Below are 57,671 nucleotides of genomic sequence, written 5' to 3' on the forward strand. Positions count from 1 at the left end.
AATCTGCTCCAGTTCCAGATCTGTGGCACGCTTGGCAATCAGTCTGGCACACAGGGGTTCCACCGCACTGCGGACCTCAATATAATCCTTTAACTCCACTTCATTTTTTAGAAACCATTCTGCCAGTTCTTCCTGTCCAAGTTCCTTTTTACTGACCAGGAATGCCCCTCGTCCCGGCTTAATTTCAACCAGCCCCTTGGCCTCTAAAATACGGAATGCCTCTCTGACCGTTCCCCGTCCTACCGAGAGTTTCTCGCACCATTCTTTTTCTGTAGGTAATTTTTCTCCGACCTGTATTTCATCGGCTGCAATAAATTCCTTCATACTGTTTACTACCTGCTGCACAATCGGTATTCTGGAAACCTCTGTCATGTTATCGCTCCCTCTTTCTTCCTATCGCTGGCAAAACCATTACGACATCATACAATCATTGTATCACATTTCAATAAAAGTGCAAACATATTCATTTATTTTCTACTTTTTCCATAACACATCGTACAATTTTACCAGTTATCACAATTATTTTCCATAAATTTCCACAATAAAAAGGAAAGTGTTCCTCTCTGCTCCATCAGGCGTTTCCGGCATGGGCAATTAATTCACGAAAAGACTCTTCAAAACGCTTGTCATCTTCTGTCGTTCTTTTTCTCCTTTTACCATTAAAAAATGCGGGTCAGGTCTATGAGCCTGCCCCGCATATACGGATTCTTAAAAACGGAATTTATCTTCAAAGTAAGCTTTCAGCTCTGCAACCGGAACACGGACCTGTTCCATGGTATCACGGTCACGAACAGTTACAGCGTGATCCTCCTCTGAATCAAAGTCATAAGTAATACAGAAAGGAGTTCCAATCTCGTCCTGTCTTCTATAGCGTTTTCCAATATTACCTCTGTCATCAAACTCACAGTTATAATATCTGGAAAGTTCCTGAAATACTTTTTCTGCACCGTCGTTGAGCTTTTTGGATAATGGAAGCACACCGATTTTCACAGGAGCAATGGCAGGATGGAAATGAAGAACGGTACGTACATCTCCCTCTGCAATCTCTTCCTCATCGTATGCTGCACAAAGGAATGCAAGGGTCACACGGTCAGCGCCAAGAGAGGGTTCAATCACATATGGAATATAACGCTCTTTCTTCTCGTCATCAAAATAAGTCAGATCCTGACCGGATGTGGTCTGGTGCTGCTTTAAATCATAATCGGTTCTGTCAGCAATTCCCCATAATTCTCCCCAGCCGAATGGGAACAGGAATTCAATATCCGAAGTCGCCTTGCTGTAGAAAGAAAGTTCTTCTTTCTCATGATCCCGGACACGCATCTCCTCTTCTTTAATTCCAAGGGTCTTTAACCAGTTGATGCAGGTCTCTTTCCAGTAAGCAAACCACTCTAAATCTGTATCAGGCTCACAGAAGAACTCCAGTTCCATCTGCTCAAATTCTCTGGTACGGAAAGTAAAGTTTCCTGGAGTGATCTCATTACGGAAAGACTTGCCAACCTGACCAATTCCAAAAGGAATCTTCTTTCTGGAGGTTCTCTGGACATTCTTAAAGTTTACAAAAATACCCTGAGCAGTCTCTGGTCTTAAATATACAGTATTTTTAGCATCCTCTGTCACACCCTGAAAGGTCTTAAACATTAAGTTGAACTGGCGGATATCAGTAAAATCATGTTTGCCGCAGCTTGGACAGCAGATATTCTTCTCATCAATATATGCTTTCATCTCTTCCTGAGACCAGGCATCTACCGACCCTTCTATAACAATGCCGTTTGCAGCCATATAATCTTCGATGATCTTATCTGCACGGAAACGTTCTTTGCAGGCCTTGCAGTCCATAAGCGGATCGGAGAAACCTCCTAAGTGTCCTGATGCAATCCAGGTCTGGGAATTCATCAAAATCGCACAGTCCACTCCCACATTGTAGGGACTCTCCTGAATGAATTTCTGCCACCATGCCTTTTTTACGTTATTCTTAAGCTCCACACCTAAGTTTCCGTAATCCCATGTATTGGCAAGACCTCCATAAATCTCAGAGCCAGGGTAAACAAATCCTCTTGATTTTGCAAGTCCTACAATCTTTTCCATTGTCTTTTCCATGATCTTAACCTCTCTTATTTAAAAATAATGTAATTCTTTCCCTCTGCTGCCTGCACTGTATGAGAATCTTTTATAACAACATTGTCAGAAACAAACAACAGCTTTCCACCGGTCTGAATGGTGACAGGATTCTTTGTCTCCACAACAACTGCATGGCTCTGTTCTTTTCCGCTGAGCGCCTTATTATCTGCCTTTGCCTTCTTTTTATCGTCCGCTTTTAAAAGCACAACGCCTTCTGACTGGCTTTGCCCATATATATCAGAAAAAGAGCTGACTTTTATGGAATCAACCTGATTGGCTTTGTCTTCATATTCGGCAGTAAAGCCTGCCAGGTCATCCCCTGTTCCATATTGGAATACCATGGTTGCAATGCCCTTTTCCATCGAACAGGAATCTAAGGTAACCGCTCCTTCCCCATGGTTCTGGTTATAAGATGCTGCAGCCTCTTCTAAGTACGTTTTCAGTTCTTCCACATCATAGTAATCCTGCTCTGCATACGTTTCTACGGTTGCAGTCTGAAGAACCCCATCTCCTTTTACAAAGATTCTGCTGCTTTCTGCATTCAGCGCATTACCGCCTGCCCTTCCAAGACAGCCAGTCAGCATTCCTGCTGCAAGCACTGCTGCAAGAAACATTCTCTTTTTCTTCATGCTTTTCCTCCTTGCAATTGGATTCCAGGAAATTATACCAAATCCCTCCTGTCATTTCAATACTTTACTCCCCATCATGGTCTGTAAAATCTCAAGGGAATGAAACTCCCTGTCCACATAGCGTTTCTTGTTGATTTCCACGCAGCGGGCAAATTCTTCCAGCACAGTCTCCGTAAGAGTAAAAGTATAAAGATGCTCCATGGGGGAAGCAATTACATATTCCCATGCGTAATTAGCAGAATCGCTAACTGAACGGGGCGGTGACTCTGTATATTCACCGCTTAACACCATGGCTTTTAACTCAAAGATTCTCTGGACCAGCTGGTTTTTTAACGCCGGTTTTAACAGCGCCCGTACAGACTGGTATAGAAGTTTCAGCAGTCCTGTTCCATTTTCGTTCTCCCTGGAATAATAATCTGCCAGCTCCAGAAAATAAGAGCCATAGCAGGTTCCCTCCATATCAATGGTCAGATCTTCAAAATAATTGCTGATCTCCGCTGACTGGAGGGTATAGGAATCCCTTCCTTCGAACAGCGAAAACTCTCCGAAAGCAAACGGTCTGCCAACCGCCATCAATTGATTGCCAGGTCTTCTTGCGCCTCTGGCAAATGCTGTGATCTTTCCCCGTTCCCTGGTAAGAATCACAAGGCGCTTATCCATCTCTCCCACAGGGAAGGCTTTGATTACCATCCCCGTCAGCTTTACAACTTCCCTCAATTTTTACCACCATTTTAAATGTCTTTTTGATTGTAACCATAATTCTTCATATACAGTTCACTGTCCCGCCATTCCTTGCGGACCTTTACCCAGAGCTGCAGATTCACTTTTGTATCCAATAAATCTTCAATCTCTCTTCTTGCCTGACTTCCGATTCGTTTTAACATGGCACCGCCTTTTCCGATGATGATTCCCTTGTGGGATTCTCTCTCGCAGACAATGTTGGCTTCCAAATCAATGATTCCGTTTTCCCGTTCTTTCATCTTCTCCACAGTTACTGCAATTCCATGGGGAATCTCGTCTTTTAAAAGACGAAGAGCTTTTTCCCTGATCAGCTCTGCGGAAATCTGACGCATAGGCTGGTCGGTTACCGTATCTTCATCGTAATACTGAGGACCATAGGGAAGATATTTATAAATCAGTTCCAGCATTAAATCTGTATTCTTCCCTTTTAAAGCAGAAAGAGGAACGATCTCCGCAAAAGGACAGATATCCTTATACGCATCAATGAAGATAAGAATCTCTTCCTGGTTTTTTACCGTATCAATCTTGTTGATCACTAAAATGACAGGGGTTTTTACAGACCTGAGCTGTTCTGCAATATGCTGTTCTCCGGCTCCGATAAAAGTAGAAGGTTCCACCAGCCACAGCACCACATCCACTTCCTTTAAGGTATGCTCTGCCACGCTTACCATATACTCTCCAAGTTTGTTTTTCGCCTTGTGAATCCCAGGTGTATCAAGAAAGATAATCTGTCCCCGGTCATCGGTATACACGGTCTGAATCTTATTTCTGGTTGTCTGCGGCTTATCGGATGTAATGGCAATCTTCTGACCGATTAAGTGGTTCATGAGTGTGGACTTGCCTACATTGGGCCGTCCAATCAGAGTTACAAATCCTGATTTATAATTAGTTTCCATATGGATTCTCCTTTGTGTTATGAGTGGAATAAGTTCTTCGTCTCAAAAAAGAGATCCTTATCCGCTGTTATTTTTTCTTCATTTCCAACGACGCACAGGCTTCCGGTCTTAAGAACCGCTTTTACAAGAGGCGCCAGATTACGGATGTCTGCCTGAGTGGCATTTAATACTTCTTCTCTTTCTCTGTCAATCATCTCCTGATCCACTCCGGAAAGATAGGCAGAAAGCCCTCGGTTTCCTCTGGTAGAGGGCGGATAAGGAACATCCATATCACTGATGGTGCCGATGACATATTTCGTCATGTCACGGTCCTCCACTTTAAAGGTATTTAAATACTCCACCACACCTTCATAGATCTGATTGGTCTCTTTTAAATTGGGATCACGGTAAGAAGCAAAATATCCTTCCCCAGACCTTCCAAAACCGCTCATACAGCCGTAAGCTCCACCTTTTACTCTTAGATTCAGCCACAGATAATCGTAGCTTAAAATCACTTTTAAGATCTTAAGTGCACCGGTATAAACTTCCCCGCTGTCTAAAAAGCTTCCGCATCTTGCTACATAATTCACCTGGGAAGCAGTTGTAAAGCCCTCGTTTTTATTCCCTGCTTTATATTCAAACGGATATCGGATATCGTCCCCTTTTGGCAGTACACTGGTAAGTTTCTTCATTGCCCCTGGAAGACGCTGATACCCTTCTTCATCTGCGGTGTAGCTGACAAGCATATTGCCGGTGGTAAAAAGCTTTGCCATTACAGATTTAAAACGGGCAATCACTGCTTTTTTATCCTGGGCAAATTCCTTCTCCAGCTGTTCCAGGAATTCGTAATATCCAATTCCTCCTGTCAGATCATTATAAGCAGAGGTTTTAGAAAAATAGGAGGTTGCTCTTGCAACGGCTGCGGAATGACTGGCACCTTCCAGCTTCATTCTGGCTCTTGATCTGGTCTCACTGATCACTTCTCCCACCCTTTTTTCATCATCTAAAATGGAGCGGGTCAGAATCTCTGCCAAAATGGAAAATCCAAAGTCCACCTTGTCGTAAAGCACTCTGGCATTTGCCAGAAATACCCCCTTAAACTCACCCTTATTCTTTAAATCCGGATAAGAAGTCATGCTAAAGCTGACTCCGCCGCTGTTTAAATGAATCTCACTGGTTAAGTCTCCATAACTGAAGTTCTCCGTATTCACATACCCAAGAAGGGATTTTAAAAATGCGGCATATGGCAGGTCTTTTTGAGGAACGGCAGAAGTATCAAATAACACTTTCAGATAACCGATTCCAGAGGTAAACATCTCATGGTGAACCACCTTGATGCCGTCTTCCTCCTTCTCTTCCCATACAATCTTCTCCGCTTCCCTGCTGATATCTTCCCGTTTCAGCATGGGAATCTTCTCTAAATCCTTCTGGGGGGATGGTGTCTCCTGATACTCTTTTAACGAACGGGTCTGTTCTACCAGGTTTTCAATCTCTTTCCGGGAAAGGGATGCTTTATAAGCAGCCAGCTTCTTAGCAGTCTTCTCATCCTCTATTGCGGTCAGATTCTTCCTGGGACTTACGGTCAGCACCGCTTCAAACGGATTATCCAGAAGATATTCCTTAATCAACAGTTCAAAATATCCATCGTCCACAACCTTTTTCAAATAATCAAAGGTCTCCTGATATTCCAGATGAGTCATGGGATCTCCGTCATAAAGCCAGCTATCCAGACACTGGAGACCATACATCAGTCCTTTTGGTGCAGAACCATAGTCCGCTTCCCGATAACGGAATTCGTAATAATTCATTCCTGCTTTTAAGCTTTTCCGGTTGATTCCTTCATTGGCGAGTTTCCGTAAAGTGCCTTTTACCACGGCAAGAAACTCTCCCTTCTGATCAGCATTGGCATTCTTTGCAATTACAGAGAAGTAAGGCTGTAAAATTCCGCTGTCATATCCACCCAAAATGTCCTGACCGATTCCTGCATCAATCAATGCCTGTTTTAAAGGTGCTCCAGGCGCATCAAGAAGAGTGTATTCCAGAATCTGGAATGCAACATAGTGAATGGGATCTAAATTGTTGCCCATAACGGTATGAATGGAAAGATAGGTCGCATTCTCCTCAGACTCTCCTTCTGTAATGGAATAAAAAGTCTCTGCTTCTACCGGCTTTTCAAAAGGTTTCTGGGAAGAAATTCTGGAATCAATGGAAATCTCCTCATAATGGCTTAAATATTCCTGATCCAGCCATGTAAGCTTCTCTTCCATGTCCATGTCACCATAGAGGTAGATATAGCTGTTGGAGGGATGATAGTATCTTTTGTGGAAATTGAGGAAATCTTCATAAGTGAGATCAGGAATGAATGCCGGATCTCCTCCAGATTCCTGTCCATAACAGTTCTCTGGGAAAAGAATCTTTCTTGTAAAACGGTCCAGCACTTCTTCCGGAGAAGAAAAGGCCCCCTTCATCTCATTATATACAACACCATTATAAATCAGATCTGCATCTGCATTCTCCAGCTCATAATGCCAGCCTTCCTGCATAAAGATCTTCGGTTCTTTATAAATATTGGGATGAAGAACTGCATCCATATAGACATTCATCAGATTCTGAAAATCTTTTTCATTACAGCTCGCAACAGGGTATACGGTTTTGTCCGGATATGTCATTGCATTTAAAAAAGTGTTTAAAGAACCTTTTACCAGTTCTACAAACGGGTCTTTTACCGGGAACTTATCAGAGCCGCAAAGCACGCTGTGTTCCAGGATATGAGCCACACCGGTACTGTCTTCCGGCGGAGTCCGAAAACCAATGGAAAATACTTTATTGTCATCTTCACAGGATACAGCGAAAATTCTTGCCCCACTTTTTTTATGACGAAGCACGCTTCCAGATGCCTGGATCTCTTTTATCTCTTTTTCTTCCACAACCTCATAGGCGGGAATCTTCTTCATATCTATCATTCTATTTTATTCCTCCTGCACAATCCGTATTATTTACATATTGCCCACTAATTTGTCTTTTAATATCGCAGCACACTCTCTTATACAAAAGTGTACAAAAAGAACCGGGTCTGAGTCACTGGAAATTCCATAAATATCCTCAAATCCCCACTTCTTTGCAATCTGCTGGGCCCGAAATACATGAAAATCGCTGGTTAATACTCCAATCTTAACAGGCTTGTCCGGCACCAGTTCATAGGTTCCCGGCTCCATGATCACCGGATCTCTCTGATTCTCTGATTTTCTGGCTTCCTGATCCTCTAAAATGGCAACCCTGCTATATGCAATATTCTCTACTGTGCTGTAGGAGCGCATCTCCAAAATCAACTGCTCCTCAGGCACTCCGTTAAAAACAAGGTAATCCCTCATGGCTTCCGCCTCACTGACCGGCTCATCTTCTCCTTTGGCACCGGATAAAACCAGTATGGTTCCTGGATTGTCCTCCAGATAATCAATTGCCTTGTCCAGACGCTTTTTTAAGGATTTGCTGATTCCATCCTCTTTTACTCTTGCACCTAAAACAATCACATAGTCAAGTCTTGACGTGTCACGGGCTGCAACGCCGGTAAACACCAGAACTTCAACTATAACAAATACGAAAAGCCCTGTACCGCATACCGTTAAAACAGATACAGGCAGCCACAGGGGAACTCTGTCTTTATGTTTCAGATAACCATCCCATCCCAGGCGGAGCATAACACAAACAGCCGCAAGCACCAGCCACACAAGAGAAAAGGAGGTGGTCAGCCCGGAATACATAACAATTATGACATAATAGATTACACAGAAAACAGCTATCAGCCATAAAATCCACATAATAGGCAAACCTCCGTTCTTACGTTTTAAATCAAGGTAATTTCTGGGTATTATACTTTTATAGCATACCACAAGAAGCCCATTTCTACAACTGCCAGGACAAAGGGATAAAAAAAGCCCGGCAGAATAATTATTTTCATTCATTCTCTGCCTGACTTTTTCAATCGTCCTAACTTTATGCTTCCATTTCACTGCGGCGTAAAATGTCGTACTGCTCCATCTCAACCCCCAGGTCCACATAGATGATCTGTCTTGCGTGAGGAGCACTTTCCTGGGAAATCCCCTCTTCGCTATAGATTCCCTTTACGACTGCCTGTATGTTTCTGCCGTCAGGTTTCATCACTTCAATGGTCTCTCCTACAGAAAACTTATTCTTCTGCTCCATACGGGCAAATCCTCTTTCATCAATGGATTCAATGGTTCCAATATAGGTATAATTTTTTACATAAGTATTGTTGTCATAGATCTGTGTGGTGGAATCTGCTTTTCCAAAATAAAATCCAGTGGTAAATTCCCTGTAGGTGCACTTGCCGATCTCTGAACGGTACCAGTCCATATTGGTCTTATAAAGCTCCGGATCCTTGTTGTAGTCATCAATTGCTTTCCGGTAAGTTCTTGTTACAGTTGCCACATACAACGCCGTCTTCATACGGCCTTCAATCTTAAAGCTGTCGATTCCTGCATCTATCATCTCCGGAATATGTTCAATCATACATAAGTCCTTGGAGTTAAAGATATAAGTGCCCCGCTCATTTTCATAAACAGGCATATACTCACCTGGACGCTTTTCCTCTACAATCGAATATTTCCAGCGGCAGGGATGAGTGCAGGCACCCTGGTTGGCATCTCTTCCCGTCATAAAGTTACTGAGCAGACAGCGTCCTGAATAAGACATGCACATGGCACCGTGCATAAAGCTTTCGATCTCCATATCATCGGGAATCTGGTTCCGTATCTCTTTGATCTCTTTTAAAGACAATTCTCTTGCTGTCACCACACGCTTAGCACCAAGCTGATGCCAGAATAAATAGGTTCCATAGTTGGTATTGTTCGCCTGGGTGCTGATATGGATCTCCATATTCGGAATGATCCGTTTTGCAATGGCAAATACTCCTGGATCAGATATAATTAAGGCATCGGGACGGATGTCCTTTAATTCTTCAAAATACTGTTCCACTCCGGCAAGATCTTCATTATGAGCCAGAATATTGGCTGTAATATATACTTTCACTCCGTGCTCATGGGCAAATGCAATGCCCTCACGGATTTCATCCTGTGTAAAATTCTTTGCCTTGGCACGAAGACCAAAGGCTTCTCCACCCAGGTAAACAGCGTCCGCACCATAAACCACTGCGGTCTTTAATACGTCTAAGCTGCCTGCCGGGATCAAAAGTTCCGTCTTTCTCATGAAACTCCTCTCTTGTAGTTGTGCTGCTTTACTTCTTGATACTGACCGTGATTCCATCACCAATCGGAATAATGGTGGTAATTAAAAGCGGGGAATGTTTTAATTCATACAAATATTCCCGCATCCGGCTGTGAATGGTACGGTTTCTCCGTTCTACCGCAAAACGGGACTCAACAATATCACCATCCTGAAGCACATTATCGGATATAAGCATTGCTCCGCTTCTCATCAGTTTTAAAACTGCAGGAAGCCAGGTCAGATACTGCCCTTTGGCGGCATCCATAAAGACAAGGTCAAAGGGGCCGCAAAGCCCCTCTAATGCTTCTTTCGCATCCCCCTCTAATAAGGTAATACGGTTCGTCTCCCCTGCCTTTTCAAAGTTTGCCCTTGCCACCGGTATCCTTTTTTCATACTTTTCTATAGTTGTAATATGACAGTCAGAGGGCATGACCTGAGCCATCAGTAAAGTGGAATATCCAACTGCTGTTCCAACTTCTAAGATGGCATCAGGATTCATGGCTGCTGTCATGGTCTTTAAAAATGCAGCAGTCTCTTCCCGGATCACCGGAACCCCCTCCTGTCTCGCTTTCTTTCCAATCTGATAAATAAGGGGACTTTCATCCGGTTCTAAGGACCTTATATAATCAGTAATCCGTTGATTTCCTATCATTCTTTGCCTTCCTTTTCCTCTGTATTCTCATTCATCATCTGAAGGATATCCCTGGAGGTCATGGAAGTATTAAAGGTGTAGCTTCCTGGATTGGTTTTATAATCAAAAAACTTCGCCTGTATCATAAAGGAATATTCATTGGCAATCAGACCTTTTTCCTTCAACCGCTTCGCTACGCTGCTAACAGCAGCACCCGGTTCTATGGTTATATCCTTATCCTGTCCGGGTTCTGCTTCCATGGCTGCTGCATGGAAGATCTCGTAGCCGAACTCATACCCTCTGGTCACTCCTTCAAACAGAAAGAGGACCAGAAAAGCAAGGACGATAAGCCTTATGGATATGGCAATAATCGCTCCGGTTATTTTATTGATTTCTTTTGTCATCCGGCTCATAAAATTCCATTCCTTTCATGTTAAAGGCACGGTTATTCTTCGCTTATTCCTATACTTCCATGATAATCGGAAGTATCATAGGATTACGCTTCATTCTCTTCCAGAGGAAATCGCTTAAGCTGTCTCTGATAATATTCTTGATCTTACCCCAGTCATTAATATGACGGTCCAGACAATCCTGTACTGCATCATTGACAATTCCTCTTGCCTCTTCCATTAAATCTTCCGATTCTCTCACATAGACAAAGCCTCTGGATACAATATCCGGTCCTGCTAAAAGCTGGTTGGAATACTTCTCCAATGTAAGAACCACTACAATAATACCGTTCTGTGCAAGGTTCTGTCTGTCTCTCAATACAATATTTCCCACATCTCCAACGCCAAGTCCATCCACTAAAATGGCTCCTGACTGAACATGATCCACAATCTTACATGATTCCTGACCTAATTCCACAACATCACCAGAAGACATGATAATTACATTTTCTTTTGGCATTCCCATAGCCTGAACCAGCTTCTTCTGTGCCATTAAATGTCTGTATTCTCCATGAACCGGTATGGAATACTTGGGGCGAACCAGCGCATACATCAGCTTGATCTCTTCCTGACAGGCATGTCCGGATACATGAGTATCCTCGCAGATTACTTCTGCACCCTTCACGGAAAGCTCATTGACAACTTTTGAAACTGCCTTTTCATTGCCTGGAATCGGATTAGAGCTTAAAATGATTACATCGTTTGGCTTAATGGATACTTTTTTATGGGTGCTGCCTGCCATACGGGACAGAGCTGCCATGGATTCTCCCTGGCTTCCTGTGGTAATTAAGACAGTCTGCTCTTCCGGATAATTTTTTAAGTGGTCAATATCAATTAAGGTTCCCTCCGGAATATTGATGTATCCAAGTTCGCTGGCTGTTCCAATGACGTTAACCATACTCCGTCCTTCTACTACCACCTTACGTCCGTACTTTGCCGCAGAGTTGATAACCTGCTGCACACGGTCAACGTTGGATGCGAAAGTCGCTACGATAATACGGTTGGTCTTATGGTCTGCAAATATATTGTCAAATGTCTTGCCTACGGTCTTCTCCGAAGGAGTAAACCCTGGTCTTATGGCATTGGTACTGTCACATAAGAGTGCAAGAACACCTTTCTTTCCAAGTTCTGCAAAACGCTCTAAATCTGCAATCTCTCCAAATACAGGAGTATAATCAATCTTAAAGTCTCCGGTATGAAGAATAACGCCTGCCGGTGAGAAAATGGCAAGGGCAGAAGCATCTGCAATGCTGTGGTTCGTCTTAATAAATTCAATCCGGAAGCAGCCAAGGTTAATGGACTGCCCGTGTTTGATTACTTTTCTCTTTGTGTTCTTTAAAAGATTATGTTCCTTTAACTTGTTCTCAATGAGGCCGATGGTCAGCTTTGTCCCATAAACCGGCACATTGATATCCCTTAAAATGTAAGGAAGGGCTCCAATATGATCCTCATGACCATGAGTAATTACAAATCCCTTTACCTTTTCAATATTCTGTTTTAAGTAGGAAACGTCTGGGATTACCAAATCAATTCCAAGCATGTCATCGGTTGGGAATGCCAGTCCGCAGTCCACAACGATGATGCTGTCTTCACATTCAAAAGCAGTGATATTCATACCAATCTGCTCCATTCCGCCTAAGGGAATGATTTTTACTTTCGCATTGATGTCTTGTTTTTTCAATCTTTTACCTCCATTTTATTATTTTCCGCTCTGTCTGGTTTTGCCTGCCCTGCGGCATCTAAGCAATATTCATAAAAGTTCCCATAAAACAACGACTGTCCAGTCAGATCAAAGATCTCTTTTTTGCAGTCCGCTGCCTTCTGGCATCTGCCATGAGTTTCAGCACCAGCATAAAATGCCGGTTTATTAACGTTTCTTCCTTACTCCCTGTCACTTTTCAATATCTACATCAGCTCCGTCGAGCAGTTCGGAAAATATCTTAAATAAATAATCTATCTCGTTATCATCTTCTACGAATTCATACAAAGCTTCGGATTCTTCCTGCTTTGATAAATCTTTTAAGACGTAACATTCACCTTCATCATCATCATCTGCCGCATCGGTCACCAACAGATAATTCATACCGCTTATTCTGGTCTCTTCCAGAACATAAAAATCCACATAATCCCCTTCTTCTGTTGTCAGGGTAATCTTCTTTTCTTCGCTCATGCCTTATCTCCCGTTGCCAGGCTATCTAAATAACCTTGCAGAATCAGTCCTGCTGCCACTTTATCAATGACGGCTTTTCTATGTTCTCTTCTTACTCCGCTTTCCATTAAGATCCGTTCCGATGCAACGGTAGTCAGTCTTTCATCCCAAAGGATTATTGGAAGACCCGTCCGCCTGGCAAGCATTTCTTTAAACTGTTCTGTTTTCTCAGCCCGGTCACCTATGGTATTATTCATATTCTTAGGATATCCCAAAACGATGGTTTCAATCTCATATTCCCGAATCAATTCTTCAATCCGGGCACAGGTTTTTCTCAGTTTATTCTCGTCTTCCCTCGTAATTGTCTCCACACCCTGGGCAGTTATACCCAGTAAATCGGAGACTGCAACTCCTACAGTTTTAGAACCGTAATCTAATCCCATGATTCTCATATTTTTTTCTCCACGTCAAATTTATGCAACAAAACAAAGCTGGTGCGCAGCCAACTGTATAAAAACAAACTGCCAGAATCCGCCTTTTCACTTCATCTGACAGCTAGACTTAAAGATTATCCACGTCGTTACTTTAACATCGTATTAATATAAACACTCATCAACTCTTCCAGAATCTCGTCCCGCTCCACTTTCATGATCAGACTTCTGGCATTCTTATGACTGGTTATATAAGTTGGATCTCCTGACATAATATATCCCACGATCTGGTTAATCGGATTATATCCCTTCTCTGTAAGGGCAATATAAACCTGCTCCAGAACCTGACTTACGTCCATTTTATTTTCCTGCACTGCTTTGAAAAATTGTGTGTTATGAATATCGCCCATGTTCCTCACGTCCTTTAACTGTTCTATTATATTCTAAACCATAATCTCAATTTCGGCAAGACAAAAATTAATTTTGTCCATCTATGTTTAAAAATATTACTTCTTCATTGAGCATTTCGCCAAGAATTCCTGTTACGATTTTCCCTTTTAAGCCCTCTTTATAAGGAACCACTGCTTTTACATATTCTCTGGTATGACCGATCATATAAGTCTTTCCATTAAGCTCAAAGGTTTCTTCCATAAGAACTTCTGCCTTGCTTCCCACAAAGGATCTGCGGTATTCTATGGACATTTCCTTTTCCAGCTTTAATAATTCATTACTTCTTGCGGTTTTTTCTGATTCCGGCACCTGATCCGGCATTTCGGCTGCTCTGGTTCCGTTTCTTTTAGAGTATTTGAACACATGCATTTCATAAAAACGCACCTTTTCCAGATATTGTCTGGTAACTTCAAATTCTTCTCTGGTCTCTCCAGGAAAACCTACAATTACGTCTGTGGTAATTGCCGGATTGCAAAACGCTTTTCTTAAAATGCCGCAGCAGTCATAATATTCTTTTGCAGTATAGTGGCGATTCATTCGCTTTAACGTATTGTCACAGCCGCTTTGCAGGGATAAATGAAAATGAGGGCATATCTTATCCAGTTTTGATAAGACATCAACGAATTCTTCGGTTACAATCCTCGGTTCCAGAGAACCGAAACGAATTCTTTTTAATCCTTCGATCTTATGAATGCGGACAATCAGATCCAAAAGAGTGATCCGCTCTTCTTCCTTAAAATCTTTTCCATAAGAACTTAAATGGATTCCCGTAAGCACGATCTCCTGGTATCCTGATTCAGTCAGACGGGTAATCTCCTCTGCCACTTCTTCCGGTCTGCGGCTGCGGACCTGTCCTCTTGTATAGGGAATGATGCAGTAGCTGCAAAACTGGTTGCAGCCGTCCTGGACTTTAATAAAGGCTCTTGTATGATCTGCAATTTTGTCAATTGACAGACTTTCATATTCTCTGGTCCCCCGGATATCAATGATGGTGTCTTCCGGTTCTTCCTCTCTGCCGGAAAAATAATCTTCCAGAATGGAAACCAGCTCTGTCTTTTTATTATTTCCGATCACAAGGTCCACTGCCTCATCTTTTTTCAGTTCTTCACCTGCTGCCTGGACATAGCAGCCGGCTGCTACCACCACTGCTTTGGGGTTTAAGTTCTTTGCCCGGTGAAGCATCTGTCTGGATTTGCGGTCCGCAATATTGGTGACCGAACATGTATTAATGATATAAACATCCGCCTCCTGCGCAAAGGGGACAATCTCATATCCTGCGTTTTCCAGAAGCTGCTGCATCGCCTCTGTTTCGTATGAATTCACCTTGCATCCAAGGTTGTGCAGGGCTGCCTTTCTCATTTTATTTTCTCCTATCTAAATTATCGTTCTATTCTGATTTTTTTCATATAAAATTACCATTGACTTTTACATAATATGCCAGTAGTATGAAAGGGAAATGAGGGTCATTCTCTCAATAAAAAAGAGTCCATTAAAGGAGGGTTTTTATATGAAAACAGTTCGTATTTCTTTAAATTCCATTGACAAAGTAAAATCTTTTGTAAATGATCTGACAAAGTTTGATACTGATTTTGATCTTGTTTCCGGCAGATATGTAATCGACGCAAAGTCAATTATGGGCATTTTCAGCCTGGATCTTTCCAAACCAATTGATTTAAACATTCATTCCGAGAATGAAGTTGATGAAATCGTTAAGATTTTATCTCCCTATATTGTCGATTAATGAAGAATCAGATTTTAAAATGGGGCCCGGCCTTTGATGCCGGTCCCCTTTTTATTTCATTTCTTTAACACCAGACTTTTTCTACGGTGCTGATGGCTGTTTCCACCAGTTCTTCGATCTTCTCCGCCAGTTTTTCTTCGGAACGCTCAATCATCTTTAAATTAGGTTTCGTTACCGGATGCTTTGCCACAAATATGGTACAGCAGTCTTCAAAGGGAAGAACAGAGGTTTCATAAGTGCCGATCTTTTCTGCCACATCCACAATCTCCTGCTTGTCAAATCCAATAACCGGACGAAATACAGGAATCGTTGCTGCTGCATCGGTTGCTGCCAGAGACTGCATGGTCTGGGAAGCCACCTGCCCAATGCTCTCTCCGGTAATCAGAGCCGAAGCACCGCTTTCTTCTGCCAGCCGTTCTGCAATCTGCATCATATAACGTCTCATAATAATGGTAAGCTCCTCATGAGGGCATTTGTCATAGATATAGAGCTGAATATCCGTAAAGTTCACAATATGAAGACGGATTGGACCGGAATATCTGGAAACCAGTTTCGCAAGATCCACAACCTTCTGCTTTGCACGGTCGCTGGTATAAGGCGGCGCATGAAAGTATACGGCATCAATCTTCACGCCTCGTTTTGCAATCATATAACCTGCTACCGGACTGTCAATTCCTCCAGATAAGAGAAGCATGGCTTTTCCATTGGTTCCAACCGGCATACCGCCAGGACCTGGAATCACATGGGAATAGATGTTGATTCGGTTTCGCACTTCCACATGAAGCATGACCTCCGGCTGATGAACATCTACTTTTGTCTCAGGGAATGTATGAAGAATAATCTCTCCAAGATCCCGGTTAATCTGCTCAGAATTTACCGGATATTGTTTGTTCCCTCTTCTTGTATGGACCTTAAAGGTAAAATTCTTATCTTCATAAAATTCTTCCACATAAGATAATACCTGTTTTTTCAAATCTTCATATCCAGTATCCTCTACCTGAACCATAGGACAGATAGCAGCAATTCCAAAAATTCGTTTTAAAGCAGCTACCACCTCATCAAAATCGTACTCTGATTCTGCTGTGGCATAGATTCTCCCTGATTCTTTGGTAACCTCAAAATCTCCATCCACTCTCTTTAAAGAATGACGAATCTGGGTTACAAGGGCGTCTTCAAATAAATAACGGTTTTTCCCCTTTACGCCGATCTCAGCGTATTTAATTAAAAATGATTTATATTGCATCTGCTGTCCTTTCTCTTAAACTGCTTCTTATCCCCTCTGATAACGCCGGAGAACAGGAAGGAGTTCCTTTAACCTGTCTATACAGTAATCCACTTCTTCTCTTGTATTAAAGATTCCAAAACTGAACCGGAGGGTTGAATCTAAAAGCTCTTTTTTTACCCCGATTCCCTTTAAAGTGCCGCTGACCGCCGGATGATTGGAAGAACAGGCCGATCCTGAGGAGACAAAGACTCCCTTGTCTTCTAATGCGTGCAAAAGCACTTCGCTCCGGGTTCCCGAAAAACCGGCGCTGACGATCTGAGGGGCAGAACCCTCTCCTTTATAACTGTTAACAGTTACGCCCTCTAATTCACTTAACCGGTCAATCATATAATCTTTTAAATCAGTCAATGCCTGTATCTTTTCCTTGTGATTGGTATACATCATTCCTGCTGCCACTCCAAGACCTGCAATTCCGGGCACATTCTCCGTTCCCGAACGCAGTCCTCTTTGCTGACCGCCCCCATAGATCAGAGGTTTTATTTTTACCCTCTGGTCAATGTAGAGGAATCCCACACCTTTGGGTCCATGAATTTTATGAGCGCTGACCGATAACAGATCAATCCCCTGTCTTTTGGGACGGATCAGAAGCTTACCGTAAGCCTGAATGGCATCTACATGAAAAAGAATTGCCGGATTTTTCTTTTTTATTATCTTTGAAATTGCCTCCACCGGCTCCACTGCGCCGATTTCATTGTTCACATACATGACGGAAACCAGGATTGTCTCCGGACGAATTGCCTCTTCCAGTTCCTCTAAAGAAATGTGTCCCTTTGCATCCACAGAAAGATAGGTAACAGAAAATCCCTGTTCTTCCAGATATGCCAGCGGATTATACACCGATGGATGCTCAATCCCTGTGCTGATAATATGATTCCCTGCCCGCCTGTTTGCCATGGCAGTCTCAATTAATGCCATATTATTGGACTCAGAACCGCCTGAGGTGAACACAATCTCTTTGGCAGTAACCTTTAAAGTATCCGCAATGATTTCTGCAGCTTCTTTAATATAAGTCTCTGCTTCCATTCCTTTTTTATGCTTTGCAGAAGGATTGCCATAATCCTCTGTCATAGCTTTGATTACCACATCTTTTACCGGCTCCAGCACTCTGGTTGTCGCCGAGTTATCAAAATATACTTCCATTCTTTCTCTCACTCCTATGGTTCCAGTAACAATGACAGCATGGAAAGAACACAGAGTCCTGCTGTTTCTGTCCGTAAAATCCGTTTACCCAGGGAAATGGGACTGATGCCGGACTTTTGTGCAAGTTCAATCTCTGCGTCTTCAAATCCGCCCTCCGGTCCGATGAACACGCCAACACTCATTCCCGTCTTCACAGAAGAAAACATCTGTCTTGTAAAAGCCATCCCCTCCGCATGTTCAAAGGGAATCACATTCATGTCAAATTCTCTGGAAAAAGCAAACGCTTCCGAAAGGGTCATAACAGGAAGTACCTTAGGAACAAGGAGCCGGCCAGACTGTTTTGCTGCACTTTCAGAAACAGCGTTCCAGCGGCGCAGTTTGGATTCCTGTTTTTTCTTATCCAGTTTTACAATGGTCCTTCTTGTCTCTACCGGAATGACCTGATAGACCCCAAGCTCCACGCATTTCTGAATAATAAACTCCATCTTGTCACTTTTTGGAAGACCCTGAAAGAGATAAACCCTTGCCGGAAGTTCCCTTCCCCCTTCTTCCACGGACAAAATCTGTGCCGTCACTTCCGTTTTGGTCACAGAAAGAATCCGGCACAGATAATCCTTATCAATCCCATTGCTCAATAGAACTTCTTCGCCTGCACCCATGCGCAGTACATTCTTTATATGGTTCACATCCGGACCTGTAATAACAATGGTCTCTGGTCCCACCTGGTCCTGTTTCACAAAAAAGTGATACATCTTATTCCTCTTTCTACTTCTTTCTGACCGTTACGGAAACCCATTCGCCCTGATAGGTGATCTCAATCAGTTCAAAAGCCTGATTCTCTGCAAATGCCTGTTTTACTGCTTCCTCTTTCATATTAATGATTCCGGAAGTAATAAATATGGCACCTTTTTTCATATGAACTGGAATCTCCTTTTGGAGAAGAATGATAATATCTGCCAAAATATTGGCAACCACTACATCGTAAGCCTCCAGCCCCACTTCTTTTTTCACTTCTGGATCGTCAATGATATTTCCTTTTAAAACTTTGAATTTATCCGGAGCAATCCCGTTTGCTTCCATGTTCTCTTTTACTGCAACAATAGCATTCTCATCAAGATCTGTGCCGAAGACCTCCTTTGCTCCCAGCTTTAAGGCGGTAATTCCTAAAATACCGCTTCCTGTCCCCACATCAAGAATTCTGGTGTCTGGCGTCACATACTTTTTAAGCTGGCGGATGCAAAGCTGGGTGGTCTCATGCTGACCGGTTCCAAATGCAGTGCCTGGATCTATCTCAATTAAAAGCTTGTCCTTATGTTCTTCTGGTATCTCTTCCCAGGTTGGTTTAATGAGAATGTCATCAACCGTAAATGGCTTAAAATACTGTTTCCAGTTATTGATCCAGTCTTTATCCTCTGTCTCACTGGTCTCTATGGTACACGCCCCTAAATCAGTGAACATGGACAGTTCTTTCAGACCTTCGTCTACCTTTTTTAACATTCCGTCAATGTCCACATCGGAATCCGGATCAAGATAAAAACTCACCTTTGCAATTCCTTCATCAGGGGGAAGTTCTGGTAAAATATCAATAAACATGCCTTTTGTCTCTGCTTCCGTCAGAGGCGTATTGTCTTCAATTTCAATTCCTTCTATTCCGATTTCGTCAAACATGCTGCTCACTAAATCCACAGCCTGTGTGGTGGTGGTCAGTGTAAATTTCTTCCACTTCATTGCAATTCCCCTATCCTTTTATAATTTTCACAAACAGGCAGATGAGCACAATAAATATCACTGGGCGCACAATCTTTAACCCGTTCTTTACAACAAGACCTGATCCCACATAATGACCTGCAATGCTGAATATACCCGAGGCAATGCCAAGAGGAATCAGAACCTTTCCATTTATTAAAAATGTTACCAATGCCGCAACATTGGAAGATAAATTAATTACTTTCGTTGTGCCGGAAGCACTTCTTACATCCATACCGGCCAGTCCGGTCAGTAAAAGCAGTAAAAACGTCCCTGTTCCAGGACCGTAAAATCCATCGTAACAACCTACGGTAAAAGCAGATGCCATGGCAATGATGAGTTTTCTCTTATAGGAAATGTCCCGTTCTCTTTTCTTATCCAGGTCTTTATTTTTAAAAACATAAAAACCCACAATAGGAAGAACTACGATCATCATTCCTTTTAATATCCCTTCACTGGCAAGCAGTGACAAATGGGCACCAAGAACAGAACCCAGTATTGCAAAAAGTGCAGCGAGTAAAGACAGCTTCCCATCAATATACTTATTCCTGGCAAACCTTGCTGTGGAAACAACGGTTCCCATAGCTGAACTCATCTTATTGGTTCCAAGGGCAAGATGAGGCGGAATTCCTGCTGCCATATATGCGGGCAGGGATATCAGTCCCCCTCCCCCTGCAATGGAATCAATCACCCCTGCAAGAAAAACCAATGGACATACGATTAAATACTGGTACATAAAAGGGGTTCCTTTCTTTTGTCTAAACTAAACCACATGATATCATAACATACAATGAAATTGGTTGCAAGCGTATATAATCATAGAGGTTTTACGTGTTTTCCCCTCTTTTTTAAAAAAATTTAAAATTTTTAATAAAATATGCAATAAAAATACCAGCTTGTGCATTAACTAGTTGAACGGATGAAAAAGGCTTCTGTTTCGATCCGGATACAAGGGCAAAAAAACATATCAAGTAAACGAAATTCCTTGATGCATTACACCCCATCACACCCGCCTGAGTTTCTGGATTGAAACAGGATCTATTTTCACAAAATTACAATCTCAAGCAATAAAAAATTGTAATAAAAAAGAGGCATACCTGACGAACAATTATATGAACTGTCGGGTATGTCTCTTTTTTTACTTTAATGCCCCATCGGCACCTACCTGATATCCGTCAGGAGTTACGGTATTGACCAGAAGTCTTCCCTGGAACCCATCGGACATGGTATTAAAATAATAGGCTTTGCCGTCAACGATCTGCCAGCCAATTCTCATGGAACCTAACGTTCCATCATCCACGGGATTTAAGTAATAACGGTACCCGTTCTCATCGGTATACCAGCCAGTCAGCATATGACCGCCGGCATTAAACCGATACCAGCGGCTGTCAATCTGTCTCCAGCCATTCGAAGGCCAGGTCCCATCCCTATACTGAAACCACCAGCCCCCGGGACTGTAACGCCATCCTCTTTCATAGCTGTAACCGCCCGGTCCATCATCGTCTTCCTCTTCATCCTCATCCAGACAATCGAAAAAGGGATCTTCTCTAAATGTTGTACCCGAACCATGAAAACCAGGAAATCTACGGACTTCCTGGCTTTCATCAGCCATAATACTCATAGGAAATAACATCGTCAGAACCAGTAAAACTGCAACAAAAAACAGCTTTCTTTGAACTTTTCTCATTCTTTCCCTTCCTTCTCCTTAACATAACTACTGAGAACCTTTACTTAAAGATGCCCTTCTTTTTCGGCTTCTCTCCGTCTGTAATCCCCTTCATTGCATCATCAAACTTACGAAGAGCCTCTTTCTGGGCTTCTGTCATACGTTCGGGCACCTGAACAACCAGTGTCACATAATGATCTCCACGGACAGCACGATTTCTTAAAGACGGAACCCCTTTGCCTTTTAAGCGCACTTTAGTATCTGTCTGAGTTCCTGACTTCACTTCATATTCCACTTCACCATCTACTGTCTTGATGCGGATCGTTCCGCCAAGTGCGGCATCAGCAAATGAAACTGGAACGGTAGAAAAGATGCTGGTGTCCTGACGCTTGAAAATCGGATGGTTGGAAACGACTACTTCCACCAAAAGATCTCCTCTTTCTCCGCCATTGGTTCCTGGTTCTCCCACACCTGCCAGACGTACCGCCTGACCGTTATCAATTCCAGCCGGGAAATTTACTTTAATCTTCTTTCTCTTTGTCTTATATCCTGTTCCATAACAATCTGGGCATTTATCTTTAATCACCTTACCGGTTCCATCGCAATCCGGGCAGGTCTGAACATTCTGCACCTGACCAAAGAAAGACTGCTGGGTGTACATGATTTTCCCTTTTCCATTACATTTTGGACATGTAACCGGTGAAGTTCCTGCTTTGGCACCGCTTCCGTGACATGAAGCACATTCTTCTTTGTAATTGATCTCCGTCTCTTTTTCACAGCCAAAGATCGCCTCTTCAAAGGTAATACGCATACTGGTTCTGACATTTGCACCTCTTGATGGTCCATTGTAATTAGCGCCGCCTCTTGTTCGTCCGCCGCCGAAAATATCCCCGAAGATGTCTCCGAAAATATCTCCCATATCCGCTCCGCCAAAGTCAAATCCGCCGAATCCGCCGGCTCCGGCACTTCCGTCAAAAGCGGCTGATCCGAACTGGTCATACTGACGTCTCTTATCGGGGTCACTTAATACGCTGTAAGCCTCAGAAGCCTGTTTAAACTTCTCTGCAGCCGCAGCGTCACCAGAATTCGTATCCGGATGGTACTTCTTCGCTAATGCCCTGTAAGCCTTTTTTATTGCTGCATCATCTGCATCTTTTGGAACGCCCAGGATCTCATAATAATCTTTTTTACTCTCTGCCATCTTAGGTCTACCTTTCATAAACTAAGGAAATCCGGCAGGATACTTCCTGCCACTGCGGAAAAAGTGCTGTATCACTACAACACTTTTTCCAGAGCCCTGTCAATCGACCTGACTAGTTTACACCTCTTTGTAATCGCCGTCAACTACATCGGCATCCTGATAGGAAGCATCTGCTGCTCCTGCGTCAGCTCCTGCTGCTCCGCCCTGAGCCTGTGCCTGCTCATAAACTTTTGCAAACAGTGCCTGAGCACTTGTCATGAGTTTTTCCTTGCCTGCCTTAATATCCTCAACCTGTGCATCGGTCATCTCTTCAATCGGCGCACGATTGATGGCTTCTTTTAACGCATTGAGATCTGCTTCTACAACTGCTTTGTCATTGGCATCAATCTTATCTCCAACTTCCTGCAGTGCTTTCTCTGTCTGGAATACCATGGAATCTGCATCATTCCTTGCGTCAATTCCTTCCTTGCGTTTCTTATCCTGTGCTTCGTACTCTGCTGCTTCTCTTACTGCCTTATCAATATCGCCGTCAGACATATTAGAACCGGAAGTAATGGTGATGTGCTGTTCTTTTCCTGTTCCTAAATCTTTTGCAGATACATTTACGATACCATTGGCATCAATATCAAAGGTAACTTCGATCTGAGGAACACCTCTTCTTGCTGGTGGAATTCCATCAAGACGGAACTGGCCTAAGGTCTTATTATCTCTTGCGAACTGTCTCTCACCCTGTACTACATGAATATCAACGGCTGTCTGATTATCTGCTGCAGTAGAGAATACCTGACTCTTCTTTGTAGGAATGGTTGTATTTCTCTCAATGAGTCTGGTTGCAACACCACCCATTGTCTCGATGGATAAGGAAAGAGGTGTTACATCAAGAAGTAAAATATCGCCTGCGCCTTCATCTCCTGCAAGCTTACCACCCTGAATGCTGGCTCCAATTGCCACACACTCATCAGGGTTTAAGGATTTGGATGGCTCTTTACCGGTTAACTGTTTTACTTTTTCCTGTGCAGCTAACATACGGGTGGAACCGCCTACTAAGAGAACCTTTCCTAATTCTGCTGCTGTAATTCCTGCATCTTTTAATGCGTTCTGTACCGGAATGGTAGAGCGCTCAATTAAATCTGCTGTCAGCTCATCAAATTTTGCTCTGGTTAAGTTCATATCCAGATGCTTTGGTCCTTCTGCAGTTGCAGTGATGAAAGGAAGGTTGATGTTGGTGGTTGTAGCGGAAGAAAGTTCTTTCTTTGCCTTCTCTGCTGCTTCTTTTAATCTCTGCATTGCCATCTTATCACCGGATAAGTCAACGCCTTCTGTCTTCTTAAATTCATCTACCAGCCACTGGGTAACACGATTATCAAAGTCATCACCGCCAAGACGGGTATCACCGTTGGTGGAAAGTACTTCGATTACGCCATCGCCGATTTCAATATTGGAAACATCAAATGTACCGCCGCCTAAATCGTATACCATGATCTTCTGCTCTTTTTCATTATCAAGACCATAAGCTAAGGCTGCTGCTGTCGGCTCGTTGATAATACGTTTTACATCAAGACCTGCGATCTTACCTGCATCTTTGGTTGCCTGACGCTGTGCATCATTAAAATAAGCCGGTACCGTAATCACTGCTTCTGTTACTTTCTCGCCAAGATAAGCTTCTGCATCCGCTTTTAACTTCTGGAGAATCATTGCAGAGATTTCCTGAGGGCTGTAGTTCTTGCCGTCAATGGTCACTTTATAATCAGTACCCATATGTCTCTTAATGGAAGAGATGGTGCGGTCTGCGTTTGTTACTGCCTGACGTTTTGCCGGCTCTCCGACCAATCTCTCTCCATTCTTTGTGAATGCAACGACGGATGGTGTGGTTCTTACACCTTCACTGTTTGGAATTACAACTGGTTTACCGCCTTCCATAACGGCTACACAGCTATTTGTTGTACCTAAATCAATACCAATAATCTTGCCCATAGTTTTTTCCTCCTATTTGAAACAAATGTAAATTGTTTGCTGTCTTCTATCATCTATTTACTAATTAGCTACCTGAACCATGGAATGTCTGACCACAGTATCACGGTAGGTATAACCTTTTAACAATTCCTGGGAAACAACATTCTCTCCCAGAGATTCATCTTCAATGTGCATAACTGCATTATGGAAATTCGGATCAAATGGCTTGCCGACTGCTTCAATCGGTTTCACATCTGCCTCTTCCAGAGACTTTACAAGCTGTTTATAGATTTTCTCCATGCCTTCAGCAAATGGGGAATTCTTCTCCTCTTCCGGAATGGTTAAAAGACCTCTCTCGAAATTATCTACAACTGGTAAAATCCGTTCAATAATATCTTTTGCTCCAATTTCAAACATGGCTGATTTCTCTTTTTCTGTTCTCTTTCTAAAATTATCAAACTCAGCCATATTTCTCTGGAGACGGTCTGTCAGCTCTTCGATCTTCTCATCTTTTGGATCTTTCTTTTCTTTCTTTTTACCAAAGAAGCCTTTTTTTTCTGTTTCTTCTCTGGCTTCGTCTTCTGCCTTTTGATCTGCCTCTGAATTCAGCTCTTCTGCACAGGAATCTGCACCATCTATCTCTTCATCAGAGGAAACCGCATCAACAGGCTCTACTGCCTCGTCTGCCAGTTTTTCATCTGTTTTTACTTCTTCCATGCTCAATTCTTCTACCCTTACCTTTCATCTTTTTTCAATATTGTATCAAGCTGCGTCATAAGATTCCGCAGAGTGCTTAAAACCTTCTCATAATCCATGCGCTTGGGACCAATGATTCCAATGGTTCCCCGCAGTCCTTCGCCAAGCTCATAATTCGCTGTTACAATACTGCAATCCTTCATATTCTTGACAGGAGCTTCGTCGCCGATGTATACCTGGATTCCTGAACTGCTCTCAGAGTCATTGACATCATCCACCAGTTCCTGCAGCAGTTCCTTTTGTTCCAGTGTTCCAATCAGCTTGCTCGCCTTATCTCCATCGCTTAACTCCGGATATTTAAAAATGTTCGTAGCTCCGCTGGTATAAATCTGAAGGTCTTCATCATCTGCCCAGATCGCTGCTGCCACTTCTGTAAGAACCCGGTCCACAACCTCGCTGTGGGGACCTGCCTGGGCTTTCAGCCTGCTGATGACTTCAAGATTAATTTCTTCTATACTTAATCCGTTTAAGGCACTGTTAAGAAGAATGTTAAGATTCAATATTCCTTCGTCTGCCATCTCCCGATCCATGGGAATAATGGCATTCTTTATAATGTTCCCCTCTATGACAATAACTACAAGAAGCTTTCCTTCGTCTACTTTTGAAAGCTGGATAAACTTCAGTTTGTTACGATGATACTGGGGGGCACTTATCATGGCTGCATAATTGGTGTTCTGGGCGAGGAGCTTTGCCATCTGCTTTAATAAAACTTCAACCCGGTCTACCCTTTTTAGCATCATATCCTTGATCTCAGTAACTTCGTCTTCCTTTTCCTGCATGATCTGATCTACATAAAAGCGGTAACCTTTATCAGAAGGAATCCTGCCTGCCGAAGTATGAGGCTGGACAATATAACCCAGCTCTTCTAAATCAGACATCTCATTCCGGATGGTGGCGGAGCTTAAATTCAAATCGGTGTACTTTGATATCGTACGGGAACCAACCGGCTCTCCAGTTTCTAAATAAGTTTTAATGATGGCTTTTAAAATAATTACTTTCCGTTCATCAAGCTGGTCTTTATCCTTCAAACTGCCACTCTCCTTTCCTGATGCTTTGTTAGCACTCAACGTTTAGGAGTGCTAATATCTTCTTTCATAATATATGCTTTTTTTCTACATTTGTCAATACATCCGGGGAAAAAAATTAAGTTAAGATTTTATGACTTGTTTCTACATTTTCTCTTAGGATTCAAGTATTTATTACAAAGGTGTTGACAAATTCTTCTTGACATTTAACACTTTTGTAATATAATAGTTAATGATACACCATAACAACACGATTGCGAGGTAAATCATGAAGTGTTTTTCAGGTAAATTACGAATCACCGGGCTCCTGACATTCCTTTGTATCCTGCTGTTATCCATGACTGCAATGGCAGACGAGACAGCTGGGGGAGACCAGACAAAAGCAGATGCACAATCCGGGAATGTACAGACAGATCCCCAGACCATACACAAGGATACAGGAATAGAAGAAAGTAAAAAAGCCAATACAGAGCCGGAGATCGGACCTGGTATTAAGAAAGAAGCAGCAGAACCACCAAAGACAGAGCCAGAAGGACCTGTTTATGAAAAGGGAGCATCACTGGGAATTTTCTCTGCCACCGCTTACTGCCCAAGTAAGAGTGGAAAGATAGGAAAGACTTACTCCGGTACTGTTCCAAAAGCGCAGCATACGTTATCGGCTGATGTCACACTTCTGCCAATTGGTACAAAAGTGATGATTGATGATGTGATTTATACCGTGGAAGATACGGGGAGCAGCATTAAGGGCAATAAGATTGATATCTATTTTGCCAGCCGGGAAGAGGCACTGAAGTTTGGAAGACAGAAGAAAGAATTGTTTGCAGTGATTGTAAAATAATAGAACAAGTCTACATGGCACCCAGAAAAGTGATTGTATTCGCTTTCTGAGGTGCTTTTTTAATAGAAAAAGTGTAAAATATGTACTTGCACCTCATTTATTACGAAACTGTTACATATAATTATAATATAGTTAAATTATATTACATTCCGTAAAAAAGAAAGGAAGTATTTGTAACATGCAAAGAAGAAAACATATACACTTTATTTTGGGTTTTTTACTCATGATGGCATCTGTATTTCTAAGTACATTTGACGCTTATGCTTTTTCAATAACCGGGATCATCGACGGAGTTTATGACACTGGCATCCGGGGCTGGGCTTTTAACAGCTCTGATCCGGAATCAGAACTTGATGTGAAGGTAGTGATTACCAACCAGGCCAGCGGGCAGATTGTTTCAGAACTTCATACCAATGCGGCTTTACACCGGAAAGACCTTGCCGAACAGGGAAAAGGGACCGGCAATTACGGGTTTGAAGTAGAGGTTCCCTGGGACACTTATGGCGACGGTTCCTACTTAATAGAAGCCTATGGAGCCGGACAAAAGCTTTCTGGAACCCAGATACACGGGGTGGGAGCCGCTGCTGTCTCAACTCCTGCCCTGCGTTCTCTGGGAATCTTCCGTACCACTGCTTACTGCCCCTGCAGACAATGCTCCGGTAAATGGGGCGGACGGACCAGCACCGGCACCATTGCTTCTGCCAATCACACCATATCCGTTGATCCAAGAGTGATTCCTTATGGGAGCAGACTTATGATCGGGGGTGTAATCTATACCGCCGAAGACTGCGGCGGCGGCGTAAAAGGAAATCATGTGGATATTTATTTCAATACCCACGGAGAGACCAGAGCCTATGGTTCCCGTAATCTGGAGGTTTATCTGGTACAATAACAAACATACTCCCCTCTTTAACGGACATCTTTCTATCCACTTTAGAGGGGAGCATGAGAATTATTTTATATTCTGTTTGCTTAACCAGTTTGCATTTCCGCTGTCTTTTCCTGTATTGAACTGATCCCAGAGAAGATCTACAGAAATTGCCACACCTTTATCCTGGCTCAATGCGTCTTTTTGTGTATCTTCTGCATAACCAGCCTTATCTGTGCTTCCGGTTGTATAGACACCCTCTGCATCAGGGTCCATTGCTACCGCAATGAATAAATCCATACGGTTATCACTGTCTGGTGCACAAAGAAGATTGGATTCTGTAATAACTGCTTTAATCTCTTCATCAGACAATTTGTCTAACGCAGAAAGACGAAGGAAATCAACTTCACCAACCTTAAAACTGTTTGTCTCATCTGCAAGAGATTTACATAACTTAAAGATTCCCTTGCCATGGTCAGAGGTGTTGTAATTATAAGCTTCCTGATCAATCATCAATGCGATTCCAAGCATGTCCCTGGTTGTATCATTAATTTCCATTCCGTCAACGGCTTTTACGTCAAACTTCATATTGCCAAGCTTTGCCGCAATGGAGCCAACATTTAAGATATCCGTACGGAATGCCTGTGCGTATCCAGGATACATGTTTTTAACGGTAAGAAGAATATTGTCGCTGCCATCTACCTGTCCTTCCACATAGGGACCTACCGTCTTTTTGATCCTGGCCTTATCAACCAGTTCTGCATCAAATTCTACGTCGTTAAAGCCTTTGGAGCGGTTTTGGTAGGATTCAATGCTGCCGTCCTTTGCTATTTTATTATAAGCCTCACCCCTGGTAAAGAATCCATCGTCTACATATCCGGCATCGCCGATTCCATCTACAATGCTCCAGCCCCCATGCAGTACTTCACTGCTATACTGTGCATATAATCCTAAATCTGCAAATGTCACATCAAACTCTCCGGTTGTTGCTTTGGTGGTTACATTGAGTGTATCCGTCCAATATGCGTAACCAGTTCCAGTTAGAATCAATGACAGTGCCACAATTCCTCCTGCTAATGCCTTTTTTCCTGATCGTTTCATTCTCATCTCTCCTTTTTTCTACATGGATAAAGTAATATAAGATTCCTTAGATAACGTTATCTTCTCCAGTTCCAGTATGCCACATATGGTAAAAAAAAGAATCCCACTTTCGTAGGATCTTTTCTATTACCATATGCGATAAAACCGGTTGACCAAAGGAGTATTTTACCAGGGCGTGTCTGAAAACTGGTAGAGGTAAACGGTTTCTTCCTCCACTGCCCAGAAAAGTCCCCTTTCGGGAAGCCCTTCCTGATCCAGACAGTAGAATACGGGTCTGCGCACTTCTTCTGCCATGACCATCAGACTTTCTAAATCTTTTAGTTCCGTACAGTTGTCCATGTTCTCTTTGAAAACCACTTTTAGTTCCACCATTCTGGAACCATATTTCCTTAAAATTGCTTTTAGCCTTACCCTGCGGATCTCTTCCAGAGACGGCAGACGTACCAGAAAGATACAAATAATAAGGAGCATGATGCCGCCGGTTCCTGTCAAGGCAGATAACACAATGAACCCAGGATTTAGGGAGTTTTTTTCCACCGTTGTTTCTTTTAAGCTTCCTTCCAAAACTGCTTTATCCGGCTTTTGAATTTCATACAGACCGGCTCCATTTCCCAGAGGGATGGATATCTGATAGGAAAACTCTTTTTTATCGTTTCCAAATTCTGTTTCAATGGCAAACCAGCCGGAAAAATTGATGTAAAAATCTTTTGCTGTTGAAGTTCCAAGCGCCTGCTCTGCCATTCTGGTATATTCCAGCCAGGTCTCCGGATCAATGCTGCAGACGGCTTCCATGAAAGCCTGGTCGGAATCTTTTTGAATTCCCTCTCCCTGTAGAAGGGGAAATTGTTTGTCGTACACTCTTTTTTTACTTTCACCGCTGGTCTGATATCCTTCTATCATTCCAAAAACCTCATATGCTCCGGTAATACGGGCAGGACCAGAACCTTGTAACGCTGCTTTCATTGTCACTTCAATGGAGTCAGTCAGGCTTTGTGCATATACCTTCCCCTCTTCCAGCCACTGCTCCTGAAACAGCGGATTCTCTTTCAGAAAGACCCGGTAAGAGGAATCTGCTGTGACTTCATAAGAATACCTGGTCTGTTCCGTGGTATTGGTGCCGGGATCACACAGATTTTTTATCCCAGCCAGTGAAGTTCCCAAAAGAATCACACCTGCTGCCAGAAGCAGCGACCTGGTACTTTTTTGCAGAGGAATTTTTTTTATCTTTTTGCTTTTACTCATCGTCCGTTACTCCTTCCGGAATCTCCTCACCGCTTTTGAGCACAAGAATTGGTATCCCCGCTTTTGGTATGGATCCAACCACAATACCCTTTAAATCCTGTGGATCTACGGTTTCATTATCTGGTGACCGGTTATTGTCCCCTTTGGTCTGAAAAGATACGTTTCCCGCTTCATCCCGAAGCACTTTCGTGATTCGGTGTGTAATGGTAATGGGTCCTCTTGTAAAAGTAATGACATCTCCTGACTTTAACCGATATATCATCTCTTCCTGCTGGATCTTCTTGATCAGGACAACATCTCCCGGTTTAATATCTGGCTCCATACTTCCAGTTAATACAACGGAGGGATAAAGGGAGAAAACCCCTACACAAAACCAGCAAAATATCACGGACAGACCAAGGACCACAGTCTGTCTGACAACCCCTTTTTCCTGATCCGGCAGATGTTCTCCTGCCGCACTGGTACATCGGTCCTGGATATAAACAGCATAAAATACAGGAAAGGCGATTCCAATAACGCTGTCGGCAAGCCAGGAAAGATTGGGGAGAAAAGGGAAAATGCGCTGGAAAATCTGAATCATTCCAGAATAAAAAATCCCTGCCTTTGCACCTCCATAAAAAACAAGGACTGATAAAAGAATACTTCTGGAAAAAAGAGGTGCAACATCTTTTGCCAGAAAAATAAACCAGGTCTTGGCATCCGTCAGGGTGCCAGCCTTACTATAATTGATTTCAAGGACTGCCATGAAAACCGAAACCGCCCCAATAAACCAATGCCGGAACCTGCGGTTTCTCCACGCTGTTCCCATACCATATTCCCTTACCAGCTCCTTTGCCGAGGCACAGGGAAGAATGGAAAGGAAATGATAAAATATGCCGTACAAAGAATGGTCATAGGGGGAAGCTGCCAGTTCTTTTAGCAGCACCCCAAGCAAAAAGGACAGCGCCAGATAAATAATTGCTCCAGAACAGGCATATCCAACGGTCATATCCTTTAAGGACCATCCTCCCGGGGCATATACTCTGGGTATCCGAAACAGAACAAAACCTGCAATAAGCATAAACCCCACAGGTCTGGCATACATTCCAAAACCAATCTCTGAATGAACTGGAAGGAACGTAACCAGTGTGATACATAGAACGAATATCAGGCTGTAAAACCGGTAAGCTCTGCTCCAATCCATTGAGGTTCTCCCTTTGTTTCAACCGTGTCTGCTTCTGTCTCTCTCATTTCTTTTTCCTGCTCCTGCTTTTCTGGCTGATGTTCCTGTTCCTCCAGCTCTGGCTCTTCCTCTGACTCTTCCTCTGACTCTTGCACCACAATCTCAACTGGATAAAGCACGTTTACCGAAAGCCCAACCTCTAGTTTATCTCTCCAGTAACCATAAGAATAAATTCCTGTAACGATCATAAGAATACAAAAAACAAAGACAAATTTCATGTTCTTTTTCATTCCATCCACGCTCCTGTTTTTAATCATCTGGCTCCCCCATATTCTGGGACAGATAAAATGGTATTTCACATTGATAGGTCACTGCAATTCCTGCATCAAAATCCTCTGCTTCTTCTGCTTCTTCTGCTGATAGTTCTACCGTTTTATAAGACTGGATCAAATCGGTTACCAATTCCTGGCTTTCATCTGTAAGTTTCATATACAGACTTCCCTTTAACTGATCCGTCTCTTTCCATATCTCCTGGAACACATAAAAGCGAAGGGGGTTTTTATACAGATCCTGTTCCTCAAACTTATGGTCTTTTCCCGATATCTGAAGAGAGATATGAGAAGCTTCCATTGATACCTCAAAGTCAGGAATCTGGAAATCCGCTTCTTTTGGTTTCAGGTCTTCAAATGTGCTTCCTTCCTTTTTTTCCATGGAAAATTCAAATTTTATATAATTACCCTCCAGCAATTGGGCGGGAATTCCCCCTTCAAAGGAAACCCGGATTCCTTTTTTGTCATTTGTAAGTTCATAGGAAACCGACTGGTCTGGAATCTCTATGACAGAACCAGCTTCATCCACCAGACAGGCAGCTCTGTCTTCTTCCCCAACGATCATATCAAAAATACCGGTTGTGGCACTTCCTGTGACGGAAGTGGTATCGGTCCAGACGGCATATGTCCCTCCCATAATCCCAAGACCAACCGCCACTGTGCCTAAGGGTAACCATTTACGAAGAAACCTTTTCCTTTTTGTTTGCATGTCAATCCTCCCCTTCTGAATTCCCATATCCGTTACACCGCAACAACTGACTGTTTCTGTTTGCAAACAGCATGGCTTCCATCCTGCTTTTCATCTCCAGCTTGTTTAGGATACTGGTAACATGTTTTTTGGTAGTTCCTTCCGTAATAAAAAGATGCTGGCTGATGGTTCCATTGCCAAATCCACGCCCTATAAGAGAGAGAACTTCCATCTCCCTGTGTGTCAGACGGTCTATGAGCTGTTCTTCTTCGGATATCTGGTTCATCGCTTCCACAAGAGCCGGAGAATAAAACTTTCCGCCCCGTTCCACCACCTTCATTCCGTACATAATTTCATCAATAAAGGCATCTTTAAGTACAAAAGCATCTACCCCCAGCTTTCTTGCATAGGAAAAATCAGCCCGGGAAGAAGAGGATGTAATAAAGAACTTTTTGCTGTCAGAATTTTTCTTTACCAGCCATTCTAAAAAGTCAAACCCGCTTTCCCCCTTAAGATTTACATCAATAAAAGCCATTTCAATATCGTTTTCCTCCATACAGCGAATGGCTTCCCTGACACTGCCAGCCTGGCTGATCTTCTCCTGTGGACGAAGCATCTGTATCACTGCTTCCATTCCCTTTCTTGCCAGAGGGTGGTCATCTAAAATAAGTATCATACGCTATCACCTCCTTTTGGAAACCGGATGGATATAGTGCTGCCTTTCCCTGGCTCCGATTCAATCAAAAGCCTTCCATGGAACAGATAAACCATACGCTTTATACTGGTTAACCCCTTTCCCCCTAACGGCTCCTGTTTTTCTTCTTTAAAGCCAGTCCCATTATCCCGGATAATCAACTCAATTTTTTCTATCTCAAATCTTACCCTTACTTCCACCGTGGTTGCTTTTCCATGGCGGATTGCATTATTTACACACTCACAGATGATCCGGTAAAGGGCAATGCTCTGCCCGGTTGACATAAATGCAGACGCTTCCTCAATCGCTACTTCTATCCTGGTTCCGTATAACTCCTGGATTTCTCTCATGGACTGCTTTACCTTATTAACAAATGACTGCCCATCATGAGCCTCTAACTCTCTTCCGTAAATCGTCTCCCTCAGCTCTTTCATGATCATTTCTGCCCAATGGCGCAAGGTTTTAATCTCTTCCTTTGCTTCCGTTTCCGTCAGAGTCTCTATCTTCTGTTCCAGTATCTTAATCCGGCACACCAGTCCAAACAGTCTCTGTATGGCGGTATCGTGAATCTCATCGGCAATCCGGTTATGCTCTTCGGAAATAAGATAATTTTCCAATTGTTCCTGCAGCTCCATATTTTTAAAAAGCGCCTCTAAAATGCGAAGATAAAAATAATCCTGAGTACGGTCCTTATCCAGGTATTCCCCGAAAGGTCTTATCAGAATCAAAAGAGGAAACAGCCCTATACCGGAACTACTGATCTCATAGAACTTTCCGTCTGCTTCCACCCTTTTTTTGTCTATGGATTCTGTTAATATAAAATTATCTCTATTGACCAGATTCTCAGCGAGATTCTCCGGCATCTGGAGGTTGATTTTTCTCTTTATCTTTTTTCTTTCATCCACTTCTGCCAGAACACAGCCATAAGGCGCCAATGTTTTATGAAGAAATTTTTCTAATTCTTTCATAATTGATTCTCTGCCATTCATAACAAAAAAGTTATATATTTCATACAAATCTGTGATCTGATTAAGAGCCTGTTGATTTTTTTCTTTTTCCAGAATCAGGTTCCGGTTTAAATCTATTTGAGCTTTATGGTGCTGATCCTGGCGCTTCAAATAATAAAGCAGCGCATAAAACCCTTCTGTAACAAGTAAAATCCCAATACATACATTTAACTGCATATAAATGGACCATTCCCCCGGCTGTCTGCGAAAGCTGCCTGCCATTGCGCAAATCAGACACCATGCCACTGCCAAAAATACGGGAACAACCCGGCATTCAAAAGACATCATCAGGAAAAGACACCCCATATAGTACCAAAGATAAGGGCTTGAAAAACCACCGCTGAGAAAAATAAAGATACCATTTGCAAACAATTCCATGCCAACGGTAACCAGAAACCAGATGATTGCCCTTTCCTGAACAGACATCTTTGTATACAGATAATTTCCAAACACACAGGCACACAGCATTCCAGCCGCAATCACGCCCGGTCCCAATAGACCGGTTCCATGAAAATATGCAAAAAGCAAGTAGATGATTGTCAACAAGGTTATGGATATCATTCTATATTGGATGCAGATTGGAATGTATCCTGTTTTTTCTGTCTTTTCCATATGACACTCTTCTCCTATGAATGATGACTCAGTCTGTTATCTGACGGGTCTGCTTTCGTCGGGTCTTATGATAACTTCTTTTAACATACGCATCAGTTCCAGTGCACTCCGAAACATTATATATTGTTTCCCTGTAAGCTTTCCGATGACCCTGCCTTGCATACTGGCATTCTGGCGATGGTCGATCTTAATCATCAGAGTTTCCTTTGCACGAATGGCGCGGGAACTGAGAGTTTCACTTTCCTGTAACTGGATTTTTGCTTTTACAGGGATGTTATTTCTTCCTTTTGTTCGATACAAGTATTGGTCTGCCATTTTCTTATTTAAAAATCTGGGATTAAATGCAGGGTGAGGGCAGCCAATCCAGTCACAGATCTCATCAAGCTTTAATATAAGATCCCCAATCCCGGAAAATTGAACTGGCGTGTCTATATAACTGTTAAGAATCTCCCCATATAAATCTTCTCCCTTTTTTCCATGAAAACAGATAAGCATGGTACTGATCCGTTCTGCTTCCGTTAAACGGTGGCAGATTGTTTTGAGTTCATCACGTTTCATCATCAGTTTTTTCCTCATTTGTACTGTCTTTGTGTGAATAATCTTTCTAAAGAAAGGGAGAGTGAATATCTTTCCACTTTCCCTTTCTTACAATCAGTTGATTCCTATATCAAATTACATTATGGAGTTTCCGGTATCCATCTTCCATCCGCTTCCACATCATATCCGTCTGGAGTCCGTTCTTTTTGGTACATAGAACCAAGAGGCCGTTCTCCAAGACCTTTATAGATCCATTGGCCTGCTGCTTCCTGGTAATACCAGGTCTGCCGGCTGTTATTTTCTGTTAGATAATACCAATCTCCATTAATCTTCTGCCAGCCTGTGAGCATAACTCCGTTGACAAGACTGAGATAATACCATCTGCCATCATTTTCATCCAGATGCCAGCCTGTCTTTCTTTTTCCAAACCAGCCATCATGAAGGGTAGAAAGGAAATACCATTTGCCGTCTGAGTCATAATACCAGCCATTTTCCATAACTCCCTGCTGGTTAAAATGATAGGTTTCTATCTTGCTTGTTCCATTATGGAGATACTGGATATTTGCCCACTGGTCTTTTACTGCCGTTCCATCTGTTAAGACAAAGGACCAGATATGATTTTCAGAATCAAGCAGATTCCAGTGCCCATCCAGATCATTGGTGTATGTCTTATAAACTCCCACCCGATAAGCTCCCGGACCCAGACTTCCGCTAAAACCTTTTCCTGAGCTGCCTTTCGAACCTCCTCCAAAACCGCCTCCGGAGTTCCCGCCGCCAGTGCTTCCGCCGCTGGAATTACCTCCATTTTCCGAAGTTCCGCCGCCAGGTCTGCTGCCTTCTCCAGAATTTGATCCTCCTTCTGAACCCTCTTCGGTACCGCCTCCGCCTGTATGACCTCCATTTAAGACTCCGTCGACAATTTCTTTCAGGCTATGGTAGGCATCATTTAATTCCTCTACGGTTGAACGGGGCTGCCTGTCACGGACTTCCATGGCGTCTGTGATTGCCCTTTCCAGTGCATCTCTGTTTTCTTCACTGACTGTGCCATTGTTTTTTAATCCATTGGCAATATTGATCTGGTTATCCAGGCGGTCTTTTGCCTGCTGCCATAAAGAGTTATCTTCCTGTTCATACAGTGCATAAAGGGAAAGATCCTTTCTGACCGGCTGTGTAACATCATATAGCTGGGTTGCATTCATCTGTTTTCCAAACCCTTTAAATTCATATACAATTCCTGAATCAGGGTCTACATAATCTTCCATACAGGAAAGGTCCAGGTATCCGTCTGCGTTCTCAAAAGAAGTTCCTGATTGAACCTTTAAAATGCTTATGGTTCCTCTCTTTGGATCGGTAATGGTTACATGATGAGACTTTGAATAGGTAAGGATTAAAGTGTCTCCCACATTGGCATCAAACCAGAAACTTCCGCTGAATCCGGAATCCGGATCATTGGGGTCAGGGTACATAGAAACTTCTGTACACACCGGATCACTGTCTGCATCGGTTATACGAAACAGACGGTAATTCATATTTCCCTGAATGGTTCTGTCCATACCTGCATAAACCTGAATCTCTGGTGTGGAATTTCCGTCCTCCGGAACAGCCTTATTGATGTGGTCTACCTTTCTAAGCAGGTCAATATTTAGCACCCACGGAATCTTAATGCCATCTTCTGTCTCTGAAACGGCTCTTACTGCATTGGATTCTGTCGCAGTCGGAACACTCCGGCGCTGAAAACGAATCTCATAATCCACCTGATGGTCCGCTGAAAGAAGAGCCTGGTCTTCAGAATTTCCTGATAGCTCTGAACGTAACGTTTCTACCCGCTCTGCCTCCATATTTAAAGCAAATAACCCATTTTTCGGAGAATAATCTACAGAAGCACTGGAAGCGGTTGCAACATTTACAGGTTCATAAACCGCCTGCACAATCACATCAGAATCAGGAATTATGATTGTCTGACTCTGTCTGTCAGGATAAATGTTTACATTTCCAATAAGACAATTCCAACGTCTGAATGAATTTCCATCGGAATCAGTTTCAGGAGCTTTTATCTTTACCCGATCTCCCTTTAATACCTGAACGGAATCGGTTTCTTCTATACTTATAGAAACTCCATCCCGGTTAATCTCCGTTGCATATCCGCCGTTTAGCAGATATAGTGTATTGCTGTGTAAAACCTCCTGCTCTCCGCTTTCAAGGAAAATAGATGTTCCAAGAGGAAGTTTTTCAGCAGGAGTCTGATTTTCTCCTACCTGTCTTGCTACTGCTGTATAGAATTTACCTGACTCCAATCCGGAAACTGTAATTTCTCCTGTATCTCCAGTTGATTCCAACCAGCCTTCTTCTGCGCCTTCTGGCGTCCATAGGTTTCCTTCCCCATCTAAAAACGCATATTGGGTATGGGGAGCTGCCGGACGGATAAGAAGATTTTTGGTCCCTCCTTCCGCCTGGGATATGGAATAATTTCCTCCTAAGGTTTCGATTCCGACAGTTGCCGGCTGGCTCATCATGGAACCGTCTACCTGACTGGCTAAAGGCTGTCCTTTTACAGGTGCTGCCAATTCTGAAAGCTCATAAAGAGAATAATAAGAACAGGGATCCAAGGATACAAAATTCCTGTTTTGAAGCTGGAAACCAGTCATCACATCAATCACAATTCCTTCTGGGCTGGTGACTGCGTACTTTCTAAGGGGATTGGCTCCATTTACCCTGATTTCCCCGGTTCCTGCGCCTCCAATCGTTCCCTGCCCATCTGGAATGGATAAAATCCCATCATCAACGGCAATTGGAACAAATCTTGCTGTATAGGTCTGGCTGGAAAGAATCTGCATGGTGTTGTGTACCTGGTTATCATTTTCATCAAACCAGCCTGCAAACAGATACTGGTCTGATGGGACCGGTTCCGGCAGTGTTAAATCTCCAAAAACAGTACCCCGGGGTACATGAACAGATGGATTACCGGTTATTCCGCCGTGACTTCCCGCTGCAAATGTTAAATCATACCATTCATCCGGGTCTTCTATAAAGTTTGCATAAAGTTTTGTATTGCCATTGATTAAAATGTCACCAGAAAGCTTTGATCCGATCTTTCCTGTTCCTGTGTCATTGGCATAATACCAGCCATCAAATATATAATAATCCTGTGGCGATAGAATGATATGACCGGTTAGTTCCTCCAGAGTATAAGTACCAAGACTGAGAGATCTGGGTGAAATATCGCCAGTTAAATTTCCGTTGGCACTATTGTAATATTCAATTCTGCCCCAGTACTCTGGATTGCTTAAATCTTCGGTGTAAGTCAGGGTAATACTTCCTCCGACTATACCGGTGCGGAAGGAAAGCACATGTTGAGCTTCATCCAGATTTAAATCAGAGATTGTTCCTTCCCACTTTACATTGGGCGGGTATGTGTAACCTGGCTTCTCTGGAGCAGATACTGTCACGCTCTCAGAAGGTAACACAGACAGATTCTGCTGCTGATCCAGAATCTGATTGTGATTATCTACGGTATTGACAATTACACGAGTGGTGTAATCCGGATCAACACGGTATTCATATGTAATTACTACAGACTGGTTGGGCATAGTTCCAGAAAATCTATAGTCTGTATCAAATCTGCATCCTGCCTTTGCTGCAGAATAGATTCCCCTTGTATTTAGATCATCTATTGTTCCATACCCATCTTTTATCTGCGCTCCTGCCACATTGTAGGCAGGAATCTCTGACGGAGAAACAGAAAATGGGGTTTCTGCTGAATAAGCAAAGGACTCCGGACTTTTTATGGCTACTCCGTTCTGGTCCATATATTCCACGCGAAGTGTGAACTTTTTGGTCTGATCGGGTTCATACCGGTATGCAATCGTTAGATCGTCATTTGGCATCTGCCCTCTGACCGCTTTGGTGGAAGAATTAATTGATGCCGCCTCTTCCATGGTTCCTTCCCCGCTTTGATCTCTGAAACTCCGGATCCGATTGTTTTTTAAAAGAACTGATTTTAACTTATATCCTGGAATATTTCTTTTATAAGTGGCAGAAACCGGAGTATTGGCTGTTACAGACTGGGTCCAGCTTCCATCAAAAAATCCGATGATCTGGCTGTCTTCTGCCTGAGGCCATGCAAGCGGATCTGTTCCTTGTGTAATCTCATCTCTCTGAGAGTTAAAATCACGGTAGTGCATTACGGTAAAATCAAAGGGTGTGCTGTTATTTCCTTCCCAAACCGCTTTATAGGTTGTTTTATCCTGATAGGGAAATGCGAATGGCAGATTCAGCATTTTATTTCCATCTTCATTGTACCAGCCGTTAAAGGTGTATCCGGGCCACTCCACTCCAAACTCGGGAAGTCTCGGTCTTGGACCAGAACCTCTGTCCTCGGTATCAATTCCAGAAAAACCACCCGATTCTGTCAGGGGATGCCCCGCTTTGCCAGTGGCATAGGAAATCCCGTTTTCATCTTTGGGCATTTCTGCATAAGTGGAATAAGACAGATCCGGTCCCCATTGGGGATCAAATTGAAGGACGGAATCGTCCCCATATTCAAGCTGTGCCGCCGCCGCAGGCGGTGCCGCCATGGCTGTTACCATGGCGGCAGTTAAAAGCCATGCCGTCAACACCTTTCCTTTTCTTTTGTTTCTCATTGCTTCCTCCTTACTGCATTAAGGCTCCGTCTGTGTTTACATGGTATCCATCCGGTGTCTTTTCATTTACATACATGGAACCAAGTGGTTTTTCTGTATTATTTTTAAACACCCACTTTCCGGTTGCCAAATCATAGCCATATGTCTCCATGCTGTTTTGTGCGGTAAAGTAATACCACACACCATCAATATTTCTCCAGCCCTTTGCCATGATTCCGGTATCCGGGTCCAGATAATACCAGCGGTTATCTTCCACACTGTGGTACCAGCCTGTTTTCATCTTTCCAAGGAGTCCGTCCGCTTTTGTATTACAATAATACCAGTTAAGCTTTTCATCCCTGAACCAGCCATAATCCATAATTCCGTTGTCATTAAAGTGATACCAGCCATTCTGGTTCAAATCACCAGTTTTGTAATCAAGCTTTGCCCACATTCCGGTCAGCCTGATTCCTCCGTTTAACACAAAGCTCCACCGATCATCTGCTCCTTCAAGCTTTTCCCAGTTTCCATTGGTACCCACTGTATAATGTTTCTCCAACGTCGGATTATGGGGTTTGACACTGGTTCCTTTTCCGCTTCCGCCGCCGCCTCTGCTGCTGCCTCCCTTATTGCCAGAATCCTGGATTACCTCATAATGGTTATAACGCTTGTCAAGAATCTTTTCCAAAGGTCTGGTTACACCAGTCAGCTGATGAATCGCATCTGTTAATTCTTCTGCTGTGGCTTTTGGGGCGGTTCTGTCAAGAATATCCAGTGCATCCTCGATTGCACGTTTCAGCTTCTCGGTTTCCTTTCGTGTCAGGAAGTGATCATCACTCATATCAATGGCTTTTTTCACTTCCTCTTCTAACTCATTTCTGCCCTTATTTACTTCTTTGTGATTATCTTTATAGTAGGCATACACATAAGTTTTTCTGTTTATCTTATTGTCAGGATCAAACGCTTTGAGCTTGTCATCCCGGTAGCTCCAGTCTTCAAAGTTGTACTCAATTCCATCTTCGCTGATATAAATATCTGCCGGTTCTTCTACCTGTGCATATTCAGAGGAATAATATCCATCTCCTGCCGCTTCTCCCTTTCTTACCTTAAAATAATACTGGTATTTTGGAAGAACTGTCTGGTTTAAGAAGTAGAGCCTGTATGCCTTGGAATAAACAAACACATATCTGCTTCCTGCTTCCGCATAAAAAGTAAATAAACCGCCAGTCTCTTCCGGATTGTCTGACATTGATACCGGCTCTGCCTGCATGGATCCATCGTCCGGATCTGTTACAATCCGGTATAGCTGATAATCCATCATATCCACATCTTCTTTATCCAACTGAACATAGGTAGAGAATTGAGCCTGGGATGGTGTGGCAATCTCTGTCTTTCTCCCGTTTACATACCGTTCAATATCTACATTCAGTCCAAATGCTCCCTTGTATGCCTGGCTATGGCTGTTATCATAGGAAGCAGAGGATTTTACTGCATTGGATTCGGTCGCTTTTACTTTGTTCTTTGTATACACTACTTTGTAGGTTACATCTGCATGGTTTTCATCCAGCAGTGTGCGGTCTTTTTCTGTTGTCAAAACCTCTTCCAGTCCTGATACCTCGTCAGGATTCAGGGCAATCTCATCTCCCCGTCCTCCCCGGACTTCATCGACTACTGCTGCATTGCTTGGAGTTGCTGCCGGACGGCTATAATAAGCAGTAAATACCAGATTGGTATCAGGCATTTCAAAAGCCAGTTCTCTGGTTCTTATCTTTCCACCAAATCCTGGAACCGTTCCGATTGTTATCTTCCAATAGTCAAATTGTTCGTCAGCATCATTATATTCCCGGGCTGTAAGAACCACCTGATCTCCTTTGTGGGCTTCTTCATACCGTTCTGTTCCAATCTGCTGACCATCAACACTGGTTACCGTTCCATATATGGTTTCGATAATATACTGGGGAATATCCAGTGCTCCGCCTGGATCTGTAACAATTGCTGATCCGTCTGGTCTTCTGCTTTCAGGAGTAATTTCTTCCACTCCTTTTGGTCTGGCTACAACAATGTATTCCTCATCATAATTTAAACCGCTAAAAGATATGGTTCCTGGATTTCCTTTGACAGACTGCCAGCCGCTTTCTTCTGTTTCCGGTGTCATTACCACCTGTCCATCCTTATCTAAAACTGCATAATCGGATTTTTTATCCGCCGGTTTTATCACCAGTTCTGTCTTTCCGTCATGTGTCTCATCGTAAAGAATCTGATAGTTGGTATCCACTACTGGTGTTAAAACTTCCACCGGATCACTGATGACTCCCTCAATCTCTGAAATTTTATTTTCTGGTGAAGCCTGAACATTGCCTGCTGCCTCATATACCAGATATCTGGCTCCAGGGTAAAGAGAATCAAAATAAACTCTTCCTGAAATGCTTCCTCTTTCCACCAATAGAATGTTCCCGTCTAAATCAGTGATAATATACTGATAACCAGGTGAGGTGTTATATATAACAACTTTTCCTTTCCCTTCCCCATTTAGACCTGCCATCGCATCCGGAGGTGCTACATCGGTTCCAAAAACTCCAGGATCGGGATAAAAATGTATGGTGTAGGTATGTCCATTTTTTAAGACATCATGATCTTCCACTTCTGCATCTCCATCGTACCAGCCATCTGGCAGATAATTGGCTTCTGGTATATAAGCAGGACGCTGATCTGAAATATCTTCCCATTTCATATCGTACTTCACGTGCAGAGACTGAGCGGCACTCTCTAAAAGCGCTCCATGCTCTCCTGCTGCAAATGAAATATCAATCCATTTTTCCGGATCTTCTTCAAATAATGCAGTTACAGCCGTGTCTTCTGTAAAACGGTAATCTTCTGCTAAAATCTCTTCTCCGTTATCCAGCTTTCCATTCTGGTTGCTGTCCACAAACCAGCCTGCAAACCGGTAATAGGAATCTGCCTGAGGTTCTGGAACCAGATGTTTTTCTTTCACTTCGCTCCAGGTATAGCTGTCTGCCTGTCCCTGCAAAGATCCATCATTTTTCAAAACTCTGGTTTTATATGTTTCATTTCCGCCAGACTGAACATCAGAGGATGTATCATTTCCAACCGTAATAGTTCCGTTCAAACCTGCATGATAGGTAATCTGTACCCATTTTTCAGAAACTCTGTCGTAATAATAGAATACCGACAGATCATTATTTGGCATGGTTCCTGTAAAATTGCTGGCTCCGTCAAAACTTCCCTGTCCGTTTGGCACTGCGGCAGCCCGCTCCAGACTGTATCCATATAATTCCTGGTAGTCTGCACGAACCTGGACGTCTGCTTTTTTCTTCTGGATGTCCGGTGCCAGAACATTTCTCAAACGATTGTCCGTGGTCCCGTTATCCTTATAATTGACTGCAAAGTTATATCCCTCTTCTGTTGCTTCATATATATAGGTGATTTCTACAGGCTGATTTGGCATAATTCCTGTAAAACGGCTGTTGCTGTCAAAAGTTCCCTGTACTGCACTGACAAGATGACCATCTGTGCTGTCACTTTCATTGCCTCCAGTGATCTCTGCAGATACCAGCCGGTATCCATAAACATCAACTGGAGAAGCAGTAATCTCATCCTCCGGGAAATAGCTGGTTGTATTCGGAGCATGAACCACAGTCTGACTCTCTGTGATATACTGCACGTTCAGATCAGATCTGGCGTGGGGATTACTGCGGTCCACCTTATAGCCAAACCGAACTGCCGCATCCTGCCCCGGCATCCTGCCTTCAAAACTTCCGGTACCTCCATGAAATGTTCCCACAGGTTCAGCACCCAATCCGTTGTAATCATACTCTGCCGGACTTGTAGACGAATCTTCCAGGCTCCATATATATCCATGAATGTTCTTTTTCTGTGACTGAATCTGGGCTTCTACGGAATAAGCATGTTCTGTCGTTCCGGACTGAAACACAATTGACCCATTCTGATTGGTATAGCTCACTGTGTAATGAAACTTTACCGCAGGATCTGCTTCCCATATTGCATAATAAGTAATTGGCTCTTCCTGGAACACACTGGGCAGTGCTGTGATAATCTGGGGCTCCGTCTGGCTGTTTACCTTACTCCAGCCTCTAAAAATATAGCCATACCGGCTTACAGTTGGAAGAAGCGCATTGACACTGGTCCCTGCGGTTCCTGTCAGAGTTTCCTGCTGGGGAGTTCCCCCATTGACTACAAAAGCAATGGAAGCTTCCACTCGGGTGTATTCATAAGTAACCACAACATCCTGAGCCGGCATGAATCCGGTTATGCTGCCATACTCATTTTCTTCCTCTACAGGAACAAGTAAGGTCTCATCCCCCTGTTCAATCTCAATCCCGGTCAGTTCATAACCAGGTATTTCGGAAGGTTTAGAAATTAAAACCTCCTGTCCGCCACCAAAGGATTTTGGAACAATCTCTGTACTTCCGTTTACCGTTCCTCCTGTGGAAGCATCTCTGGTGATAAAGCTGATGGTATACCCATTACGTTTTAAAACCGTATGGTTATTGTTATTTAAAACCGAGGACCCTACTGTTGCAAAAATCCCGGACATATTGCCGGTATCTCCATCTGCAAAGAAGTTATCTGCAAAAGGACAGGCAGATATACTGCCAGGATAGTTGGCAGATGGAACCGCAATCACTACCTCCTGGGATTGTTCTGTTGTCTCCCCTACGGATGCAGCCGGAACCTGTCTGGTTGTAACTCCTATGAGGGAAGACCCAAGATCCCCCTCTACGGTTATGTACTTTCCTTCCGCCAGAATAACATTCGCCTTTTCTCCTGCCTGATTCACATTATCTGCAATCTGTATCTGATTTATTGCTGTAAATTTCCCAGAGCTGTCAAAATAAACTGCTCCGGCTCCTGCAGAGGTATTATTGGAAATTGTGCCGGAATTCATTCTAAGGCTGGCACTTCCGGTTACATTGATTGCGCTTGCAGTTGTCGAATCTGTTACTTTATTTCCTGTAAGAGCGGCTCCTGAATTAATCTGAAGTTCCCCACTTACTGCGTTGATCAGAGGATAACTGCTTTCTACCCCATTCCCATCTAATGTAATATTATTAAATCCCAGCTTTACCTGATTGGAATTTATTATAAACATGGGACCCCTGGGTTCGGAAGCTCTCTTTAAACCCACATTCTCGGAAATTGTCGAACCGTTTTCGTCAAAGTTGCTGCTTAGTACTGTAATGTCCGTACCTGCTGCATTGGGCACCTGGATAGGATCCTGAATGGGGGCATAATCCATGATATAGATATACCCTCTTTTTCCCTGGAGCTTTGACATGGCATAATCAATGGTTGAAAATGGCTCTGCAAAAGAACCATCACGGGAACTACTATTTTCTCCTCTCTGGGAGGATACATAATAGGAAGTTGGACGAACCGTATAAGCCACACGGCGATGGGCAACTTCGTAAGGACGGACATCCACTTTCCAGGAATAAGCAAAGGCAGAATCCACATATCTATTTGGATTATTTAAAGCATTTGCTTTAATATCTTTTGTTGAGTTAAATTCACTTTTATTTTCTTTAAACACATAATGCTCATAACCTCTGTTTTGATATACAGACTGGAACTCATCTGGCTGTGTAATCAGGTGATTACACTGATAAGTGGTGCTGTATGCTCCTATCCAACGTTTGACTCCCCATTCATCCCCATAGATTCTCAGTTCGGGATCATTGGTGATACATTCAAAAGTAGCCATTGCATCAGTACCATCTTTTCCGTTTACCATATAAAAACCTTCTCTGCTTCCAAAGGTTCTTGCCAGATCTGCGCCGTCATCATCTCCAATCTGGACATCGGCAGTCGTACCAATATACATGGTTTTTGTTGTCAGATTCTTATTATAGATGTAATAATCTACAAATACATATTGTCCATCCGGACTGCTGTCAGTCTTTACAGAAACCTCCATATTGGGGAATTTCTCATGAGTGTCTGGAAATTCCATAACTCCCCCATTGTATCTCCCCTGATTGGGTATATAAGTAATTTTCCCCTCCTCCAGGGTGGAGTCGTTTATGTAGGTGTGATACCCCTTAAAACCATATACAGTCTGGAGAACCCTGGAATTATCTTGTTCGTAGTTATACACTCCGCTTTTCTTAATTCCCACCAGATCAAACTTGGCTCCATTATCTTTCTCAGCCCAGATTGTATTGTCATTATGACCATTTGCAATTCGGTTATTGTCAATTTCTGTCGAGGCATATACTACCATCTCCCCTTTTGCAGGAAAGCCGCCTAAAACAATACAAAAAATCAGAATTCTTGCGATTATCCGTCTGATATCTGCTTTTATACGCACTCCGTTTTTCCTCCTTTGTACAGTCCTTTTTGTCAGAAATTCAAACGTTCTTCTGAAGGAAGACTCTCTATATCAGGGTCCATTCCATATCCTGTAATCATGCCTTCATGGTATGGATTCTTTTTGTGATCTCTGTCATAATGGTAAAAACCAGTTTCTCCTGGTATGCTTCTCCATCTTGGTTTCTGCTCATCTTCCACTCTTGCTGCAAACCGGTTATTCAGGATTATGAGATACGCACCATCTTTATCACGTACAACCTTTTTCTCACCTTTTACGATTTTTCCGTTTTGGTCCACTACCTGATAATAGGTTTCCTGATCTGTCTCTATTTTCACTACACCATATCCGTATTCTTTCTCTGCTTCCAGTCTTAAACCGTTGATATAGTATTTATCCTCTTTTTTCTGCAGCCTGTTTTTATTTCCATATGCTTTTCCGTTACTGGAAAATCCAAATGTAAATACTCCGTCTGCAAGTTCAACTTTTATTTCTTTTCCTGTCTGCATGGAGCCATCGTTTAACTCATCGGGAGCGAACAGATACAGGTCTGATTTTTCAATGCCGTAGAGGGTGCCTTCTTTATAAGCATTGGAATCCCATGCTTCCACATCATACTGGGCAACAAATTCTGATTTCCCGTCAAACAACACAAAACCGGTTCTCATTCTGCCAATTCCGTCAAAAGCATAGCTTTTTCCATTGATATTACGAATCCGGTTCCGATACACTTCCCCTTTTTCATCGGTGTACCACCAACTGGATTCCTGATCATAATAATCTGCTGCATCCAGATTTTCTGACGGATACATAAAAAACCACTGGCTGCGGAATAATTTTCCTCCGTCATAACCGGAATAGTACCTGGCTGATGTAGAGCTGGTAGGATTGCTTTTATCTGCATTGCTGACTGATGCCACCTTGCTCCACCATGGAATCATGATTCCGTTTTCATCAAAGCCATAGGAAGACCCGTTAATGTTCTTCTGGCGAAGGGTATCGCCTTTGGCTGATATCTTTCTGGAATTATCATCAAAATAAATCCACATTTTTTCATAGTCCGAATAATTCCGTCCTGTCACATGGCTATCCAAATCAGAACCGCCAATTCCATGATCAATATTTCCATAATCCATCCACTGCGCTGTATAAAGAGCACCGTCTGTATCAGAATAATAAACACCTTCTGCAAATGGCTGGTCAGATTCGTCCACGCTATGTCCATCTTCATCAAGCCAGCCTGTCAGCATAAGCCCTTCCTCGTCAAAAATATAAGTCTTTCCATTGATCTTTTTCTTGAAGCTGTTATTTTTCCTCTGATATGCTTTTCCATCGGAACCAAAATAATACCAGCCCTCTGAAATAGCTTCACTCTGGCTTTCAGACCGGGCGATCCAGATCCAGCTATTTTGAACCATCTTCCCAACCGCATCCACATAATAATTGGCATTTCCCCATTGCAGAAAGCTGTTTTTTAAAATCTTGCCTTCTTCCTGCAAATAGTACCAGCTATCTTTAGACTGCTTCCAGCAGTTGGTCATTGGCTGGTCATGAGAATCAAGATAGGACCATTCCCCATTCTCTGATTTCCATCCTTCCGCCGCAAAAACTTGTCCGTTAGAAAAACACTCCAAAAAAAGAACAGAAAGTGCGAAAGCGGTTAAAACGCTTAACTTCTTTTTCATTGCTCATTAGTACCTTCCTTTCTCTTAAGTTACATCTATATAAATTCCTTTGCAGGAAGTTTTTTCCAAATTATGGAAATATTCAAGAAGAAAAGAGTAGTTTTTAATGAACAACAACAGAATTCCTATTTTGTTGTAAAATAAATCAAAAAAATATCCAAAAACCTTACAACAATAAAAGTTTTTGGATGTTAATTTGATTCTATATGCACGACAAATAGGCTGGTTTTTCATAATAAACGTAACCAGCCTGTTTCCTATATTCAATTTTTTAAAAATGTGAGTTTTTTAAGAAAAATAGTGGGTTTGGGTTCTAAAATATGGTGGAATAATCTGAGAAGGAAGACAGACTACAACAAAATAGGAATTCTGTTGTCAACCGGAAGAAGAAGCCGCAATTTCTCTAACTGTCTGACGTGGCTATAACCGCTTTCGATGGTATAAATCCGGGTTGTATTCACATTGCTGTGCCCTAATATATCTGCAAGTCTTGATAAATCTTTTTCCAGATTATAATACGTTCTGGCAAATAAGTGACGTAAATTATGAGGATATACTTTATCCTTTACGATCTGCGCTTCGCTGCATAAACCTTTCATGTCCCGCCATATATTACTTCTGTCCAATGCAGTGCCATTTCGTGTAATAAAAATCATACCGTTTTGTATCTGTTTCTTTTTTGCATATTTTAATAACATATCACAAAGAGTACCCGTAAGAAAAACAGTCCGTACCTTTCCCTTACAGTCCACTTCTGCTTTGCCCTTTTTTGCTGCCTCTACGGTAATAAACTGTAGCTCAGATACACGGATTCCAGTGGAACAGATCGTCTGCAGCAAAAGTGCAAGTCTCTCCTTCCCATTACGGTATGCAGTTTTTACCAGTTTCTGATATTCATCTTTTGATATTTCTTTATTTTCAGAACAGAAAGTATTGCGGTTCACTTTTAAAAACTTTGTCTTACAGTCTAACCATTTACAGTAAGTAAAAAATCCATTTAAAGCGGACAACGCTCCATTGACAGTGACCGGCGCAAAATGTTCTCTTAAAGAACCTTTCCATAAAATCACAATCTCTTTGTTTACAGATCTGCCGTTTAAATAGTTCATAAAAGAACAAAGATGATACCGGTATCTTAAAATGGTATCTTTGCTCTTTTCACAACCATGCAGCCATGTACAATATTCTTCAATCAACGAATCCGTTACGAATCTATTTTTATGTATACGGGTTTTTCCCACTTTGACCTCCTACTAAATGAAAAACAGAAACCATCCTGTAAAATCCAACAAGAAGATTTCTGTCCTTATGATAAAACGAGAATTGCCCAAAATCATCAGCTTTTCGTACCTTGCATTTAAAATCCGCTTTATTATATAATCAGACAAAAAGCAGTGCTTCTATCTTCGTTGTAATCAGGTTATTCTATATATTTTTTTATTCCACTTTTTCTTTCTTATTCACACACATCTTATATCCTACTGCATGTTAAGATTTTTTAACGTGAAATGTTCCGAATACCCTCTTATTTGTACTGAATAATTGTCCGATTGCAGATTTTAATAAAACACGAAATCCTGCCCATGATACAAGACTGGACCTTCCCGGTTATTTAAAATAAAAACTGGCTCATAACGTAATTACTGACATCAATCCCCCTGGGAGTGAGCCGGTAATAGCCGTCTTTCAATTCCATCAATCCTAACTCATTCATGGAATCTAAAACTTTTCCATACACACTTCGTATGTTCTGACCAAAATTGCTGATAAATCCATATGCAGAGATTCCAGAAGTGAGGCGAAGCCCCAAAAACATATACTCCTCCATCTTATCTTCAATGGTCAGTCTTTCAAAATCTCTCATGAGAATCTTATTCTCCCCCTCCTGATCCAGGTTTGTGCTGATATATTCTTTGAAATCAGAAGTATTATGAAACCGGCATCCATCAAGATAAGAAGAAGCTCCAAGCCCAAGCCCAAGATAGGAAATTCCGGTCCAGTAACCGATGTTGTGTCTGCACTCATATCCTTTTTTTGCATAGTTGGATATTTCGTACCGCTCATAGCCCTGTTCCTTTAAAAAATCCTGGGTCATATAATACATGGTTCGCTCTGCATCTTCATCCGGCAGAGGGGGAAGTGCCATTATCTGGTGACGCTCCGCCTTTGTAAGGTCATCTTCCGTATCTTCCACATGGCTCCCGTACCGCTCATAAAATGGGGTTCCTTCTTCCACAATCAGACTATAGGCAGAGATGTGCTCGGGCTTTAACATGGTTACTTTCTTTAATGTATTCTTCCATGATTCCACGGTCTGTCCCGGAATGGCTGAAATCAAGTCCACATTTACATTGTCAAAGCCTGTCTTACGGACTCTTTCATAACTTTTTAAAAATTCGTCGTAAGTATGGATTCTCCCTAGATTCTTTAGTTCCTGATCATCTGCTGACTGCAGTCCTATGCTGATCCGGTTCACTCCTGCTTCTTTATAGGAAGAAAGCCCTTCTAAGGTAACGGTTCCGGGATTCACTTCCATACTGATCTCCGCTTCCGGAAGAATGGAAAAATGTTCCTTTAGTGATTGAAGAAGAAGTACCATATACTCAGGTTTTAATACGGAAGGAGTACCTCCTCCGAAGAATACACTGATGACCTGGTATTCTCCGGTGCCAGCACTCCGGACCTCTATCTCTTTTAACAGTTTTTCCGTGTACTCCCACTGCATCCGGTCATTCCCCGAAAAAGAAAGAAAATCGCAGTAAGCACATTTGCGTGCACAAAATGGAATGTGCACATAAAGCTCTAAATTCTTTTTATTCATCATCTAATTTCAGTACGCTCATAAATGCCTTCTGCGGTATCTCTACATTACCGATCTGGCGCATACGTTTTTTACCTTCTTTCTGTTTTTCAAGAAGTTTTTTCTTTCGTGATATATCGCCGCCGTAACATTTTGCAAGAACATCTTTTCTCATTGCCTTCACAGTCTCACGGGCAATAATCTTTCCGCCCACGGCTGACTGTATGGGAATCTCAAAAAGCTGTCTTGGAATCTCATTCTTTAACTTCTCACACATTCTTCTTCCTCTGTCATAGGCAGATTCTGCATGGACGATAAAGGAAAGGGCATCCACTTCTTCCTTGTTCACCAGAATGTCCAGTTTAACCAGTTCCGAACGTTCATAGCCTTTCAGTTCGTAATCAAAGGAAGCGTAGCCTTTGGAACGGGATTTTAAAGCATCAAAGAAATCGTAGATAATCTCATTGAGAGGCAGTTCATACCTTAAAAGTGCCCTTGTTGTCTCCATGTATTCCATGCCAAGATATACCCCCCTGCGTTCCTGGCACAAGGTCATGATGGCACCCACATACTCTGTAGTTACCATGATCTCTGCCTTGACAATGGGTTCTTCCATGTATTCAATCTCGGTTGGGTCAGGAAGATTAGATGGATTGGTAAGCTCCATCATCTCGCCATTTCTCTTATATACACGGTACACAACACTGGGGGCTGTGGTTACAAGATCTAAATTATATTCCCGTTCCAGACGTTCCTGAATTACTTCCAGATGCAGAAGTCCCAGAAATCCGCAGCGGAACCCAAAACCAAGTGCCAGAGATGTCTCTGGTTCAAAAAACAGGGATGCATCGTTTAGCTGAAGCTTCTCGAGTGCCTCACGCAGATCGTTATAGCGCGCCCCGTCCGCCGGATAAAGTCCGCAGTAAACCATGGAGGTAACCTTCTTATATCCTGGAAGAGGAGTGGTACAGGGTCTGTCCGCATGAGTGATGGTATCTCCAACGGCAGTATCCTTTACATTCTTTATGCTGGCTGCCAGATAGCCTACCATGCCGGCACTCAGCTGATCACAGGGGATAAACTGACCGGCACCGAAATATCCGACTTCCACCACGTCCTCCACCGCACCGGTTGCCATCATACGCACTTTGTCCCCTTTTTTCAGTGTTCCTTCCTTTACACGGAAAAACACAATAACGCCCTTATAGGAATCATAAAAAGAGTCAAAGATCAGAGCCTGCAAAGGGGCATCAGGGTCTCCCTCAGGCGCAGGAATCTTCTCCACAATGGCATCTAACACAGCTTCCACATTCAGTCCGGTCTTTGCAGAGATCCTTGGTGCATCATGGGCCTCAATTCCGATTACATCTTCAATCTCCTGCACAACCCGCTCAGGATCGGCACTTGGAAGATCAATCTTATTGAGAACCGGAAATACATCAAGGTTATGATCCAGAGCCATATACACATTGGCAAGGGTCTGGGCTTCAATTCCCTGAGAAGCATCTACAACTAAAATTGCACCGTCACAGGCTGCAAGGCTTCGGGAAACCTCATAGTTGAAATCCACATGACCCGGGGTATCAATCATATTAAAAATATATTCTTCGCCGCTTTTTGTCTTATAAATGGTACGGACAGTCTGGGCTTTGATGGTAATTCCCCTCTCCCGTTCCAAGTCCATATTATCGAGAACCTGTGCCTGCATCTCCCTGCTGGTCAGCAGTCCGGTCTTTTCTATAATCCTGTCTGCAAGGGTTGACTTCCCGTGATCAATATGAGCGATAATACAAAAATTTCGTATCTTATTCTGCTGGACAACTGCCATAAAGTAACTCCTCTTTTCTGATGTTTCTAAATAAATTATATCTATAAAAATATACCATTAAAACCGTCAATTGTCCACTGGGAAAGCATTTCGCCTGCTTTTCTTTAGTTTCCCTGGAGTACCATATCGAGAACTTCTGCCAAAGGTTCCATGGCATTTAATGCCTCATCATAGGAATTGGTCTGGGCACCAACTTCAATTAAAGTAGATCTTGCCCTTAAATGCTGATTATAGCGAAGCCCTTTTATGTAGATTTTACGGGTCAGACCAGGAAAGTAGGCGGCGGAATCAAGCTGAAGCTGAAAACTGAATGCAAGATTTTTTGTCCGGTAAGGATTCGGCAGATACTCAATGGGACCTTCCGGTGTCATGCTGACGCCATTAAAAAACATGATAGGTGCCGTTTGTTTCCCGTTTACCTGATTGACCATATGAAGGCTTTCGTTTACTCCATCCCGGTGAATATCCAGAATCACTTCTATGGAAGGATTCTCCTGGAGGATTCCTGAAATTCCATCTAAGGCATACGTATACGCTTTATTCCGGTCCAGTTTCCCATTTTGCAGATCGTACACCGAAGTATCATGTATTACATGATATCCTTTGTCTGTCAAAAGTTGGGTTAAATAGGTTCCTACTCCAACAACCGTTGCTTCTGGTTTATCTGGTCCATGATCAGAATACTCCTCCTGGGAGTGGGTGTGGTAAATTAATATCTGGGGTTTATCATTGCCGGTTTCCAAGGTGAAATCCTCTGCCAGAAATTGATCTGCTTTCATCATATCTCTGGGTGCAGTGGTTGAGGTGTGGACATTGTAAAAATGTTTCATCATAAAATCATAGTCAGCAAGCTGCTCTTTTAAATAGGTAGTTCCTACGATGGGCCAGATACTGCTTGCAGCACAGGTAAGTGCTTCATCCTTTCCTTCTTTCACGGTCTTATTATGAAGCGGAGTTTTCTCTTCTGTATTTTCTGCGGTTACATTTGTCCCTGCATTAACAGAACCATCCTCCCCGCTTTCTTCCCCTCCATCATAAAGAAGAAAACTGTGTTCTTCATAGAATTTCCCCCTCTCCAGATATGCACGATAAGAGGGGTCTTCTTCCTTGTAATCCCTATCCTTGTTTTTGTCTGTATCCGCATAGCGGTAAAGAGGGGACTGATTTAAAAAGAAATGAAAGATGGCACTTCCAACGGATTTGTTTTCCGGAACCTTCTCCCTGCTGCCAACCTTCTCATCCCATACGACTGCCGGGTATTGATGCCGCCAGATATAGGAAAGCCCTAAACCAGCCCCCTCTTTTATTAACGCTTCTGCCTTACCCGGGTCCGCCTTTTTCCCAGTTTCTGAAACTTCTCTTATACTTAAGAAAACGGCCAGAATCAGGCTTACCGCAATCATCATGATTTTTATTACTTTGTTCAAAAAATTGTTATTCTTATTCATAGCCGCCTTCCTGCATAATCATTCTTAATATCCTATGCAGAAAGTCTGTCATTTACTACGAATCTTCCTGTCCCAAAAATGCCATGTGAATGCCTTCTGAGATGGTAAAACTCAGTTGTTTCACTGTTTCATCAATGTCAGGCGGGGTTACATAGAGAGGACCAAATTCCGGTTCCAGCAATTCCTTAATCAGATTATACTGTTCATCGGAACTGAGATTGCCGATAAAATCACCCATTCCTTTTGTTTCCATGCTTTTTGACAGCGCTCCAATCATAGCGGATACGGTATCGTGTACAATGGCTGCTGCCCCTACAACTGTAGGAACTCCGATTGCCATGACAGGAACACCAAGACTTTCTTTTGTCAGACTGTGTCTGTGGTTGCCAACACCTGATCCGGGATGAATTCCTGTGTCCGTAAGCTGAATGGTTGTCCCCAGACGTTTTACACTTCTTGCCGCTAACGCGTCAATGGCAATAATTAAGTCGGGTTTTGTCTCTTTTATAATTCCCTGTAGGATTTCAGCACTTTCCATCCCTGTCTGCGCCATAACTCCAGGAACAATGGCACTGATTACCGGCATGCTTCTTCCTTCCCAGAAATCATCTCCATACTGGACTTTTAAATGCCTTGTTACCTGCAGATTATTCAGCACTCTGGGTCCAAGAGAATCCGGAGTTACAGATGAATTGCCAAGTCCTGCCACCAGTACATGAAAATTTGATTTCTGGTAACTCTTTCCCTCCAGCAGGTGGCTGATCTGTCCTGCCAGTTCTTTGGAAACTTCTCTATGATAATCTTCATCTTTTAAGGAAAGCTCATCGGCTTCCAGTGTAATGTAGGTTCCAATGGGTTTCCCCATGGCTTTTTCCCCTTTTTTATCCAGAATTCTGACCTCAGTCATCTTAATCCGGCTGTCAGGTCTGTGCCATTCCCGCAGAGAAACACCGGATATCTCGCCTCCATCACCTGGGAAACTTTCTTTTTCTTCTACAGCAAGGTCTGTGCGCACTTCAAATGTGTTTTCCATTTCTTCCTCCTTTCCAGCTATTCTTAGGTATTTTCTGCAAAAAAGCAGGAATTATGTATTGACATCTGGTGTAAAATTCGTTAGAATACAAAGGTATGTTTACATTGAACTGTCCGTGTCCAGGCTTTGATGCAAAACAAAGAATAATCATATATCATTTTATTGGAGGTGTACAGATTGGCTAACATTAAATCTGCAAAGAAAAGAATTTTAGTAAACGAAACAAAAGCTGCTAGAAACAAAGCGATCAGATCCAAAGTGAGAACATCTATCAAGAAGGTAGAAGCTGCAATTACTGCCGGTGACAAGGCTGCTGCACAGGCTCAGTTACTCAGCACTATCACAGATATTGATAAGGCTGCTACAAAGGGCGTATATCATAAAAACAACGCTTCCAGAAAAGTATCCAGAATCACAAAAGCTGTTAACGCTATGGCTTAATTTATAGAAAAGACTTTTATCCCGTTCAGACTAACCCGCTGGATGGGATTTTTTGTTATACTTTTATGTGGGATATTTTTTTAGTTCATAGAGAAAGCGGGACCGTTTTTGTCTTTACAAACCGGACTCCCGCCTTTTTTATTCTTTTTTATTAAATTTTTTTATCCCATTCGAAACGCACCTTTTTCGTCTGTTTTTACAATCAGGCTCCCCTCAAACATGCTTCCGTCTTCTGTTACCCGATACAAGTCATCTTTCCACACAACCCACTGGTTCACTGCCATGGAACCATCGTCTGACAGATAATACCATTTTCCATCAGAACCTGTTTTCCAGGTATTTTTCACCATATGTCCGGCACCGTCAAACCAGTACCACTTCTCTCCGTCCTGATACCAGTCATTGGTTACTGGATTACCTGTGTCTCCCAGATAAAATCTCCAACCGCCCTCTTCTTCTCTCCAGCCTGATTTTACCTCCGTTGCAAGAACCAGACTTTCTTTAAAACCGTTCCATGTATGTCTGGTCTGATTGTAGACATAAGGGTTGGGGCAGATTTTTCCGGTTACATCGTAATGTCTGATTACATGATCTTCTTTTACTCCATATTTTTTCATAAGTTCTGCAGTCAATTCCTTTGCAGCTCTTACGGTGGCATCTTCAAAGTACCAGTCTTTACTGGTATCGGTCTGAACCCCTTTATTTCTCACACATAATTCTACGGAAAGGCTATTGCTGTTTCTGCATTCTTTGTGTCTGTATGATTTCGCACCACAGTGCCATGCGATATTTTTGTCTTCCACAGACTGCCAGATCTCTCCGTTAAATCCTACAAAATAGTGGGCACTGGCTCCAATGTATCTGGAAGCATAATATTTACAGTTAGCTTCTGCACCGCCTAAGGCGCCCACATAGTGAATCACAATATATTTGATACGGTCAATATCACCGTTTGAATAGTTATACGGGGTTAATAATTGGTGAATCTCCATGCTATACCCCCTCCTTTCTTCCTGAAAAGCCCATCTCATCGGGATTAAAGGACTCCCGGAAACGCTTGATTTCCTCATAATCGGAGTCCTTTAAGTTTTCCTGAATTCCCATCAGTTCCAGACGGGGCATATCCTTGGTCGCCTGACTTTTTACCATATTTCTCACCTTGTCCTTTCCATAATATCTATAGTCTATGATATGAAAAGAAAGGAAAGAATGTCCGTCATGGATTGGTACAGGCTATTTTGATACCTCTGATTTCTGGTTTAAAATATCTATGGCTTTTATAAGAACTGATGGAAGAGGAATTCCCATAAGACCTGCGTTTTCTACCACAGATATCAGTTCATTTACCATAAAGCCGATGACCACTGTGTCCCTTATGTAGGTTGTCCCGATTGATAAGTCAAGCCGATGGGCGATTAAGACAAATACCAGGGTCATACTTTTTTTACATAATCCTTTCCAGCCGGCTTTTGATTCCAAAGTTCCGGTTTCGGTTTTGGTGCTGCTATGAAATACTCCTGCAACTGCCAGACCGGAAAGAAAATCAATTGCCATGAAAAGAATTAATGTGGCAATGCTGGTGTCCCAGCCGCCGAATAGAGCGGTTGTCAGGCTGCCTATTATGCCTGCGGCTGTGCAGATAATATTTTTCATTATCATATTCCTCAATCTTTCTTATAAATTTTTCCTGTGATCTCCCGGTACTCGTCCGCTGTGATCCATTTATCTACTGCGTTCCATACCCAATTTATGGACCATAATTTTGCTGTGTAAAAATCCTTTACCTTATTAAAATTTTTGCTCATGAGGTACCTCCGTTTCTACTCCTGAGAGCATTTGCAAATATGCTATTTGAGCATTCAAACTGGTGATCTGTTTCTGCTGTGTATTTACCTTATCTTCCATACTCGGGGTCCTGTACTCAACGATGACAACCTCACCCATGACTTCTTTGTTTCTGGTTGCAGTGTTTCCGTTTTCTTCGGTTTCCCGTACTGATTCAATCCCAATTGGGAAAGATGATTGTAAGGACATTTGACCAGTATACACTAGGTTGCCCTGTTTCCATTCTTCTACACCGTTCGCATCGTATTTTGTAACGGTAGTATTTTCGGAGAGATTTTTATGTATATCCGTCACCTCATTTGATCCGATGATGAT

50 protein-coding genes (1 of these 50 cut by a window edge) are annotated in these 57,671 nt (G+C 42.7%); 4 read left to right on the forward strand and 46 right to left on the reverse strand.

The window, feature by feature from the left end; all coding sequences use genetic code 11:
- The 15 genes from FAY33_RS08895 to mtaB form a co-directional block, all read right to left on the reverse strand.
- Positions 1–372: the 5' portion of a FadR/GntR family transcriptional regulator gene (locus tag FAY33_RS08895; protein ID WP_143320867.1), read on the reverse strand. It extends 324 nt beyond the left edge of the window; 372 of the gene's 696 nt are visible here — the first part of the coding sequence; its start codon is at positions 370–372; its stop codon lies beyond the left edge, outside the window.
- Positions 373–708: 336 nt separating this feature from the next.
- Positions 709–2,097 carry a glycine--tRNA ligase gene (locus tag FAY33_RS08900; RefSeq protein WP_143320868.1) on the reverse strand — a complete coding sequence of 463 codons (1,389 nt, stop codon included), beginning with the start codon at positions 2,095–2,097 and terminating at the stop codon, positions 709–711.
- Between the two features lie 14 nt (positions 2,098–2,111).
- On the reverse strand, positions 2,112–2,747 hold the full coding sequence (locus FAY33_RS08905; protein WP_143320869.1) for a hypothetical protein: 636 nt from the start codon (positions 2,745–2,747) through the stop codon (positions 2,112–2,114).
- Positions 2,748–2,798: 51 nt separating this feature from the next.
- Positions 2,799–3,464 (reverse strand): DNA repair protein RecO, encoded by a 666-nt coding sequence (gene recO, locus FAY33_RS08910; RefSeq protein WP_143320870.1) that lies wholly within the window; start codon positions 3,462–3,464, stop codon positions 2,799–2,801.
- A gap of 14 nt (positions 3,465–3,478) precedes the next feature.
- Positions 3,479–4,384, reverse strand: coding sequence for a GTPase Era (gene era / locus FAY33_RS08915; protein WP_143320871.1), 906 nt, complete (start codon positions 4,382–4,384; stop codon positions 3,479–3,481).
- 17 nt (positions 4,385–4,401) lie between these two features.
- Positions 4,402–7,326, reverse strand: a complete 2,925-nt coding sequence (locus FAY33_RS08920; protein WP_143320872.1) for an insulinase family protein — start codon at positions 7,324–7,326, stop codon at positions 4,402–4,404.
- Positions 7,327–7,359: 33 nt separating this feature from the next.
- Positions 7,360–8,181 (reverse strand): YdcF family protein, encoded by an 822-nt coding sequence (locus FAY33_RS08925; protein WP_143320873.1) that lies wholly within the window; start codon positions 8,179–8,181, stop codon positions 7,360–7,362.
- A 175-nt stretch (positions 8,182–8,356) separates the two neighbouring features.
- Complete coding sequence (locus FAY33_RS08930) at positions 8,357–9,589, reverse strand: U32 family peptidase (protein WP_143320874.1); 1,233 nt, start codon at positions 9,587–9,589, stop codon at positions 8,357–8,359.
- Positions 9,590–9,617: 28 nt separating this feature from the next.
- A complete protein-coding gene (locus tag FAY33_RS08935) occupies positions 9,618–10,259 on the reverse strand; it encodes an O-methyltransferase (protein WP_143320875.1) in 642 nt (213 codons plus the stop codon).
- The gene (locus FAY33_RS08940) at positions 10,256–10,651 is read right to left on the reverse strand and encodes an endolytic transglycosylase MltG (RefSeq protein WP_143320876.1); all 396 of its coding nucleotides are present in this window, start codon (positions 10,649–10,651) and stop codon (positions 10,256–10,258) included. The genes FAY33_RS08935 and FAY33_RS08940 overlap by 4 nt, the downstream gene beginning before the upstream one ends.
- A 49-nt stretch (positions 10,652–10,700) precedes the next feature.
- The gene (locus FAY33_RS08945; protein ID WP_143320877.1) at positions 10,701–12,368 is read right to left on the reverse strand and encodes a ribonuclease J; all 1,668 of its coding nucleotides are present in this window, start codon (positions 12,366–12,368) and stop codon (positions 10,701–10,703) included.
- Positions 12,369–12,578: 210 nt separating this feature from the next.
- A complete protein-coding gene (locus FAY33_RS08950) occupies positions 12,579–12,857 on the reverse strand; it encodes a DUF1292 domain-containing protein (protein WP_143320878.1) in 279 nt (92 codons plus the stop codon).
- Positions 12,854–13,288, reverse strand: a complete 435-nt coding sequence (gene ruvX, locus FAY33_RS08955; RefSeq protein WP_143320879.1) for a Holliday junction resolvase RuvX — start codon at positions 13,286–13,288, stop codon at positions 12,854–12,856. Before ruvX ends, FAY33_RS08950 begins: the two co-directional genes overlap by 4 nt.
- 128 nt (positions 13,289–13,416) lie before the next feature.
- Positions 13,417–13,677, reverse strand: coding sequence for an IreB family regulatory phosphoprotein (locus tag FAY33_RS08960; RefSeq protein ID WP_143320880.1), 261 nt, complete (start codon positions 13,675–13,677; stop codon positions 13,417–13,419).
- Positions 13,678–13,744: 67 nt separating this feature from the next.
- Positions 13,745–15,076 (reverse strand): tRNA (N(6)-L-threonylcarbamoyladenosine(37)-C(2))-methylthiotransferase MtaB, encoded by a 1,332-nt coding sequence (gene mtaB / locus FAY33_RS08965; RefSeq protein ID WP_143320881.1) that lies wholly within the window; start codon positions 15,074–15,076, stop codon positions 13,745–13,747.
- Positions 15,077–15,224: 148 nt separating this feature from the next.
- Between mtaB and FAY33_RS08970 the strand changes: the two genes are divergently transcribed.
- Positions 15,225–15,458 (forward strand): HPr family phosphocarrier protein, encoded by a 234-nt coding sequence (locus FAY33_RS08970; protein ID WP_143320882.1) that lies wholly within the window; start codon positions 15,225–15,227, stop codon positions 15,456–15,458.
- Between the two features lie 64 nt (positions 15,459–15,522).
- Here the strand turns inward: FAY33_RS08970 and thiI are convergent, their stop codons facing one another.
- The 10 genes from thiI to hrcA all read right to left on the reverse strand — a co-directional run bounded on the left by thiI (position 15,523) and on the right by hrcA (position 26,233).
- The gene (thiI, locus tag FAY33_RS08975) at positions 15,523–16,701 is read right to left on the reverse strand and encodes a tRNA uracil 4-sulfurtransferase ThiI (RefSeq protein WP_143320883.1); all 1,179 of its coding nucleotides are present in this window, start codon (positions 16,699–16,701) and stop codon (positions 15,523–15,525) included.
- A gap of 27 nt (positions 16,702–16,728) precedes the next feature.
- Positions 16,729–17,883 (reverse strand): cysteine desulfurase family protein, encoded by a 1,155-nt coding sequence (locus FAY33_RS08980; protein ID WP_143320884.1) that lies wholly within the window; start codon positions 17,881–17,883, stop codon positions 16,729–16,731.
- 14 nt (positions 17,884–17,897) lie between these two features.
- Positions 17,898–18,635 (reverse strand): 16S rRNA (uracil(1498)-N(3))-methyltransferase, encoded by a 738-nt coding sequence (locus FAY33_RS08985; protein WP_143320885.1) that lies wholly within the window; start codon positions 18,633–18,635, stop codon positions 17,898–17,900.
- Positions 18,636–18,648: 13 nt separating this feature from the next.
- Entirely contained in the window at positions 18,649–19,611 is a 963-nt protein-coding gene (gene prmA / locus FAY33_RS08990) for a 50S ribosomal protein L11 methyltransferase (RefSeq protein ID WP_143320886.1), read from the reverse strand.
- A gap of 10 nt (positions 19,612–19,621) precedes the next feature.
- Positions 19,622–20,365: a TSUP family transporter gene (locus FAY33_RS08995; protein ID WP_143320887.1), complete on the reverse strand. Its 744-nt coding sequence runs from the start codon at positions 20,363–20,365 to the stop codon at positions 19,622–19,624.
- A 402-nt stretch (positions 20,366–20,767) separates the two neighbouring features.
- The gene (locus tag FAY33_RS09000; protein ID WP_143320888.1) at positions 20,768–21,316 is read right to left on the reverse strand and encodes a glucan-binding protein; all 549 of its coding nucleotides are present in this window, start codon (positions 21,314–21,316) and stop codon (positions 20,768–20,770) included.
- A gap of 40 nt (positions 21,317–21,356) precedes the next feature.
- Positions 21,357–22,496, reverse strand: coding sequence for a molecular chaperone DnaJ (dnaJ, locus tag FAY33_RS09005; protein ID WP_143320889.1), 1,140 nt, complete (start codon positions 22,494–22,496; stop codon positions 21,357–21,359).
- Between the two features lie 117 nt (positions 22,497–22,613).
- Positions 22,614–24,470, reverse strand: coding sequence for a molecular chaperone DnaK (gene dnaK, locus FAY33_RS09010; RefSeq protein ID WP_143320890.1), 1,857 nt, complete (start codon positions 24,468–24,470; stop codon positions 22,614–22,616).
- A gap of 60 nt (positions 24,471–24,530) precedes the next feature.
- Complete coding sequence (grpE, locus tag FAY33_RS09015) at positions 24,531–25,166, reverse strand: nucleotide exchange factor GrpE (protein ID WP_143320891.1); 636 nt, start codon at positions 25,164–25,166, stop codon at positions 24,531–24,533.
- Between the two features lie 17 nt (positions 25,167–25,183).
- Complete coding sequence (gene hrcA / locus FAY33_RS09020) at positions 25,184–26,233, reverse strand: heat-inducible transcriptional repressor HrcA (RefSeq protein WP_143320892.1); 1,050 nt, start codon at positions 26,231–26,233, stop codon at positions 25,184–25,186.
- 265 nt (positions 26,234–26,498) lie between these two features.
- Here hrcA and FAY33_RS09025 point away from each other — a divergent pair, with 265 nt between their 5' ends.
- Both FAY33_RS09025 and FAY33_RS09030 read left to right on the forward strand, forming a co-directional pair.
- Complete coding sequence (locus FAY33_RS09025) at positions 26,499–27,068, forward strand: 3D domain-containing protein (protein WP_143320893.1); 570 nt, start codon at positions 26,499–26,501, stop codon at positions 27,066–27,068.
- 178 nt (positions 27,069–27,246) lie between these two features.
- Entirely contained in the window at positions 27,247–27,960 is a 714-nt protein-coding gene (locus tag FAY33_RS09030; RefSeq protein WP_143320894.1) for a 3D domain-containing protein, read from the forward strand.
- Between the two features lie 60 nt (positions 27,961–28,020).
- Here the strand turns inward: FAY33_RS09030 and FAY33_RS09035 are convergent, their stop codons facing one another.
- From FAY33_RS09035 to gpr, 16 genes are all read right to left on the reverse strand, one after another.
- Positions 28,021–29,037, reverse strand: a complete 1,017-nt coding sequence (locus FAY33_RS09035) for a hypothetical protein (RefSeq protein WP_143320895.1) — start codon at positions 29,035–29,037, stop codon at positions 28,021–28,023.
- Between the two features lie 165 nt (positions 29,038–29,202).
- A complete protein-coding gene (locus FAY33_RS09040) occupies positions 29,203–30,279 on the reverse strand; it encodes a DUF5305 family protein (RefSeq protein ID WP_143320896.1) in 1,077 nt (358 codons plus the stop codon).
- Positions 30,272–31,462 carry a signal peptidase I gene (locus FAY33_RS09045; RefSeq protein ID WP_143320897.1) on the reverse strand — a complete coding sequence of 397 codons (1,191 nt, stop codon included), beginning with the start codon at positions 31,460–31,462 and terminating at the stop codon, positions 30,272–30,274. Before FAY33_RS09045 ends, FAY33_RS09040 begins: the two co-directional genes overlap by 8 nt.
- The gene (locus FAY33_RS09050) at positions 31,426–31,758 is read right to left on the reverse strand and encodes a hypothetical protein (RefSeq protein ID WP_143320898.1); all 333 of its coding nucleotides are present in this window, start codon (positions 31,756–31,758) and stop codon (positions 31,426–31,428) included. Before FAY33_RS09050 ends, FAY33_RS09045 begins: the two co-directional genes overlap by 37 nt.
- A complete protein-coding gene (locus FAY33_RS09055; protein ID WP_185967556.1) occupies positions 31,751–32,479 on the reverse strand; it encodes a SipW-dependent-type signal peptide-containing protein in 729 nt (242 codons plus the stop codon). Before FAY33_RS09055 ends, FAY33_RS09050 begins: the two co-directional genes overlap by 8 nt.
- A 1-nt stretch (position 32,480) precedes the next feature.
- Positions 32,481–33,134, reverse strand: a complete 654-nt coding sequence (locus FAY33_RS09060) for a response regulator transcription factor (RefSeq protein WP_143320900.1) — start codon at positions 33,132–33,134, stop codon at positions 32,481–32,483.
- Positions 33,131–34,771, reverse strand: a complete 1,641-nt coding sequence (locus tag FAY33_RS09065) for a sensor histidine kinase (protein WP_143320901.1) — start codon at positions 34,769–34,771, stop codon at positions 33,131–33,133. Before FAY33_RS09065 ends, FAY33_RS09060 begins: the two co-directional genes overlap by 4 nt.
- A 36-nt stretch (positions 34,772–34,807) precedes the next feature.
- Positions 34,808–35,332, reverse strand: coding sequence for a hypothetical protein (locus FAY33_RS09070; RefSeq protein ID WP_143320902.1), 525 nt, complete (start codon positions 35,330–35,332; stop codon positions 34,808–34,810).
- 116 nt (positions 35,333–35,448) lie between these two features.
- Positions 35,449–39,948 carry a MucBP domain-containing protein gene (locus FAY33_RS09075; protein ID WP_143320903.1) on the reverse strand — a complete coding sequence of 1,500 codons (4,500 nt, stop codon included), beginning with the start codon at positions 39,946–39,948 and terminating at the stop codon, positions 35,449–35,451.
- Between the two features lie 10 nt (positions 39,949–39,958).
- Positions 39,959–46,276, reverse strand: coding sequence for a hypothetical protein (locus FAY33_RS09080; RefSeq protein ID WP_143320904.1), 6,318 nt, complete (start codon positions 46,274–46,276; stop codon positions 39,959–39,961).
- A 32-nt stretch (positions 46,277–46,308) separates the two neighbouring features.
- Positions 46,309–47,961: a cell surface protein gene (locus FAY33_RS09085; protein ID WP_143320905.1), complete on the reverse strand. Its 1,653-nt coding sequence runs from the start codon at positions 47,959–47,961 to the stop codon at positions 46,309–46,311.
- A 350-nt stretch (positions 47,962–48,311) separates the two neighbouring features.
- Positions 48,312–49,202: a tyrosine-type recombinase/integrase gene (locus tag FAY33_RS09090; protein WP_243126662.1), complete on the reverse strand. Its 891-nt coding sequence runs from the start codon at positions 49,200–49,202 to the stop codon at positions 48,312–48,314.
- Between the two features lie 371 nt (positions 49,203–49,573).
- On the reverse strand, positions 49,574–50,785 hold the full coding sequence (hemW, locus tag FAY33_RS09095; RefSeq protein ID WP_143320906.1) for a radical SAM family heme chaperone HemW: 1,212 nt from the start codon (positions 50,783–50,785) through the stop codon (positions 49,574–49,576).
- Positions 50,775–52,589 (reverse strand): translation elongation factor 4, encoded by a 1,815-nt coding sequence (lepA, locus tag FAY33_RS09100; protein ID WP_143320907.1) that lies wholly within the window; start codon positions 52,587–52,589, stop codon positions 50,775–50,777. The genes hemW and lepA overlap by 11 nt, the downstream gene beginning before the upstream one ends.
- A 104-nt stretch (positions 52,590–52,693) precedes the next feature.
- The gene (spoIIP, locus tag FAY33_RS09105) at positions 52,694–54,037 is read right to left on the reverse strand and encodes a stage II sporulation protein P (RefSeq protein WP_243126663.1); all 1,344 of its coding nucleotides are present in this window, start codon (positions 54,035–54,037) and stop codon (positions 52,694–52,696) included.
- A 55-nt stretch (positions 54,038–54,092) separates the two neighbouring features.
- The gene (gene gpr, locus FAY33_RS09110; RefSeq protein WP_143320908.1) at positions 54,093–55,070 is read right to left on the reverse strand and encodes a GPR endopeptidase; all 978 of its coding nucleotides are present in this window, start codon (positions 55,068–55,070) and stop codon (positions 54,093–54,095) included.
- 177 nt (positions 55,071–55,247) lie between these two features.
- Between gpr and rpsT the strand changes: the two genes are divergently transcribed.
- Positions 55,248–55,511: a 30S ribosomal protein S20 gene (gene rpsT, locus FAY33_RS09115; protein ID WP_143320909.1), complete on the forward strand. Its 264-nt coding sequence runs from the start codon at positions 55,248–55,250 to the stop codon at positions 55,509–55,511.
- 161 nt (positions 55,512–55,672) lie between these two features.
- On the opposite strand, the gene FAY33_RS09120 is transcribed toward rpsT, so the two are convergent.
- The 5 genes from FAY33_RS09120 to FAY33_RS09135 all read right to left on the reverse strand — a co-directional run bounded on the left by FAY33_RS09120 (position 55,673) and on the right by FAY33_RS09135 (position 57,650).
- The gene (locus FAY33_RS09120; RefSeq protein WP_143320910.1) at positions 55,673–56,503 is read right to left on the reverse strand and encodes a peptidoglycan recognition family protein; all 831 of its coding nucleotides are present in this window, start codon (positions 56,501–56,503) and stop codon (positions 55,673–55,675) included.
- Position 56,504: 1 nt separating this feature from the next.
- A complete protein-coding gene (locus FAY33_RS19360; RefSeq protein WP_185967558.1) occupies positions 56,505–56,660 on the reverse strand; it encodes a hypothetical protein in 156 nt (51 codons plus the stop codon).
- Between the two features lie 84 nt (positions 56,661–56,744).
- Positions 56,745–57,164, reverse strand: coding sequence for a phage holin family protein (locus tag FAY33_RS09125; protein WP_143320911.1), 420 nt, complete (start codon positions 57,162–57,164; stop codon positions 56,745–56,747).
- A gap of 11 nt (positions 57,165–57,175) precedes the next feature.
- Complete coding sequence (locus FAY33_RS09130; protein WP_143320912.1) at positions 57,176–57,316, reverse strand: XkdX family protein; 141 nt, start codon at positions 57,314–57,316, stop codon at positions 57,176–57,178.
- Positions 57,300–57,650 carry a hypothetical protein gene (locus tag FAY33_RS09135; RefSeq protein WP_143320913.1) on the reverse strand — a complete coding sequence of 117 codons (351 nt, stop codon included), beginning with the start codon at positions 57,648–57,650 and terminating at the stop codon, positions 57,300–57,302. The genes FAY33_RS09130 and FAY33_RS09135 overlap by 17 nt, the downstream gene beginning before the upstream one ends.
- Positions 57,651–57,671: the final 21 nt, after the last annotated feature.

Origin of the sequence: Clostridium sp. HBUAS56010 (genome assembly GCF_007115105.1) — a bacterium.
In the GTDB taxonomy this organism is placed as follows: domain Bacteria; phylum Bacillota; class Clostridia; order Lachnospirales; family Lachnospiraceae; genus Lacrimispora.

What these genes read in the sequence shown, in the direction of transcription:
- FAY33_RS08900 (WP_143320868.1), bottom strand. Translation starts at nt 2,097, where the DNA reads ATGGAAAAGACAATGGAAAAGATTGTAGGACTTGCAAAATCAAGAGGA.
- FAY33_RS08905 (WP_143320869.1), bottom strand. Translation starts at nt 2,747, where the DNA reads ATGAAGAAAAAGAGAATGTTTCTTGCAGCAGTGCTTGCAGCAGGAATG.
- era (WP_143320871.1), bottom strand. Translation starts at nt 4,384, where the DNA reads ATGGAAACTAATTATAAATCAGGATTTGTAACTCTGATTGGACGGCCC.
- FAY33_RS08920 (WP_143320872.1), bottom strand. Translation starts at nt 7,326, where the DNA reads ATGATAGATATGAAGAAGATTCCCGCCTATGAGGTTGTGGAAGAAAAA.
- FAY33_RS08925 (WP_143320873.1), bottom strand. Translation starts at nt 8,181, where the DNA reads ATGTGGATTTTATGGCTGATAGCTGTTTTCTGTGTAATCTATTATGTC.
- FAY33_RS08930 (WP_143320874.1), bottom strand. Translation starts at nt 9,589, where the DNA reads ATGAGAAAGACGGAACTTTTGATCCCGGCAGGCAGCTTAGACGTATTA.
- FAY33_RS08935 (WP_143320875.1), bottom strand. Translation starts at nt 10,259, where the DNA reads ATGATAGGAAATCAACGGATTACTGATTATATAAGGTCCTTAGAACCG.
- FAY33_RS08940 (WP_143320876.1), bottom strand. Translation starts at nt 10,651, where the DNA reads ATGAGCCGGATGACAAAAGAAATCAATAAAATAACCGGAGCGATTATT.
- FAY33_RS08950 (WP_143320878.1), bottom strand. Translation starts at nt 12,857, where the DNA reads ATGAGCGAAGAAAAGAAGATTACCCTGACAACAGAAGAAGGGGATTAT.
- ruvX (WP_143320879.1), bottom strand. Translation starts at nt 13,288, where the DNA reads ATGAGAATCATGGGATTAGATTACGGTTCTAAAACTGTAGGAGTTGCA.
- FAY33_RS08960 (WP_143320880.1), bottom strand. Translation starts at nt 13,677, where the DNA reads ATGGGCGATATTCATAACACACAATTTTTCAAAGCAGTGCAGGAAAAT.
- mtaB (WP_143320881.1), bottom strand. Translation starts at nt 15,076, where the DNA reads ATGAGAAAGGCAGCCCTGCACAACCTTGGATGCAAGGTGAATTCATAC.
- FAY33_RS08970 (WP_143320882.1), top strand. Translation starts at nt 15,225, where the DNA reads ATGAAAACAGTTCGTATTTCTTTAAATTCCATTGACAAAGTAAAATCT.
- thiI (WP_143320883.1), bottom strand. Translation starts at nt 16,701, where the DNA reads ATGCAATATAAATCATTTTTAATTAAATACGCTGAGATCGGCGTAAAG.
- FAY33_RS08980 (WP_143320884.1), bottom strand. Translation starts at nt 17,883, where the DNA reads ATGGAAGTATATTTTGATAACTCGGCGACAACCAGAGTGCTGGAGCCG.
- FAY33_RS08985 (WP_143320885.1), bottom strand. Translation starts at nt 18,635, where the DNA reads ATGTATCACTTTTTTGTGAAACAGGACCAGGTGGGACCAGAGACCATT.
- prmA (WP_143320886.1), bottom strand. Translation starts at nt 19,611, where the DNA reads ATGAAGTGGAAGAAATTTACACTGACCACCACCACACAGGCTGTGGAT.
- FAY33_RS08995 (WP_143320887.1), bottom strand. Translation starts at nt 20,365, where the DNA reads ATGTACCAGTATTTAATCGTATGTCCATTGGTTTTTCTTGCAGGGGTG.
- FAY33_RS09000 (WP_143320888.1), bottom strand. Translation starts at nt 21,316, where the DNA reads ATGAGAAAAGTTCAAAGAAAGCTGTTTTTTGTTGCAGTTTTACTGGTT.
- dnaJ (WP_143320889.1), bottom strand. Translation starts at nt 22,496, where the DNA reads ATGGCAGAGAGTAAAAAAGATTATTATGAGATCCTGGGCGTTCCAAAA.
- dnaK (WP_143320890.1), bottom strand. Translation starts at nt 24,470, where the DNA reads ATGGGCAAGATTATTGGTATTGATTTAGGTACAACAAATAGCTGTGTA.
- grpE (WP_143320891.1), bottom strand. Translation starts at nt 25,166, where the DNA reads ATGGAAGAAGTAAAAACAGATGAAAAACTGGCAGACGAGGCAGTAGAG.
- FAY33_RS09025 (WP_143320893.1), top strand. Translation starts at nt 26,499, where the DNA reads ATGAAGTGTTTTTCAGGTAAATTACGAATCACCGGGCTCCTGACATTC.
- FAY33_RS09030 (WP_143320894.1), top strand. Translation starts at nt 27,247, where the DNA reads ATGCAAAGAAGAAAACATATACACTTTATTTTGGGTTTTTTACTCATG.
- FAY33_RS09035 (WP_143320895.1), bottom strand. Translation starts at nt 29,037, where the DNA reads ATGAAACGATCAGGAAAAAAGGCATTAGCAGGAGGAATTGTGGCACTG.
- FAY33_RS09040 (WP_143320896.1), bottom strand. Translation starts at nt 30,279, where the DNA reads ATGAGTAAAAGCAAAAAGATAAAAAAAATTCCTCTGCAAAAAAGTACC.
- FAY33_RS09045 (WP_143320897.1), bottom strand. Translation starts at nt 31,462, where the DNA reads ATGGATTGGAGCAGAGCTTACCGGTTTTACAGCCTGATATTCGTTCTA.
- FAY33_RS09050 (WP_143320898.1), bottom strand. Translation starts at nt 31,758, where the DNA reads ATGATTAAAAACAGGAGCGTGGATGGAATGAAAAAGAACATGAAATTT.
- FAY33_RS09055 (WP_185967556.1), bottom strand. Translation starts at nt 32,479, where the DNA reads ATGCAAACAAAAAGGAAAAGGTTTCTTCGTAAATGGTTACCCTTAGGC.
- FAY33_RS09060 (WP_143320900.1), bottom strand. Translation starts at nt 33,134, where the DNA reads ATGATACTTATTTTAGATGACCACCCTCTGGCAAGAAAGGGAATGGAA.
- FAY33_RS09065 (WP_143320901.1), bottom strand. Translation starts at nt 34,771, where the DNA reads ATGGAAAAGACAGAAAAAACAGGATACATTCCAATCTGCATCCAATAT.
- FAY33_RS09070 (WP_143320902.1), bottom strand. Translation starts at nt 35,332, where the DNA reads ATGATGAAACGTGATGAACTCAAAACAATCTGCCACCGTTTAACGGAA.
- FAY33_RS09075 (WP_143320903.1), bottom strand. Translation starts at nt 39,948, where the DNA reads ATGAGAAACAAAAGAAAAGGAAAGGTGTTGACGGCATGGCTTTTAACT.
- FAY33_RS09085 (WP_143320905.1), bottom strand. Translation starts at nt 47,961, where the DNA reads ATGAAAAAGAAGTTAAGCGTTTTAACCGCTTTCGCACTTTCTGTTCTT.
- hemW (WP_143320906.1), bottom strand. Translation starts at nt 50,785, where the DNA reads ATGATGAATAAAAAGAATTTAGAGCTTTATGTGCACATTCCATTTTGT.
- lepA (WP_143320907.1), bottom strand. Translation starts at nt 52,589, where the DNA reads ATGGCAGTTGTCCAGCAGAATAAGATACGAAATTTTTGTATTATCGCT.
- spoIIP (WP_243126663.1), bottom strand. Translation starts at nt 54,037, where the DNA reads ATGAATAAGAATAACAATTTTTTGAACAAAGTAATAAAAATCATGATG.
- gpr (WP_143320908.1), bottom strand. Translation starts at nt 55,070, where the DNA reads ATGGAAAACACATTTGAAGTGCGCACAGACCTTGCTGTAGAAGAAAAA.
- FAY33_RS09120 (WP_143320910.1), bottom strand. Translation starts at nt 56,503, where the DNA reads ATGGAGATTCACCAATTATTAACCCCGTATAACTATTCAAACGGTGAT.
- FAY33_RS19360 (WP_185967558.1), bottom strand. Translation starts at nt 56,660, where the DNA reads ATGGTAAAAAGTCAGGCGACCAAGGATATGCCCCGTCTGGAACTGATG.
- FAY33_RS09125 (WP_143320911.1), bottom strand. Translation starts at nt 57,164, where the DNA reads ATGAAAAATATTATCTGCACAGCCGCAGGCATAATAGGCAGCCTGACA.
- FAY33_RS09130 (WP_143320912.1), bottom strand. Translation starts at nt 57,316, where the DNA reads ATGAGCAAAAATTTTAATAAGGTAAAGGATTTTTACACAGCAAAATTA.